The 45,648-nt window shown below is 43.1% G+C and carries 40 protein-coding genes; 24 read left to right on the top strand and 16 right to left on the bottom strand.

The features are described from left to right. The first annotated feature begins 203 nt into the window (after positions 1-203). The 5 genes from CXF61_RS06340 (at position 204) to CXF61_RS06360 (ending at position 5,049) form a co-directional block, all read left to right on the top strand. Positions 204-1,262 carry a TRAP transporter substrate-binding protein gene (locus CXF61_RS06340; RefSeq protein ID WP_165597586.1) on the top strand — a complete coding sequence of 353 codons (1,059 nt, stop codon included), beginning with the start codon at positions 204-206 and terminating at the stop codon, positions 1,260-1,262. Positions 1,263-1,279: 17 nt separating this feature from the next. Continuing rightward, complete coding sequence (locus tag CXF61_RS06345; RefSeq protein WP_165597587.1) at positions 1,280-1,807, top strand: TRAP transporter small permease; 528 nt, start codon at positions 1,280-1,282, stop codon at positions 1,805-1,807. Then, a complete protein-coding gene (locus CXF61_RS06350) occupies positions 1,804-3,093 on the top strand; it encodes a TRAP transporter large permease (protein ID WP_102093493.1) in 1,290 nt (429 codons plus the stop codon). Before CXF61_RS06345 ends, CXF61_RS06350 begins: the two co-directional genes overlap by 4 nt. A 257-nt stretch (positions 3,094-3,350) precedes the next feature. Then, positions 3,351-4,403 (top strand): 5'-nucleotidase, encoded by a 1,053-nt coding sequence (locus CXF61_RS06355; protein ID WP_165597588.1) that lies wholly within the window; start codon positions 3,351-3,353, stop codon positions 4,401-4,403. A gap of 40 nt (positions 4,404-4,443) precedes the next feature. Further along, entirely contained in the window at positions 4,444-5,049 is a 606-nt protein-coding gene (locus CXF61_RS06360; RefSeq protein WP_057761862.1) for a rhomboid family intramembrane serine protease, read from the top strand. Positions 5,050-5,106: 57 nt separating this feature from the next. Here CXF61_RS06360 and CXF61_RS06365 read toward each other — a convergent pair whose 3' ends face one another. The 3 genes from CXF61_RS06365 to CXF61_RS06375 all read right to left on the bottom strand — a co-directional run bounded on the left by CXF61_RS06365 (position 5,107) and on the right by CXF61_RS06375 (position 7,950). Further along, a complete protein-coding gene (locus CXF61_RS06365) occupies positions 5,107-5,655 on the bottom strand; it encodes a hypothetical protein (RefSeq protein ID WP_165597589.1) in 549 nt (182 codons plus the stop codon). Positions 5,656-5,816: 161 nt separating this feature from the next. Next, entirely contained in the window at positions 5,817-7,685 is a 1,869-nt protein-coding gene (locus CXF61_RS06370) for a sodium:solute symporter family protein (protein WP_101205297.1), read from the bottom strand. Between the two features lie 4 nt (positions 7,686-7,689). Further along, entirely contained in the window at positions 7,690-7,950 is a 261-nt protein-coding gene (locus CXF61_RS06375) for a DUF4212 domain-containing protein (protein WP_101205298.1), read from the bottom strand. A gap of 752 nt (positions 7,951-8,702) precedes the next feature. Here CXF61_RS06375 and CXF61_RS06380 point away from each other — a divergent pair. Continuing rightward, the gene (locus CXF61_RS06380) at positions 8,703-10,199 is read left to right on the top strand and encodes an alanine/glycine:cation symporter family protein (RefSeq protein WP_165597590.1); all 1,497 of its coding nucleotides are present in this window, start codon (positions 8,703-8,705) and stop codon (positions 10,197-10,199) included. A 136-nt stretch (positions 10,200-10,335) separates the two neighbouring features. On the opposite strand, the gene CXF61_RS06385 is transcribed toward CXF61_RS06380, so the two are convergent. Beyond that, positions 10,336-11,973, bottom strand: a complete 1,638-nt coding sequence (locus tag CXF61_RS06385; protein WP_102093511.1) for an electron transfer flavoprotein-ubiquinone oxidoreductase — start codon at positions 11,971-11,973, stop codon at positions 10,336-10,338. Between the two features lie 551 nt (positions 11,974-12,524). On the opposite strand from CXF61_RS06385, the gene CXF61_RS06390 reads away from it, so the two are divergent. From CXF61_RS06390 to CXF61_RS06405, 4 genes are all read left to right on the top strand, one after another. Beyond that, positions 12,525-13,307, top strand: a complete 783-nt coding sequence (locus CXF61_RS06390; protein ID WP_165597591.1) for a DUF1285 domain-containing protein — start codon at positions 12,525-12,527, stop codon at positions 13,305-13,307. A 209-nt stretch (positions 13,308-13,516) separates the two neighbouring features. After that, entirely contained in the window at positions 13,517-14,506 is a 990-nt protein-coding gene (murI, locus tag CXF61_RS06395) for a glutamate racemase (RefSeq protein ID WP_165597592.1), read from the top strand. A 171-nt stretch (positions 14,507-14,677) separates the two neighbouring features. Beyond that, entirely contained in the window at positions 14,678-15,688 is a 1,011-nt protein-coding gene (locus CXF61_RS06400; protein ID WP_165597593.1) for a DUF4062 domain-containing protein, read from the top strand. 201 nt (positions 15,689-15,889) lie between these two features. After that, the gene (locus tag CXF61_RS06405) at positions 15,890-16,189 is read left to right on the top strand and encodes a hypothetical protein (protein ID WP_057761845.1); all 300 of its coding nucleotides are present in this window, start codon (positions 15,890-15,892) and stop codon (positions 16,187-16,189) included. Between the two features lie 117 nt (positions 16,190-16,306). Here CXF61_RS06405 and CXF61_RS06410 read toward each other — a convergent pair whose 3' ends face one another. The 4 genes from CXF61_RS06410 to msrA form a co-directional block, all read right to left on the bottom strand. After that, the gene (locus tag CXF61_RS06410) at positions 16,307-17,767 is read right to left on the bottom strand and encodes a lytic murein transglycosylase (protein ID WP_165597594.1); all 1,461 of its coding nucleotides are present in this window, start codon (positions 17,765-17,767) and stop codon (positions 16,307-16,309) included. A gap of 226 nt (positions 17,768-17,993) precedes the next feature. Further along, positions 17,994-18,707 carry a DUF1499 domain-containing protein gene (locus CXF61_RS06415; RefSeq protein ID WP_165597595.1) on the bottom strand — a complete coding sequence of 238 codons (714 nt, stop codon included), beginning with the start codon at positions 18,705-18,707 and terminating at the stop codon, positions 17,994-17,996. 51 nt (positions 18,708-18,758) lie between these two features. Continuing rightward, positions 18,759-19,451 carry a thiopurine S-methyltransferase gene (gene tmpT / locus CXF61_RS06420; RefSeq protein ID WP_165597596.1) on the bottom strand — a complete coding sequence of 231 codons (693 nt, stop codon included), beginning with the start codon at positions 19,449-19,451 and terminating at the stop codon, positions 18,759-18,761. A 185-nt stretch (positions 19,452-19,636) separates the two neighbouring features. After that, positions 19,637-20,158 carry a peptide-methionine (S)-S-oxide reductase MsrA gene (msrA, locus tag CXF61_RS06425; protein WP_160023314.1) on the bottom strand — a complete coding sequence of 174 codons (522 nt, stop codon included), beginning with the start codon at positions 20,156-20,158 and terminating at the stop codon, positions 19,637-19,639. 260 nt (positions 20,159-20,418) lie between these two features. Between msrA and cmoA the strand changes: the two genes are divergently transcribed. The 3 genes from cmoA to CXF61_RS06440 are packed head-to-tail and all read left to right on the top strand — an operon-like array spanning position 20,419 to position 23,469. Further along, a complete protein-coding gene (cmoA, locus tag CXF61_RS06430; RefSeq protein ID WP_165597597.1) occupies positions 20,419-21,216 on the top strand; it encodes a carboxy-S-adenosyl-L-methionine synthase CmoA in 798 nt (265 codons plus the stop codon). A gap of 50 nt (positions 21,217-21,266) precedes the next feature. After that, on the top strand, positions 21,267-22,313 hold the full coding sequence (gene cmoB / locus CXF61_RS06435; protein WP_165597598.1) for a tRNA 5-methoxyuridine(34)/uridine 5-oxyacetic acid(34) synthase CmoB: 1,047 nt from the start codon (positions 21,267-21,269) through the stop codon (positions 22,311-22,313). A gap of 34 nt (positions 22,314-22,347) precedes the next feature. Then, positions 22,348-23,469, top strand: a complete 1,122-nt coding sequence (locus CXF61_RS06440) for a DUF1176 domain-containing protein (protein ID WP_165597599.1) — start codon at positions 22,348-22,350, stop codon at positions 23,467-23,469. Between the two features lie 166 nt (positions 23,470-23,635). Here the strand turns inward: CXF61_RS06440 and CXF61_RS06445 are convergent, their stop codons facing one another. Continuing rightward, positions 23,636-23,854 carry a DUF2788 domain-containing protein gene (locus CXF61_RS06445; protein WP_071002875.1) on the bottom strand — a complete coding sequence of 73 codons (219 nt, stop codon included), beginning with the start codon at positions 23,852-23,854 and terminating at the stop codon, positions 23,636-23,638. 378 nt (positions 23,855-24,232) lie between these two features. Between CXF61_RS06445 and argS the strand changes: the two genes are divergently transcribed. From argS to CXF61_RS06460, 3 genes are all read left to right on the top strand, one after another. Continuing rightward, positions 24,233-26,062 carry an arginine--tRNA ligase gene (gene argS / locus CXF61_RS06450; protein ID WP_165597600.1) on the top strand — a complete coding sequence of 610 codons (1,830 nt, stop codon included), beginning with the start codon at positions 24,233-24,235 and terminating at the stop codon, positions 26,060-26,062. An 87-nt stretch (positions 26,063-26,149) separates the two neighbouring features. Next, complete coding sequence (locus tag CXF61_RS06455) at positions 26,150-26,953, top strand: SPOR domain-containing protein (RefSeq protein ID WP_165597601.1); 804 nt, start codon at positions 26,150-26,152, stop codon at positions 26,951-26,953. Positions 26,954-27,078: 125 nt separating this feature from the next. Next, positions 27,079-28,173, top strand: a complete 1,095-nt coding sequence (locus tag CXF61_RS06460; RefSeq protein ID WP_165597602.1) for a PTS sugar transporter subunit IIC — start codon at positions 27,079-27,081, stop codon at positions 28,171-28,173. Between the two features lie 161 nt (positions 28,174-28,334). On the opposite strand, the gene CXF61_RS06465 is transcribed toward CXF61_RS06460, so the two are convergent. The 3 genes from CXF61_RS06465 to clpP all read right to left on the bottom strand — a co-directional run bounded on the left by CXF61_RS06465 (position 28,335) and on the right by clpP (position 31,766). After that, the gene (locus CXF61_RS06465) at positions 28,335-29,321 is read right to left on the bottom strand and encodes an SDR family NAD(P)-dependent oxidoreductase (protein WP_165597603.1); all 987 of its coding nucleotides are present in this window, start codon (positions 29,319-29,321) and stop codon (positions 28,335-28,337) included. A gap of 357 nt (positions 29,322-29,678) precedes the next feature. Then, the gene (gene clpX, locus CXF61_RS06470) at positions 29,679-30,953 is read right to left on the bottom strand and encodes an ATP-dependent protease ATP-binding subunit ClpX (protein ID WP_165597604.1); all 1,275 of its coding nucleotides are present in this window, start codon (positions 30,951-30,953) and stop codon (positions 29,679-29,681) included. Positions 30,954-31,139: 186 nt separating this feature from the next. Continuing rightward, positions 31,140-31,766, bottom strand: a complete 627-nt coding sequence (gene clpP / locus CXF61_RS06475) for an ATP-dependent Clp endopeptidase proteolytic subunit ClpP (protein ID WP_197411852.1) — start codon at positions 31,764-31,766, stop codon at positions 31,140-31,142. A 923-nt stretch (positions 31,767-32,689) separates the two neighbouring features. Between clpP and CXF61_RS06480 the strand changes: the two genes are divergently transcribed. The 7 genes from CXF61_RS06480 (at position 32,690) to CXF61_RS06510 (ending at position 39,522) form a co-directional block, all read left to right on the top strand. Beyond that, a complete protein-coding gene (locus tag CXF61_RS06480) occupies positions 32,690-33,718 on the top strand; it encodes an urease accessory protein UreD (protein WP_102093456.1) in 1,029 nt (342 codons plus the stop codon). A gap of 118 nt (positions 33,719-33,836) precedes the next feature. Further along, positions 33,837-34,139, top strand: coding sequence for an urease subunit gamma (ureA, locus tag CXF61_RS06485; protein ID WP_057761815.1), 303 nt, complete (start codon positions 33,837-33,839; stop codon positions 34,137-34,139). A gap of 56 nt (positions 34,140-34,195) precedes the next feature. Continuing rightward, complete coding sequence (ureC, locus tag CXF61_RS06490) at positions 34,196-36,385, top strand: urease subunit alpha (RefSeq protein WP_165597605.1); 2,190 nt, start codon at positions 34,196-34,198, stop codon at positions 36,383-36,385. Positions 36,386-36,549: 164 nt separating this feature from the next. Next, positions 36,550-37,188, top strand: a complete 639-nt coding sequence (gene ureE, locus CXF61_RS06495) for an urease accessory protein UreE (RefSeq protein ID WP_165597606.1) — start codon at positions 36,550-36,552, stop codon at positions 37,186-37,188. Then, on the top strand, positions 37,178-37,972 hold the full coding sequence (locus CXF61_RS06500) for an urease accessory protein UreF (protein WP_165597607.1): 795 nt from the start codon (positions 37,178-37,180) through the stop codon (positions 37,970-37,972). The genes ureE and CXF61_RS06500 overlap by 11 nt, the downstream gene beginning before the upstream one ends. Before the next feature lie 57 nt (positions 37,973-38,029). Continuing rightward, entirely contained in the window at positions 38,030-38,719 is a 690-nt protein-coding gene (ureG, locus tag CXF61_RS06505) for an urease accessory protein UreG (protein WP_165597608.1), read from the top strand. 50 nt (positions 38,720-38,769) lie between these two features. Continuing rightward, entirely contained in the window at positions 38,770-39,522 is a 753-nt protein-coding gene (locus CXF61_RS06510; RefSeq protein WP_165597609.1) for a HupE/UreJ family protein, read from the top strand. Between the two features lie 168 nt (positions 39,523-39,690). On the opposite strand, the gene tig is transcribed toward CXF61_RS06510, so the two are convergent. Together tig and rdgB are read right to left on the bottom strand one after the other, a co-directional pair. Next, positions 39,691-41,037 (bottom strand): trigger factor, encoded by a 1,347-nt coding sequence (tig, locus tag CXF61_RS06515; protein WP_165597610.1) that lies wholly within the window; start codon positions 41,035-41,037, stop codon positions 39,691-39,693. A gap of 534 nt (positions 41,038-41,571) precedes the next feature. Beyond that, positions 41,572-42,225, bottom strand: coding sequence for an RdgB/HAM1 family non-canonical purine NTP pyrophosphatase (gene rdgB / locus CXF61_RS06520; RefSeq protein ID WP_165597611.1), 654 nt, complete (start codon positions 42,223-42,225; stop codon positions 41,572-41,574). Positions 42,226-42,777: 552 nt separating this feature from the next. Here rdgB and CXF61_RS06525 point away from each other — a divergent pair. After that, positions 42,778-43,407 carry a superoxide dismutase gene (locus CXF61_RS06525; RefSeq protein WP_101205324.1) on the top strand — a complete coding sequence of 210 codons (630 nt, stop codon included), beginning with the start codon at positions 42,778-42,780 and terminating at the stop codon, positions 43,405-43,407. 128 nt (positions 43,408-43,535) lie between these two features. On the opposite strand, the gene CXF61_RS06530 is transcribed toward CXF61_RS06525, so the two are convergent. Continuing rightward, a complete protein-coding gene (locus CXF61_RS06530) occupies positions 43,536-44,276 on the bottom strand; it encodes an SDR family oxidoreductase (protein WP_165597612.1) in 741 nt (246 codons plus the stop codon). Between the two features lie 130 nt (positions 44,277-44,406). Then, the coding region (locus tag CXF61_RS14040; protein ID WP_193834196.1) for a hypothetical protein at positions 44,407-45,648 on the bottom strand (1,242 nt) is incomplete at its 5' end.

Here is a 45,648-nt window from a genome sequence, read left to right on the forward strand (position 1 = left end):
ATCTATAATATGAATATATCCTCCATAGTCTGCTCAAAATGATTTGACTTCTATCATTATAGCTGCTAATTTTAAAATGTACTTTTATTACAGGTATGTAAAAAATATATCTAAACCTTGTAGCCAATTTAATCTAGGATGAATCAAATTGTCTGCTCGTAATACCTTACTCCTATTCTCATAATTATCAAAAGGAATTGATAATGAAGTTAGCTCCTCTTTTTTCAATTGGTGCTTTAGCCGCTATTAGTCTTCTTGGCTGTTCTAACCAATCTGCTGATACGACTGATGACTCATCAGCGACTTCTCAAGAAACTACCGTGCTACGGTTTTCGCATTTTTGGCCAGCAACCTCATCTATCAGTAAAGAAGTATTTGAGCCGTGGGCAAAACAGATAGAAACAGATTCTGACGGCCGTCTAAAAGTTGAACTGTATCCATCAGCAGGCCTTGCTAAAGCAGACGTTACTTATGAATCTGCTGCTAAAGGTACGATCGATATCGGTTCACAAGCGCATGGTTATACCAATGGTCGCTTTCCTTTGACTCAGATTACTGAGCTTCCAGGTTTGTCAAATTCAGCAACTCAAATGGGCTGTATGCTACAGACCCTATATGATGATGGTACTTTGGCGAGTGAGTATAAAGATACTCATTTATTATTTATGTACGGGGCTGGACCTGGGGCGCTTCATACAACTGATAAGCTAATTCGAACACCTGGAGACATGAAAGGTATGCGTATTCGCCGTCCTTCAGCTGTTGCTGGTGATATTATTGAAAGCGCTGGTGCGTCACCAGTCGGTTTACCTGCAAACGATATGTATACCTCTTTGCAGCGCGGCGTTGTTGATGGTTTGAGTTTCCCTTGGGAAGCAGTAACAGCATTTAAAATTGATGAGATTACCAAGTATCATACTAACATTCCTTTCTATAGCTCAGCGCTTATGGTCACGATGAATAAGGACAAATATGACAACTTACCTGATGATCTAAAACAAGTTTTGGATAAAAACTCAGGGATGGCATTAGCTAATAAGGTCGGTGAAGTGTTTGATAAACATGACCAAATGGCAATTCAAGCTGCTAAAGATAAAGGTGATGAAATTATCGAAATTCCTGATCCATTAAATGATCCAGACTGGAAAGGGCCACTTGAAAGAGGAACACAAAAATATCTAAAGGATGTTAATGCTTTGGGTTTGGATGCTGATAGTGTCTATGAAAAAGCAAAAGCTGCCAGTGCTGCCTGTAAGGTTTAACCTATTGGAGGTGTCACATGGCATTTTTAGTCAAGCTCAGTGTCTTAATCTCTAGATTATGCCAGTTTATCGGTGGGGTGAGTCTCATCATCATCGTCCTAACCACCATGCTCGACGTCGTCGCACGCTACATATTCAAACTCACCGGCGGTGAGTTTGGTTTTACCGTCAAAGGCAGTGTAGAGATCGTCTCCTACTTCATGCTATTTGCATTGTTAGCTGCCTTTGCCGCATTTGTCGAACGCTCACAAATCATCGTCGACGTCTTCACCCAGAAAATGCCACAGTCTATCAAAGGCTACCTCATGGCTATCTTTATGATGGGCTTCTTCGTCATCGGCATCGTATTCTCATGGGGACTCTACGAGAGTGCCATTGACGCTATGGAGTTTGGGAAAGTTACCCAAGACTTAAGACTCTCTATGATGCCTATCTACCTGATCAGTGCCTTGTTAAGTGCTTTTCTAGCCATACGCTCATTGATCGAATCCATTAACATCTTTAAGACAGGCGAATTCTTTGACGCCGAGGAGACAGGCGCATGAGTCCAGAAATTATCGGTGCGATTGGCCTAGTGGTCATGATCCTGCTTGTCGTCCTACGCGTACCTGTCGCACTTGCCATGTTAGGGGTGGGTCTAGTCGGTTTCGGTGCGGTCACCGCGCCTAGTGGTGCCCTGCAAATGCTAAAAGACATCCCAGTCGATGTCTTAGCAAAGTATGACTTTAGCGCCATTCCCTTATTTATTCTCATGGGCGTGTTTGCCACTCACTCAGGTATGGCAGGTAAACTGTTTGAAGCCACCCGAACCATATTTGGCGGGGTAAGGGGTAGTTTGGGCATTGCAGGTATTGGTTCATCCGGTATCTTTGCCTCTATCTCAGGCTCATCACTTGCCACTGCCTCTACCATGACCAAAGTCGCTTTACCGCAAATGGAGAAGTACGGCTATCAGCCAGGCTTTGCCTGCGGTATCTTAGCCGCTGGCGGTACACTTGGTATTATGATTCCGCCGAGTATTGCCTTACTGGTCTACGCCATCTTAACCCAGCAGTCAGTAGGTGACATGTTCATCGCTGGCTTCTTGCCCGGCATGCTCGGTATGGTGATGTACTCACTGACCGTCATGGTGATGGTACGCTGGAAACCGCACTTAGCAAAACGTGGTGAGAAAACGTCTTGGAAAGCCAAACTACTGTCACTGACTGGTCTGATACCGTTTAGCTTTATCTTTATTGTGATTATTGCTGGTATCTTCTTTGGGCTATTTACCCCAACAGAAGGCGCCGCAGTAGGAGCGTTTGTCTCTTGGGCTTATGCCTTTGCTAAAGGTATGCGTTTAGATGGTCTTAAGCAGTCATTGATTGAGACGCTAGCACTCTCTGCAGTGGTGTTCTTTATGCTACTGGGTGCAGAGGCATTGGGATATTTTATCTCAGTCTCACGCTTGTCTTATACCTTGGCATCTTGGATCGGTGGATTGGCGGTCAGTCCAATGATTGTCCTAATCTGTATCCTGTTCATGTACTTCCTATTAGGACTGTTCATGGATGCGCTCGCGATGCTGGTGATCACCATACCTGTTGTGTATCCCATCATTCTAGCGTTAGGGTTTGACCCAGTCTGGTTTGGCATCATTGCGGTATTGACGGTGGAGCTTGGTTTGATTACGCCGCCGATGGGGATGAATATCTTTGTGATTAAGGCGATGGCGCCGCACATTAAGCTGAGTGATATGTTCCGCGGGGTGGCACCATTCATTGTCTCTGATGTGATCCGTTTGGTTATCTTGGTGATGTTCCCTGCGATTTCACTTGTGCTGCTGGGGTAGATTGAATCTAAGCGTATAAAGTCATTGTATTTTGGTGCAGCAGATTTTCTACTCGTTAAGAAGCCATATTGCTAATAGAGCAGTGTGGCTTTTTTATTGGCTAATACTTTTTCCAAGAATTAAGAGAAGGATATTTTAGAAACTTACAATCTGTGACGCTGCATAATGATAACTTTTCTTAGTGTTATAAAGGCTTATGAATGTAGTAAACTGGTTTTCATTCATTTTCCTATATAACTTTATAAGTAGAGATAGTCATGGCTGTCGATTTTAGTAATACGCTCATCGTCGCAATTTCTGCAACGGCACTTTTCGATTTGAATGAGTCAGAAAACTATTTGCTAGAGCTGTTAGAGCAACGACCTGCAAGTGCTGTAAAAGAGTTCAGGGAGTACATGACCGAGCGTGAAAATGATCCCTTGAATATTGGTGCAGGTTATCCGCTAATTAAAGCATTATTAAACCTAAATAAGTATTCTGATAATAGCGATGGACAGGATTCAGACATTGAAACACCATTGGTCGAAGTCGTTATCGTGTCAAAAAGTAGTCCAGACACTGGTATTCAGGTACTTAATGCAATTCTAGAACATGATATCAATATCTCCCGTTCTGCTTTTATTTCAGGTAGCCCTGTTGCGCCTTATATCAAAGACTTTAACGTTGACCTATTCTTGACCACTAATCGCGACGATGCCCAACAAGTGGCGGATGCCAATATCTGTGCCTGTGCCATACTAGACGCTACGCCTGTGAATACTTATGAGCTGGATACTGAGCAGCTGCGCATTGCCTTTGACGGGGACGCGGTACTTTTTGATGATTCAGGTGAACTGCTATACAAACAAAAAGGGCTACGAGCCTTTCATGATCGTGAAGTACAAATGCGTGATTTACCGATTGAAAAAGGTCCTTACGCTGAATTATTGATTAAATTATCAAATCTGCAAGAGCGCCTACCTGCTGGTTTAAAATACTCGCCAATAAAAATTGCGCTGGTGACCGCGCGCAATGCACCAGCTGACTTACGGGCTATCAAGACATTACGAGAGTGGGGCGTGAATGTTGATATGGCATTTTTTTTGGGAGGATTAGAGAAAACAGCGGTACTCAGAACATTTGCGCCGCATATCTTCTTTGATGATTCAATCAAGCACATTGACGCAGCACGTCGATTTATTCCTACGGCCTTGGTTCCTTATCATTCGACGTCATTATTGCATGGTGACAACTATCTCACTGCTGATGAGGATGCATCATTGTTATCATTCAAACCTGCTGTGCACCCACTATTTGCTGTAAATCATTAAGTAGGTATAAAAAATTTAGGTAATAAGGATAGGATGGTATATGAATTGGCAGCAGTTGCTTAACTTAATTGTCGTGCGGATAAAGCAGGTCATTGGACTGTATGCTTTTGTGCTTATACCGATGTGGGGCATGTTTTTTCTAAATGAAGTGGTCTTATTTGGTATGTGGAACATCTTTGGTATCGTGCCACGTGCTTTAGATGTAGGTAGTATGATAGGGGTATTTGCTTCGTGGACCATGCATGGCAATTTATCGCATTTGACTGGCAATACGGTGACGCTATTACAGATTTTGTTTTTGTTTGGACTGTTTGAGAAAAATGCTTATCGCACGGTAATTAAACTGGTGGTCGCCTCAGGACTGGTCACTTGGGTTATCGGGTCGCCATCTTCTATCCATATCGGCGCATCAGGGCTTTGTTTTGCAATGTTAGGTTATATGATAGGCGGGGCTATATTTGCGCGGCGTTGGGGTTATCTGATTGCTTGTATTGTTATGGGGACTGGTTATTGGCTGACCATTAAGCAAGGATTGATGCCGCAACAAGGTATCTCGTTTGCGGCACATTTTGGTGGTTTGTGCGCTGGGCTATTATTAGGAGCCAATTCAAAGCATACTTATTCAGCCGCTTCTCAACGCTATTAAAAGCGAAGTACTATCAGTGTTTAATAAACCAGCATCGTTGTACTAAGCGTTATTGGATCAGACGCTTGCATCAGTACAAATTTTGATAAATAAAGGATCATCTGTAGTTAGCTCTCGCCATGCAGTGGTCTGTTTAACATGTTCATCCACCGTCAGTGTGCTACCTTTTTCTGGTATTACGTAGTCCGCTCGTGCAGGTGTAGTACAGTCTATTACCTGTAAAATCTTTTGCATGCTTCTGCGTCTTTCAAACAAATACAAATTAACTAAGTGCATGTCTGGATTGTCCGCATGCATGCTAGCATTGCCCGTATCTGCAGCAATAAAGCGCAAGACTTGTGGTTTAACATAAGACCATGGGCGAAACCATTCCTTGCTTTCTGCTGTTTTGACAACTTCTACGCCTTCTGGCAGATCTCGCACTTGTTGACCATACCAGCTGTATTCCTGGTTTATCTGGAATGCAAACATCCCAATAGCAGCAAATAAGGGAATCAGCCATTTAGGTGCACGTTTGCCTGCCAGTTTGCTGAGGTGAGTTATGATAAGTGCTAGTCCAGCCATACCAAATGCGGCAGCGATGGTAGCGATAAACTCAAAAAGCATAAAATATTCCTTAATGCGTTAGATTTGTCTAATTGAACCTCTTAGATAAAGTAAAAATCTAAAATTTAGTTATTATAGCTATAGGATAAAAAAATCACCCACAAGCAGCTACTGCCTGTGAGTGATATATAGTAACAGAAGATATATCCTCAGTTGTGAGCTTAGTGGTCGACCGCACCGCCAGCGCCACGTGGAGAACGTACGCTCTCAACCAGCTCTTGAATATGTGCTGGTGGTGGCGCAGTAGCATAAGATACAGCGAATGCTACGATGAAGTTAAGCAATGCACCAACTGCACCAAATGATAGTGGTGAGATACCAAATAACCAGTACTCTTCAGTATCAGGGAAGTTCGCTGTACCACTGATGAAGAACCAACCTTTGAACATAAAGATATAGACAAGAACGACTATTAAACCAGTCAACATACCGGCAATAGCGCCAAGATTGTTGATGCGTTTAGAGAAAATACCCATCATTAACACAGGGAACAATGAAGAGGCAGCAATACCGAAGGCCAGTGCTACGACCTGTGCGGCAAACCCTGGCGGATTCATACCTAAGTAAGTTGCTACTACAATCGCCACACCCATAGTGATACGAGCATATTTTAGCTCTTGTTTATCAGTGATATTTGGGTTTAAGTTACGTTTGATCAAGTCATGACTGATGGCTGATGAGATAGCAAGGAGTAGACCGGCAGCGGTTGATAGTGCTGCTGCCAAACCACCTGCAGCAATCAGACCAATAACCCATGGTGGAAGCTGTGCAATTTCTGGATTCGCTAGAACTAAGATATCAGCGTTAACATCAAGCTCGTTACCTGCCCATCCAGCGTTAGCAAAACGACCATCAAGCTCTGCATCATGTGCAATACGAGCGGTTTCTACCGCTGCAGTTGCTGCAGCAACATCGCCACCGTCAGTTTGAGCAGTATTGAGGGCGATCTGAGCAGCACCTAACCCACTATCACTGTACAACTGAATACGACCATCATTGTTTAGATCGTTATACTTGATAAGACCTGTTTCTTCCCATGTCATCATCCAGTCTGGACGTTGATCATATTCTAGAGGCGCTTCTGCAACCCCTTGTGGGTAAACGGTGTCAATTAGGTTTAGACGAGCCATAGCACCTACTGCTGGAGCAGTAAAGTATAGTAGCGAGATAAATACCAGTGTCCAACCTGCTGTCCAACGTGCATCAGCCACTTTAGGTACAGTGAAAAAACGAATGATAACGTGTGGTAGACCTGCTGTACCGATCATTAGCGTCAAGGTAAATAGCACCATGTTTAGCTTGTTAGGAACATCAGCCGTATAAGAGGCAAATCCTAAGTCAGTCACAACTTGGTTAAGCTTAGTCAAAATAGGGACACCTGACTCGACATGGTTTGAAAACAAACCAAGGCCTGGAATCGGGTTACCGGTCAACTCAAGTGAAATAAAGACAGCAGGAATAGTATAGGCAATCATCAGAACCACATACTGTGCAACCTGCGTATAGGTAATCCCTTTCATACCACCAAGTACGGCATAGAAGAAGACAACAATAGCCGCAATGATAAGACCAGTACTACTCTCAACTTCTAAGAAGCGCGAGAATGCAACACCAGCACCGGTCATCTGACCGATAACGTAAGTGGTCGATGCGGTAATCAAACAGACCACAGCAATCATAGCAGCCGTTTTTGAGTAAAAACGATCGCCGATAAAATCAGGAACCGTGAACTTACCGAACTTACGTAAATAAGGCGCTAAAAGCATCGCTAGCAGAACGTAACCGCCAGTCCAACCCATCAAATAGGTAGAAGCGCCATAACCACTAGCAGCAATAAGACCTGCCATTGAGATAAATGACGCCGCACTCATCCAGTCAGCAGCTGTTGCCATACCGTTAACGACCGGATGGACACCACCACCAGCAACATAAAATTCACTGGTTGAACCAGCACGAGCCCAAATCGCGATACCGAAATAGAGAGCGAAGGATAGACCCACAAAAATAAGATTAATTACAAATTGACTCATGGGGCTATTCCTCGTCTACGCCATATTGTTTGTCTAACTTATTCATACGCCAAGCGTAAAAGAAAATTAGGATGATAAATATACCAATGGATCCTTGCTGAGCAAACCAAAAGCCCAGATCAGTACCACCGATTTTGATACCAGCTAACAATGGACGAAACAAGATACCAAAGCCATATGAGCATAGCGCCCAAACAACCAAGCTGCCGAGAATGAGACGAATATTGGCGCGCCAATATCCAGATGGATCGTTGTGGTTTTCCATAGGACAACTCCTTTTGTCTTACTTAAAAAATATCAACCATATAAAAAGAACTGCGATTATTTCTTACCACGAAAAGTATAAAAAATAGTCAGGTACTGCTTTATATAGTGAAAACGATGATGCGTGATAGTACGTTTAATGCTCGGTAATTCTCTACTTCAAATAAAAGTAGTTAACTATTTAAGCATCGTATTGACCTAAACCATCGAATGGCAAAAATAACGTTTCTTGAGGAAGACAGAAGGGTGGACTATCCAGTGTCTTTTTAACAATCTCGTCTTCCTGACAAGAGTTTTAATCTTTTTAACACGCTAACCTGTTGTGCTTCTTGTACTGATTAATAGCTTCGATAACCATAAAACAGTCTAAACGGATATAGAATTTATATTAGCACGGTTTAATAAAGATAATTGCAAACTACTACGCATAAATAATAAGTAAATTACTAAAAATTAGTTTGCTAAATATTTATTAAAGAACCTAACGTTACGGCAACCGAGTAATTTATACGATTAAATTATCACTTAATCTATTCTATATAAGATGAAACATAAGCATTATTTATTTTAAAAATAACTATATAAAGTCGATAAGTAAACGTGATGGTCGCATGTCGCTCAATATCTATATCATGCACGTGTCTTTTTGGTATCAGGTATTTTGCACAGAGGCTTATATAGTCCATGGCAATCAAAATATGATATCGATATGAAATTTAAGTAACGCGTATAAAGAATGAATAAGGAGCCCATATGAACGAAGGGATAGTAGGTTGGTTTAATAACATCGTAAATTATGGTGTCGGTATTATCTGGGGTAACAACGATTGGCTGATTGCTAGTAACCCTTGGTATGGATTACTGATGTTCTTACTAATTGGTGCAGGTATCTACTTCACCGTCGTGACACATTTTATTCAGTTTCGTCATTTTGGTCATATGTGGAAGTTGCTACGCGTGTCCAACCAAGGACGCAAAGATGGTGGTATTAGCTCATTTGAAGCATTGATGACGTCGCTGGCCGCGCGTGTTGGTACTGGTAACTTGGCAGGTGTGGCAATTGCCATCTATTTGGGTGGACCAGGTGCTGTATTCTGGATGTGGATGACGGCACTGGTCGGTATGTCGACCAGCTTTATCGAGTCAACCTTAGCACAGGCATATAAAGTACCGCACAACGATAATGTGTACCGCGGTGGCCCTGCTTATTACATCGAAAAAGGTCTAGGCAAGCGCTGGCTTGCCGTGTTTTTCTCATTATGTTTGTTAGTGGCCTTTGGTTTGGCATTTAATGGCGTACAATCCAATACCATCGCTCAAGCGACCAATGAAGCCTTTGGTGTGCCAACGTGGATGACAGGTTTGGTATTGGTAGTACTGGTAGCGCCAGTGGTATTCGGTGGTTTGCGCTCAGTAGCTCGTATCGCGGGTAAAATCGTACCAGTGATGGCCATCTTGTACATCTTGCTAGCGCTATTCATTATCGTGACTAACTTTAGTCAATTCCCAGCAGCGATCGCGTTGATTGTAAAATCAGCATTTGGTTTTGAGCAGGCGGCAGGCGGTGTCATCGGTTATGGTATTGCGCAAGCAATGATTAACGGTATCAAACGTGGCTTGTTTTCTAACGAAGCAGGTATGGGTTCAGCGCCGAATGCTGCAGCAACGGCAAAGAGTCATCCTGATCATCCAGCAGTACAAGGTTTCATGCAAATGCTTGGCGTATTTATGGATACCCTTATCATTTGTACCGCGACGGCGTCGATTATTATTTTGTCTGGTGTGGTCGACCCTAATGTCGAGCAAGAAGGTATTCAGTTAACTCAGTTGGCCTTATCACAGTATGTGGGTGACCTAGGTGTGGTGTTCGTGGCGATTGCGATTTTCTTCTTCTCATTTACGTCTATCATCGCCAACTATAGCTACGGTGAGTCAAATCTTGAATTTATCTCTGGTGCCAAAAACGCCAAAGTAATGATTATGGTTTTCCGCTTCCTAGTATTAGGTATGGTATTTATCGGCTCTGTTGCTAGTTTACCTGCTATATGGAACTTCGCTGACTTGTCTATGGGTCTGATGGCCTTGGTCAACTTAGTGGCCATCTTGCTCTTATCTCCTGTAGCGCTAAGAATACTGCGTGACTATGAGCGTCAGGTAAAAGAGGGTAAAACAGGCGATCAGATAAAGTTTGATCCTGATAACTTTGTGAAACTCAGAGATGAAGCTAACCGTGATGCTTGGACAGACTAAGCAGCATTGATTGATAAAACCAGCTTGTTCTCAGCATTAAAAAACCGCCCGACTCTTATAAAGAGAAGGGCGGTTTTTATTGGAGTACAGTTTTAATGATATTAACTGCACCAGCTCAAATCAGAATTATCCTGATTTACATGTTTGGGTAGTTAGGACCACCGCCACCTTCTGGGGTTACCCAAGTGATGTTCTGTGAAGGGTCTTTGATATCACAGGTCTTACAATGCACACAGTTCTGCGCATTGATGACAAACTTAGCACCTTCAGCGTCTTTGACCACTTCATATACACCCGCTGGGCAGTACAAACGTGCAGGCTCAGCATACAACGGTAAGTTGATTGAAATAGGTACCGTTGGATCAGTAAGTTTTAGATGCGTTGGCTGATCTTCTGCATGGTTGGTGTTAGAGATAAATACTGATGACAATTTATCAAATACTAGCTTACCATCAGGCTTAAGATAAGTTGGTTGATAAGCATGATTAGCACGCTCCAACTGATCGTAATCTGGGATGTTGTCATGCAAAGTGAATGGCATTTTACCTTTTAGCAAGTTGTGCTCGATAAAGGTGAAAGCGCCGCCCATGAACAGACCCATACGGTGAATCGCAGGTGAAAAGTTGCGCGACTCATAGTTATCTTGATACAACCATGACTCTTTGTACATTGTACTATAAGCAACCACTTCATCATGCTGACGTTCAGCTTGTAGCGCCTCAAAGATAGCTTCGGCTGCGAGCATGCCTGACTTCATCGAGGTATGCGTACCTTTGATTTTTGCTGGGTTTAAGAAACCAGCGTCATCACCTACCAACACGCCACCTGGGAAGGTGAACTTCGGTAATGAGTTTAGACCACCTTTGGTCAACGCACGTGCGCCGTAAGAGATGCGCTTACCGCCTTCTAAAACATTTTTGATCACAGGGTGCGTTTTCAAGCGCTGCATTTCATCGAATGGAGACATGTAAGGGTTGTGGTAAGACAAATCCGCCACAAGACCAAAGCTTACTTGGTTGTTTTCATCAAAGTATAACCACCAGCCACCAGTAGAGCCAGTTTCAGTCAATGGCCAGCCAAGACCATGCATGACAACGCCTTGCTCATGCTTTTCAGGCTCAACTTCCCATAGCTCTTTTAGACCGATACCATAATGCTGAGGATCAGAATCTTTATCTAGATCAAAACGGCTGATTAAGCGTTTGCCTAAATGCCCACGGCTACCTTCGGCAAAAATAGTGTATTTGGCAAGGAGTTCATAACCAGGCTCAAAGCTTGGCTTGGCTTCACCATTGGCGGCTACACCCATATCACCAGTTAACACACCTCTGACCGAACCGTCGTCATTGTATAAGATGTCATCGGCAGGGAAGCCTGGGAACATCATGACTTCAAGCTCTTCTGCCTGTACGGCTAACCAACGAACGACATTACCTAGCGAGACAATATAGTTGCCATCGTTGTGCATCGGACCTGGAATTAAAGAGTCAGGCACTTTAGTTGAGCGTGTGGCAGAGTTTAAATAATAAAAACGATCTTCTGTCGCTGGCACGTTAAGCGGTGCACCTTTTTCTTTCCAGTCAGGGATTAGCTCATTTAGAGCGCGTGGCTCGATGACTGCACCAGACAACGTATGGGCACCAAACTCAGAGCCTTTTTCGACCACACAAACCATAAACTCATCATTACCAGCTTCAATAGCGAGCTGGCGCAAACGGATGGCAGCAGACAGACCTGCAGGTCCACCACCAACGATGATGACATCGAACTCCATTGATTCGCGTTCGACTTCAGGTTCCGCGGCAACTGGCGCTACGACTGGTTCTGCTTTATCTAGCGTTGCGGTCTCTGTCACTACTGGTGCGTCAGCATTCACAGTATTACCATCAATAACTGGCGTTTGATTGTCTTGCTCTTGCATACCTACTCCTAAACTTTTAGTGGCTTATCTCAGGGCATCATTAGCTTAACAACTGAATAATAGACTTGCGGCGCTAACGTCACTCAGACATATGGCTGCCCGATAAAACTGTCTTTGCGGCATCAATTGACCCGTCATGGTTAATACCAATTTATCTAAGGATATCAACGCATAACGTAAGATGTGTCATCAATACAACACCCACTTGACCATTTCAATAAAAAATCGTTACTCATTATAAAAGAAAAGTCCTACAAACACGATACGCATTTATGAGTATCGATGCTAAGGTAATGTTAAGAAAATGAGGTTGTTATAACGATAAAGTTTCATCATACCTGAAACAAAAATTTATAGTAATAATAGATAAGCCAAACTTTGAATACTAAATAAAGGGATTAATAATGAATAACGATAATAATAGCACTGAAGACAGCCATGAGAGAATATTGGAAGCACCGACCAGTAAGCCTTCTAGCCTAGGCAGCTTAGATAATTTGGATGCACTAAGCCAGTACATTAAGTCTACGAAAGGCACTCGCGAAGGGCGTGCAATACCACCGCTTGAAAAATGGCATCCTAAAGATATTGCTGATATGGATTTGACTATCAAGGCAAACGGAGAGTGGTGGCATGAAGGCGGACAAATGACCCGTGAGTCACTGGTCAGCTTGTTTGCCACGATACTATGGAAAGAAGAAAATAATGGCAATACTGAGTACTTTTTAAAGACCCCTGTACAGAAAATCCGTATCCAAGTTGAAGATGCACCACTTCTTATTAATGATGTCGGTATTGTCAATGAAGGTGATATGAGTTGGTTGGAGTTTACAACGACGACAGGGGATGTGGTTCGCTTAGACGATGCGCATCCGATTGTATTAAAGGCATATAATTCTAATAAGAGCGATTCTAATGACAGCGACTTTAATAACAGTGACTTCAATAACAGTAATCAAGCGAATCAAGTGAGTACAGCTGGCGATGTTGCAGATTCTCAGGAATTAGCGTCTACAGAACAAGTACGCCCTTACATGATGGTTAGAAATGGCTTAACCGCGCTTATTGGCCGCAATACTTTTTATCACCTGACTGAAATTGGAGCGTTATCAGAAGAAAATGGCAAGACGATATTGACGCTACAGAGTGGTGGCCAGTCTTATTCACTATCCATGCCTACTGATTAGGTATTATGTCTATCTATTAATTGCTGTTTGCCGATGAGTGCTATAATTTTATAATGTCGCCTGATTCTATTGGTCTAAAAAATTCCTATCGCATAAAGGTAGTTGATAGATAGCTGACGTAGAGTAACGCCACACACGCAATATACATATAGCGCATTTAACTGGGTAATGAGATTGATGAATAATATGATAATGGCATTAGCATAAAGATGGATATCAAAAACCAGACAGTCGGAAAGCTCAAACCGTGTGTTGATATATCTGTTGACCAGAGTCTCAAAGCTATTGATCTAGTAGATGTCAATAAACATGTTGGTAACACAGTTATAAGCGATAAAAACCGTAGCGCGCCCATTGGCGTGTTTGACTCTGGTGTTGGCGGTTTGTCTGTTTATTTGCATTTAACACAGCAGCTGCCTACTGAGCGTTATGTATATTATGCTGATACATTAAATGTACCTTATGGTAATCGTGACAGCGAAGATATTGAAGCATTAACGCTAAAGGCAGTAGAGTGGTTACATAAGCAAGGCTGTAAGCTAATAGTTATTGCTTGTAACAGTGCCTCAGCATATGCGCTAGATACTTCCCGACGCTGCTATCCACATATACCTATTGTGGGTCTTGTCCCTGCATTGAAGCCTGCGGTATTGGCGAGTAAGAGTGGTCATGTAGCGGTGCTGGCAACCAAAGCGACGTTGAATGGCACCTTATTAAATGATGTTATTATCAATTTTGCTCAACCTAATAACACAGTAGTCACTAAGTATTTTGATCCGCAACTGGTGCCTTGGGTAGAAGCAGGTATGTCAGAACAAGACGAGACAGCCGAAAGGTTACGTCAACAGATACGAGTATTTGCTAATGAAGGTGTTGATCAGTTAGTGTTGGGATGTACGCATTATCCGTTTTTTAAGACATTTTTATTGGATGAGATTGCACAGCAGCAGCTGTCAATACAAGTTATTGATTCTGGCCAAGCGATTGCTGAACGGGTTAGACAGCTGTTGATTGCAAACAACTTGTCTGCATCATTGATGAGTGAAAAACGAGAAAATCTGTCACAAAAAACCAGTAATAAAAATACCATTACTAGACCGCCATTAACTTTTCACGCCACTAAATATAGTGATAGACTATGCGCTTTAGTTGAGCGCTTACTCGGTGCAGAAATGGCATTGCAATACTACTATCACTAGTTATTATCAAAGCTAGTGATAACAATGCGCTGTATGCAACGCTGACTCAGTTGAAATAAATTGAGTGCATCTTTTTAAGCTAAGAGTATGCTAGGCTGAGCAAGACAAGATTTTTGTGTTCTATCTCACACCTTATCCTTTTTATGTCACGACCTACGCTTAGAGGTAATTGTGCCGAATCGTCGCTATCATATTCATATTATATGCGCTGACAATGACCAGTTGTTGGTTCTAGACAGCTTAGCGATATTTTTTCAGGCGCGCGCATTTCTGACCTATGATGTTTCTAGTAAATTATCTAAAGCCTCTTTTTATGGGCGTCAGTGTATTGACTCTTGTGATTACGCAGTCATGATCGTTGGCGACAGCTACGGAACTGTGCAAAAAAACGGTGTCAGCCAGATGCATTTGAGTTATCTAAATGCCAAAGCGAAGCTTAAGCCGCTAATTGTGCTGGTCAAAAACCATTCTCCAGACGCTGTTATCAGCCGACAACTTCAAGAGTTTATTAAGTTAGTCACCAAGCAAGATAACCAGCTACATTACTATGATACGGAAGAAGATATTGAGCCATTACTGGTACAGGCTCATTATAATGCCGTCGCCAATAATAAAATGATAGGTGGCTGGGTCAGAGCGAATGATGAAGAGAATACTACTAGTAAAAAGGTCGTGTATGAGAAGCCAGTCGATATATTACCTAGTACTACCGAGGTAGAGAAAAACAGTCCTGATGACGAAGACTTTATAGCGGATAAGGTTAGTGAGCCAATTGAGTTAACGGAGTTTTTTGAGATTCAATATAGTGCTCAAGCTTATGAAGGCGGTAATCTAACGGACGTAACCCGATCACTAACTCTCTCGTGGCACGAGATACTCATGACACTCATGAGAATACCGTCTACTTTTTCGAGCTATGGCTTGCAAAATGCCATCAATCGTTTGATTACCGCTAAAGCGGAAGTAGACATCAAAAAAGAGATGCCAAACGTTCATGCTGTTTCACGCTGCCAAATCTCTCAAGCTGATATTAATAATTTGCAACGTAAGCTAGTCGGTGCAAATTGGATACAACTGATGACTTATGGTACGCGTGTATCACAAGAGCTTTGGAAGCTTACCTTCTACGCAAAAAACCTACTGCAAAATCATACCTCAAATACGAATAAACAAGACGAGTAATTATTCGCTAGCGCGTTCAAAAATAGCCATCTAAAACGTCTACTTTGGCATCACGACTACGTTTTGTAATACAAAGCATACGTGCAATGCTTGTGAATCTTCCTCAGACCCGTAATAATAAAGTCAGTTAGTTAGCAGTATTAACAACGTTAACTATTTTAGAATGAGAACTATAATATTAATAATTAGGGAGAGCGTACGATGAGCAATGCTAAAAATGACGAACTAAAGAGAGAGATTGATGGTCTAGAAAAGTCTATGCATGATGCTGATCAGTTTCATACGTTAGAAGAGCAAGTAGCAGATATGAAACGTCGCGGTATAGATCCTAGTAAGGCCTATAAAGATTTAGATAGTAAAGCCGAAGATGAAGATTGGGGTGATGCGACTTGGAAAGAAAATGGTAAGTGGGAGCCAAAAACGGCAGCCGATTTAGACGACAAAGCTCGCGAAAACTGGAATGGTGATAATGGTCAGCCTAAGCCACCGCCTATTGTCTAGATACGTATTTTGAGTCAATTAGATAAGTTCTATTAATAACTATCTATAAATAAAAAAGCCACGCTAATAGTAGCGTGGCTTTTTTGATGCGTCTAAATAGCACTATTTATCTTACTACTACGAACCTTGGTCTATACGAACAAGCTTGATAGTGCCATCGGCATCAGTAACGCGGCGATAACGTGTATTGCTAGAAGTTGAGGAGCTCACTGATGGCTGAGATGAGTAGCTACTAGGAGCAATCGTTTGCTGTTGAATCAATTGCCCCATGCGATCGGCAGGTGCAGGATTCAGAGGTTTGCTGTTTGCAGGCTGGCCGTATTGAGTTTGACTCGGCGCTGCATTGCCAACGATGGCGCGATAGAATTTTTGACCTGCGCGTCCGTCAGCTGGGAAAATGCCGCGACTAGTCTGATATTGCTGGATAGCGGTACGAGTATTGTCTCCGATGATGCCATCTACACCGCCAATGTCATAACCTGCGTTTAGCAACGCTTGTTGAATGTCTTTGGCCTGCTGGCGGCTGATACCAGGATCATCTGTCGGCCACGCAGTGATAAAGTCTGTTTTGCTGCTGTCTTCGCGAGTGATTAGATCTGATAAGTGTGCGATAGCCAATGCGTAGTTTTCTGAGGCGTTATAAGAGTAGAAAGTGTCGAAATTTTTACCCACCAAGAAAGCAGGGCCTTCCATCCCAGCGGGTAACAATAAGCCTGCACTACTTAAGTCATATGGTAACGGACTACCATTAGCCAACGTCAGACCTTGGTCGCGCCAGTGGCTTATCGATTTTTTATCCTTACGATTAGAAGCGGCCCAAAACCCATCAGGTAGTTTGACTTCATAGCCCCAAGGCTCACCAGTACGATAGCCGCGATTATCCAAGAAGTTTGCGGTAGAAGCGAGTGCATCAGGTACGCTATTGACCAAATCACGACGTCCATCACCATCGAAATCTACTGCCAATTCTAAAAAGGTACTCGGCATAAACTGTGTCTGTCCGAAGGCACCTGCCCATGAGCCTGTCATATCATTTGGTGCGATATCACCGTTTTGCACGATTTTTAGTGCATTGGCGTATTCACCTTGGAAATAGCTCTGACGACGGTCAAAACAAGATAAGGTCGCCAAAGACTCAAATAATGGTTTTTTACCTAGCGTTTGACCAAAGTTAGATTCTACGCCCCAGACACCGAGCACATGCTCAGCTTTTACGCCATAACGCGATTCGATTTGACGTAGCGTCGAGCCCCATTGACGCTTGGCTCGGATACCGTCCTCGACACGCTCTTTGTCTACCAATGCTGATAAGTAGTCCCAGACGTCTTTTTGAAACTCTGGCTGATAATTCAGTGACTGAATGACACTAGGATCAGGCTGGCTTGGGCGATAGTTATTAAAGGTATAACCATCAACACCGCTAAATTTGCTAGAGTTCTTTAGATTGTCTAAGCACTGTTGAAACTCGCTATTGGATAAATCAGGTGCTGGCGGCTGCGCAGCTTGAGCAGTGGTAGCAAGGCTGATGCCGACAGCAACACTAAGCAGCGACAAAGTAGAAAAAGGAGTCAAACGCATGAAAATATCCTATAAACGTTAAAATAGTTATCGAAAGGCAAAAAATGATATTAACGTAGAGTAACCAATCTAAACAGTAAAGAAAAGCTGTCGAAGTACCAAGGTTATAAATGGTTACGATAAATTGACGCTGCCGTGAGATTAGAAGAGGATTTCATAGAGCTGAAAATGCAAAGCGTTAAACAGTATTTCAACTCGAGAGCTATCCTTAGGAGGTATAACCTGTTTATTCGGCTAGCACACTATCTAGTTCTTCTATAAAGCTATGAATACGCGCCGCATTTTTGCCCAAATCACTCTGTCCAACTCGTGACTTACTGCGAATATCAACCAAGCGCTCGCTATCGTTGTCAGTCACACGAATGATCACATCATCTTTGAAACCAAACCAAGCAGTCGTCTCTGTTGCTTCGATGATGCCAATGTCGGCATCAGTGTTTACAAGATCCCATCCTAAATTTTCTATGGCTTGTTTGGCTGCTTCAACCACTTCAGACTTCGATTGAGCATAGGTCAATGTCTGCAAATCAGGGTAGGCAGTACGTTGTTGTTCAGCTACTTCTGCGCCTGTGTACTCTACGGGATTCGGTGCATCTGCACGTAGTGGAGCAATCGCGACAAACTCAGGCGGATTCACCAAATCGGTAGAAATATCGTGAATAGGTGGTACATTTTTGGCCGTATTCATCATGCCAAGCGGGACAGCGATTGCCGCGACAGCAAGTATGGCTGAGGCTAGTGCGCTCCCAATACTGGCTGTATTGCGTTTAAACAATAACTGTATAGCCAACAATACTAGTGCTGCGATACCAGCAAATAATCCAAATTTAAACCCTGTAAACGCAGTGCCTAATTCTACAACGCCAAATTTGTACAATGGGCCTGCCAGAGCGACTAGCAGAATAGCAATTACACTCATTAGGCCGATTATTATTTTCATTCAATTTCTCCGTTGCGATTTAGCAGCTTGTTAAGAGTTACATGGTTTTTTTTACTTACTGCTCAATAGCCAGACCTGTTCTGCGACAGTGATATCAGGTGCAGAACCTATAGAGGAAGGCTCACTCGCTAGTTCACAGATTTGGTAGTGAGCGCTATAATACTGCTCTAGTTGGTTGGTATTAATAGAGAAGGGTGGTCCATTCTTTTTACACTGATCATAATTTAGCGTGAGTAAAAGCTGCGGTGTTATTTCATTGTTAGCACCATCAACTTTACTGGTATCGCTACTAAGTTTCCGCACTTCCTCACTATATTTCATACGCATGTCAGCTGGCAGAGCGATTAATGCCGCTTTATCATATATTGCATCAATAGAGCCAATATCTTTAGCGGTCAGCGCAAAGATATTAGCAGCCCATAAAGTGATGGTTTGTCCCGACAACTGGCCTTGATAGTATCTAATCGCTGGATTGTCTGCCTGTTGATAGACGGTAGGTTCGATGTTTTGCTCAGCAAAAAATGCTTGTACGGCTGTTTCGACCAACTCAACGCCCACCACGTCATAGCCTTGCGTCGCTAGCCAAACCATATCGATAGATTTACCACAAAGCGGCACAAAAATGCGGCTACCCGCAGTTAGATTGAGGCGGTTAAAGTACTCAGTCAGCAATGGATTGACCGTAGATTGATTGAATCCAATGCGACCTTCTTGCCAACGTTTTTGCCAAAACTCAGGGTTCATACTGCAATCCTCTATCTGCAAGTTTTTATATATAGATTTAGCGTTAGTAATATTGATTGGTCATGTCAAAGGCATAAATAGTAAAAAGCCAAACACCTATAGTATAAGTGTTTGGCCGGTATCCAACATTAGGCTAAGAAAATTTTTGAATAAATAATGTCTTATTCGATTTAGCTAACCCTCATTTAACTAACCATATATTTGCTAAATTCTTTACGCAGTTTGGCAAGCTTTGGCGGTATTGCAAAGTTGCAATAAGCTTGTCCTGGGTTTCTGTTGAAGAAATCTTGATGTGAGTCTTCTGCCTGATAGAACTCAACGGCAGGATGTACTTCCGTCACTACATCGACACCCATATCGCGTAACTTATTGATGGTACGGTCAACGGTCGGTTTTTGACTATCTTCGGTGTAAAAGACCACGCTGCGATACTGACTACCGACGTCATTGCCTTGACGATCCATCGTGGTGGGATCATGCGTGGCAAAAAAGACATCGAGTATTACTTCTAACGGGACAATAGACTCATCAAATTCGACTTTGATGACTTCGACATGACCAGTCGTACCACTACAGACAGCTTCATAATTGGCAGAAACAGCATCGCCGCCCATGTAGCCTGAGACGACAGATTGCACCCCTTTCACTGATAAAAATACAGACTCGGTGCACCAGAAGCAGCCGCCACCTAATACGATCGTTTGCATAATTTTTTCCTATTATTATAAATATGGGTTAAGCGCTATATTTGGTAGTGATGCTCTCGTTTTTCAATGCTTCTTTCAAACGTCTCATTACCCTTGGCACTATTTATTCAGCTTAGCAGGCAAGCCAAAGGCGATAAGTAACAAACAGTAATGTTATAATGGGCTTTTGCTATCTTACTTCTTTATCAACTGATAATGACAAGCAAAACTGCTAAGTAAAAGTCATCCAGTAATTCTTAATTTCAGTTCTATTCTAAAAAATGAGTCGTCCCATGAGCCAATCTCAGCCTGCTATCAAACATGACACCCTATTTGATAAACCGTTTACTACGCCACTGGATAAGGCCGCACGCTTTTCATTTGATGAGCAAGTGGTGGCTTGTTTCCCTGATATGATTCGTCGCAGTGTACCTGGTTATGGGCAGGTACTGGCTATGCTACCCATATTTGCCCGTCGTCATTGCAAGTATCGTCAGCAGAGCGATAGTGGTCAGCGTGTTAGTCGTGTTTATGACTTGGGCTGCTCACTGGGTGCAGCCAGCATGACGCTAGCTGGTGAGTTCGACTCACAAGACTTACAGGTTAAAGCAATTGATATTTCGCCTGCGATGACGACCGAAGCCACGACGTTATTGAGTGACAACTATCCTGAGCACGATATCGAAGTGATCACAGCAGATATCCGCGATATTGAGTTTGAGCCGTGTGATATGGTGATTTTGAACTTGACGCTACAGTTTTTGCCAGCTGCTGATAGGGTCGCAGTGCTAGAAAAGATTTATGCGGCATTGAGCGAAGGCGGCATATTGGTACTGACTGAAAAAACCCATGCATTTGATGAGCAATATGATGCATGGTTAGTAGAGCGTTATTACGACTTCAAACGTGCAAATGGCTACACCGAAATGGAGATTAGCGGTAAGCGTAATGCATTGGAAAATGTCCTCATTACTGACACGTTAGATGAGCATCATGCACGGTTAGATCAAGTTGGCTTTAAACGTCATCTAACGTGGTTTCAGTTTTTGAATTTTGTCTCTATTGTGGCGTTTAAATAATCCTTACTTTTAACACAGTTATTTCTTAATCAACACGGTAACCTGCTTTTATGCTCAACGACACTATCATCAACGCCGAACGCGAATTGTATCTAACCCTACTAGAGCTGGCACAGCAGCAGCCGAGCGCTTATGAATGGCTCAAGCAATTACCAACATGGCTAGGTGACATAAAAGATAAAGCCAACTATGCGCATGCGCCTGCCTACCAAGCGTCAGTCGCTCGTTTGCCAAACTTAGCTGTCAATAACGTCGATCTAAACAGCGATACATTGACGATTGAGGCAGATCTAAATGAGTCTCAGCGCAAACAAACAACAGCACTATTAAAGCAGTTGATGCCGTGGCGTAAAGGCCCATTTCAGATTGGCGGTCAAATCGGCGATGATGAGTCAGGTATTAAGATTGATACCGAGTGGCATAGTGATTGGAAATGGAAACGTGTTGCGCCGCATTTAAGCAGATTAGACGGTCGCCGCGTATTGGATGTGGGCGGTGGCTCTGGTTATCATGGCTGGCGCATGGCAGGGGCTGGCGCGGATACGGTTATTATTATTGATCCGTCATGCTTGTTTTATCATCAGTTTATGGCGATTCGTCACTTTGTGGGTGCCGCAGACGTTAGTGATATAGGCAACTATCGGACGCATTACATCCCTGTACCGCTCGAAGCGTTACCTGAGCACAGTCAGCTGTTCGATACCGTATTTAGCATGGGTGTGCTATATCATCGTCAGTCACCGTTTGAGCATTTACAACAGCTTAAAGGACAGTTGGTCAAAGGTGGTGAGCTGGTACTTGAGACGTTGGTGATTGAAGGTGATGCCAATACTGTACTAGTACCACACGACCGCTATGCGCAGATGAATAACGTCTATTTCTTGCCATCGGTGGCGGCATTAATTGGCTGGTTAGAGAAAGCAGGGTTTTCAGATGTGCGCTGCGTCGATGTAGCAGTCACCTCGACTGAGGAACAACGACAAACCGAATGGATGGCCTATCATTCGTTAGCAGATTTCTTAGATCCTAATGATTTTACTAAGACCGTCGAAGGATATCCTGCTCCCATGCGTGCGACTTTGATTGCCAAAAAGTAGCATTGATGGTGGTAGCTAACATAAGGAAAGCATTATGAAGACATTGAAGACTTTTATTGTAGCTACCATCAGCTTGCTATCGTTACCTGCTATGGCAGGTTATGGAACTGTATCGGAAGGCTGGGGCTTTGTACAAGATGACTGGCAAGTGGTTTGTGATAATACGCGGACTTGTCGAGCTGCTGGATACGCAAGTGAAGCAGATGAGCCTGCCTCAATATTGCTCACAGCGTTGCCAAAAGTAGCGCTGCCAAAAGCGCAAATTCAGTTTATCTCAGAAGTGCCGCTAGATGAGCTGAAGCCTGCTGAGCTTTGGCTGAACAACAAAAACTATGGTGTGATACAGCCCAATAAAGAAGACAGTCTACTATACGACTTGTCAGCCAAGCAGACTCAAGCACTGCTTGATCATGCTCGTATAGCGACCAAGATAGAAATTAGAGCGGGCGACAACCACTGGCAGATCAGCGATAAAGGCATGTCAGCCGTATTGCTTAAACTAGACGATGTGCAAGGTCGGGTAGGGACGCCGATAGCATTGATCAGTAAGAATAATCCAAATCGTCAACGTCCTAAAGTAGCCTTGCCAAAACCAATTATTCAAAAAGCATTTGCGTATTCAGCAAAAGACAACAAAACACTCACTCCATCAAAGCTGGCGTATTTTCAGAAAAATATTGATAACTGGGTCGATATTAATGCCGAGCAGCTTATAGGGTCCAAGGACGCGATGGGCGACTGTGAGCTGATTAACCCAAAAACTGAAACATATCAGCGGATGTCAGAGTATGGCTCTACGATGCTTGATTGGGACTTTATACCAGTTAATGATAGCTATACATTAGCCGCTCATAGTTGCTGGCTAGGTGCTTACAATTTTAGTAACGGCTATTGGCTCATTGATAATGCAAAGCCTAGCAAACCTACGCTTATCACGACAGCAGGGAATGATTATTTTGATGGTGAGATTTCGGCCACTCATAAAGATCGAGGCATTGGTGATTGCTGGAACCGTACTGCATGGACGTGGAATGGTGAAAAGTTTGTTAAAAGCGAAGAGTCTAGTACGGGAATGTGCCGAGGTTTTGCTGGTGGAGCGTGGGACCTACCAACTTATGTGAGTCAGGTTATAAAAAATGATGCTAAGGCTCAGTAGCTTCTTTGATTTAGAAGACTTTGGTCTAAGAAGCCTTGATTTAAAAGGCCTTGATTTAAATGACTGATACCTTATAAAGCGCAGCAGTCACAAGCCATATATTACATTTTTAGTTTTGCTATTCATGTCCTAAGCGATATCAAAGGATAGTGATAAAAATGGCTAATTAGATTAACCATTTTTTGAAAGCGACTTCCATGACTATCTTAAGGATAAAACCAACAGAACCTGCACCAAGGGCCAAAAAGATCCAAAAGGTACCTGCGCGCCCAGCATCAGAGGTTTTAGAGATATCCCACATGATAAAGAATAAGAAAGCGATGAATATCGGCAACAAGACATACAGTCCCCAACTGGTGACAGTACTGGCGGCAATAGCAAACATGGCGTAATCCTATAATAGAGTAGTAACGCGTCTTCTATATTTTAGAAGAGCCGTACAAACCATCATTATAACGTGGAAGCAGTCAGGTATAAACGACTGCCCAGTATTGAGCAACAGTAACGCTACAATTCACGTTATGAGTTATTTATCAGTTTTGCGTCATTGATATTAGTCAGTCTAAATCACGTTAACGGTAAGATTTTAGTGCTAATTTTGGCGCAAATGGTGCAATAAAGCGCAAAGATTGTTATATTTACAGGTTACTTATCTTTTTACATTATTCTATCCCTGCAATGTCGGTCGCTATTACAATAAGCAGTTATCGATTGCTCGCATTCGCACCGTTTTTGTTGTTTATTTAATTGAGTTCAAATTCCTATGTCACAAGCCCAAATTGATACGCTTGCATCCCTATTTAATGATGCAATTCAAACCCTACAAGCAGATGGTACGCTACCAAGCGATTGGCAAAACAACAGTCAAATTACCCGTACAAAAGATTTAAGTCACGGTGATTTTGCCAGTAATATCGCACTAACGGCAGCGAAAGCAGCCAAGGCCAATCCGCGTCAACTTGCTGAAAAAATCGTCAGCGCATTGCCTGACAATCAAGATATTCGCCAAGTAGAAATCGCAGGACCAGGGTTTATCAACGTATTCTTAAACTCGGAAGCTAAGTTTTCTGTATTGGATGATATCTTCACGCTGCAAGATCGCTTTGGCTTGAGTAATCAGTTTGACGGTCAAAAAGTCCAAGTTGAGTTCGTCTCTGCCAATCCAACGTCGAGTCTGCACGTCGGTCACGGTCGCGGTGCTGCATTTGGCATGAGCGTTGCTAACCTGCTAGAAGCTATTGGCTATGACGTCACACGTGAATATTATGTCAATGACGCCGGTCGTCAAATGGACATCTTAGCCACCAGTACATATTTGCGTTATCTACAGCTAAATGGTGAAGAGATAACTTTCCCAGTCAATGCCTATCAGGGCGACTATGTCAGTGATATCGCCCAAACGCTAAAAACACAGCATGGCGATAGCTACGTACATAGCTTTGCAGACGTTGCCAAAGATGTGCCAGAAGATGCTCAATTTGAGATTAATGCTGATGGCGAAAAAACCGTCATTTCAGGTGATAAAGAAGCGCATATTGATGGCTTGATTGCCAATAGTAAGTCTTTGCTAGGTGACAGCTATGCGTTATTTTTAAACGCGGCATTGAGCAGTATTTTGGCGGATATTAAAGACGACTTAAATGACTTTGGCGTGAGCTACGAGTGCTGGTTTAGCGAAAGATCTATCGATAGCGAGATTGAGCCTGTATTACAGATACTAGATGACAAAGGCTATCTATACGAAAAAGATGGCAACATCTGGTTTAAGTCGACTGATTTCGGCGATGAGAAAGACCGTGTGGTACGCCGTGCCAATGGCCAGTCGACGTATTTTGCTTCTGACATCGCTTATCATAAAAACAAGTTTGATCGCGGCTTTGATAAAGTCATTAACGTCTGGGGCGCAGACCACCATGGTTATGTCCCACGCGTAAAAGCAGCGCTACTAGCTCTTGGTATCGATGCTGAACGTCTTGATGTGGTACTTGTACAGTTTGTGGCATTATGGCGCGGTAGTGAAAAGGTACAAATGTCTTCGCGTTCTGGTCAGTTTGTGACCTTACGTGAGCTACGTGCAGAAGTCGGTAACGATGCTGCACGATTCTACTATGTTGCGCGTAAGCCTGAAGTGCATGTTGATTTTGACTTAGAACTTGCCAAATCACAAAGCAAAGACAATCAAGTGTATTATATTCAGTATGCTCATGCGCGCGTTTGCCGCGTGTTAGAAAAACTGGCAACTTACGATTTGACCGTAGACGATGCGATTGGTTTGGCACATCAAGATTTGCTAAGTGCGCCCAATGAAGACGAGCTGATTAAACTGTTAGCAGGATATCCAGCGACGTTACTTCGCGCAGCGACTGGTTACGAGCCGCATGTATTGACCAACTACCTAAAAGAGCTAGCGGCCTTGTTCCATGGTTGGTATGACACCAATCGTATCTTGCCGATGAGCTTGACGTCAGGTGAAACGCCAAGTCAGGATGAGCTAGACTTAATGCAAGCACGTTTGCGCTTGTCAAAAGCCGTTAGACAGGTATTGGCAAATGGGCTTAGTCTGCTAGGCTTGTCTGCACCGTCTAGCATGTAGTACTTTTCTAATATGTGAAGTAAGTATAGACAGCTAATAGCATTAATTCGATGATGATAGTTAAATCCAGTAGGGAGAACGAGATCCATGCTAGCCAAAAAACCTAAAGGCGCAACAGAAAAGCGCAAATCAAGTAGCGTATCAGGCTTATTGTGGATGTTTGTTGGGGCCGTATTGACCCTTATGATTGGGGTGTTTATCTACCTCTCACCATTATTCAATTTCAGCCCCGCTGATAGTAGTGCTGAGAACGATTCTGATCGCCAAGTACAGCCACGTGTGGATACTGATACTGACAATGGCGATTATGAGTTCTACGATATTTTACCTAATCAAGAGATGGCAACCATCCCTGATGAAGATATCGCTGATATTGATAATGATCAAATAGGTGATATAGGTGCGTTTGAACCAGACGTCGTCGTGACTCAACCAGATAGTGATGCAGGCAGTACCGAAACGGGCAGCTTCGGTGGTTCGGAAAATGCGACTGTCGAACCTGCTGGTGCTAACAATGCTGGGTCGAGTGAGGATATCGTTGTCGTTGAAGAAGATGCAACTTATGATGGTACGCCGCCTGCTACTAGTAACGCTACAACCCGCAACAATAATGCAGCAGCAGGGACGGCGAGCATCCAAGCTGCCAAGCCTGCGGCGACCTACATCTTGCAGATTAATAGCTTTAGTGATGCAGATGAAGCGGATCGTCGCCGTGCGCAAGTACTGATGGCGGGTGTCGATGCTCGCGTGGTCAAAAACACAACGGGTAATGGCTTGCCAATTTATCAAGTCATCTCGCGTCCTTTGAATAACCGTCAAGCAGTAACGACGGCACAGCAGCGCCTACAGAACAATGGTATAGACTCTATTATCGTTGAACAGCGTCGCTAGGTTCAGTCGTTTACAGTTATTGTATTTATTAAAAAAGCGTCGTAATGACGCTTTTTTTATCTCTTTATTTTATCAAAAGCTTTCTAGCTGTTTTATCCTATTAAACGTCCATTAAGAGTATGGTTATGACCGTATCTAACTCAGTAACACCGCAAGCAGGCATTATTAAAGCGTTCTTTCAAAAATACTTTATCGATGCTTTTACTGGTATGGCTCTCGGGCTATTTGTCACGTTGATCGCAGGTCTAATTATCTCGCAAATCGGTGGCTGGTTAGATTTGCCAGCATTGGTCGCGGTCGGGAAACTTGCCTCGATATTAATGGGTGCTGGTATTGGCGTAGGTATCGCTTACTATCTCAAAGCACCAACGCTAGTGATGCTTAGCTGCCTCGTAGCGGGTATGCTTGGTGCCCATTCCGAAGCACTAATGGCAGGCACGCTCTTTACGCCGCAAGTGGGTGGGCCTGCAACCTTTGTAGCACTGCCAGGCAATCCAATCGGTGCTTATCTGACTTCTGTATTTGCTTATCGTGCTGGCAGTTGGGTCGCTGGTAAGACGAAGCTTGATATTTTATTGGTGCCATTGGTTGTATGCGGTATTGCTCTCTTAGTTTGCGCACTGCTTAATCCGCCTATCGTAGCAGGGGTCGCAGCTATCGGTCAGGGTATTCATGCCGCTACTGAATTACAGCCACTTCTAATGGGTATCGTCATCGCCGTAGTGGTTGGTATTTTATTGACCCTACCAACGTCGAGTGCAGCCATTTGTATTGCTATTGGGCTTGGTGGCTTGGCGGGCGGGGCAGCAGTGGTGGGTTGTGCAGCGCATATGATTGGTTTTGCTGTTGCCAGTTTTAAAGACAATGGCGTTAGTGGCGTCATCTCTCAGGGCTTGGGTACCAGTATGCTGCAAATCCCTAATGTGCTCAAAAAGCCTATCGTTCTGCTACCTGCTGTCATTGCTAGCGCTATCGTTGGGCCTATCGCGACCGTTGGTTTTGGATTAGCTTGTACCGCGACAGGGGCGGGTATGGGTACTGCTGGTTTGGTCGGTGTGTTTGGGGTTATTGAGGCATCACAAGAAATCATGAGCACCGGTCAACTATGGACAGCGATTATTCTATTGATGTTTATATTACCTGCGGTGATTGCAGGGTTAGTGGCTTACATCATGCGCCGTATGGGCTGGTTGGTCGCTGGTGATATGAAGCTGCCTTAATGCTTGGAAGGTTGAACTAAAATATCATCAACAATCTTAAAACTTAGTCTTATCCTTAATCAGCAATAACAATGCTTAAAAAAGCCCAGCTACGACTATAGCTAGGCTTTTTATATATAAATTCATCAATTTCTCATGAAATAGGAAATGTTTACAGCATACTATTTAACGGTCTTTAGCTTCTTATGACGACGTGGTTTTAGTTTGCGGGACAGTTGATGGAAGTCGTTCAGCACTTGGCTATAGTGCGATGGGAATACTCGCTGAACGGCATCGACTATCTTGGCATCGTTACCAATCAGGCAGCGCTGTTGGTTGGTCGCTGCTGCCTGTAAGATAATCCAAGCCGCTTCAGTGGCATCGAATTTTAAAAACTTATTAAAACTTCTGATGGCTTTGGGCCCAGTACTCATGCCAATATCATGGATGCTCTCATTACCGCGCGCGCTGTTGGCAATATTGGTTTTGATGCCGCCCGGATGGATACAAGTCGCTGATACCCCGCAATTCTGAATGTTTAGCTCTTGGCGTAAGCTTTCTGTGAAGCCGCGTACGGCAAATTTGCTAGAGTTGTAGGCAGACTGTGATGGCTGAGCGGTCAAACCAAACAGACTTGAGATATTGATAATATGTCCATGCTCGCCAAACTGGCTCTGTTTAACGCTGTTTTTGATTAACGGTAAAAACGCCTTAGTGCCGTAAACCACACCCCAAAAATTAATATTCATTACCCATTCAAGCTCACTAATACTACTGCCTTCGACGGTAGAGTAGAGTGCGACACCTGCATTGTTGAAGATAAAATTTACTTTGCCATGTTCTGCCATCACACTATCAGCCCACGCTTCCACGGCTTTATTGTCTGACACATCGAGTACGGTCATAGTGACGTTGACATCATAATTGGTAAGTAACTGTTTGGTCGCTGCCAGCTGTTCAGGATTGATATCTGATAGTGCAACATGACAGCCCATTTTTGCTAAATGAATGGCCAGCTCACGTCCCATACCAGAGCCTGCGCCTGTAATGGCAGCGACGTGGTTGCGATAGTAGGGTGCAACGTCTGAGTCATCCAACGAGGTACGGTTAGAAGAAAACGGTAAATGTTGGCGCAATGAAGTCGCCATAGCGGTCACATGGTTGAACATAATAAACAATCCTTTGTCTTATTAATCATATGGGTTGTACGGGCTATATCTTGCGGTATATAGAAATAAAGTATAAAGGTTAAAACAGTCTATCTACATTAGCATGGTTTGTGCTGACGTTTACTCGCGATTGATAAACGCTGCTGTCATTTCGGAGCAGGTGTAATGAATGTCGCCAATTTTCAGTAGGCAAGTTATCTAGTATCAAGTTATCTAGTATCAAGTTATCTAACAGGCAAGCTATCCAACAGACAAATTGGTTAAATAATAGGCATAAAAAAAAGCGCCTGAGCTTATTCAGCCAGACGCTTTTTAGTAGTCCGCTAATGATAACGGACTATTTATAACAATTATAACTTAAGCAATTTTAGGTACTTTACCTTCATTGATAACGTCCGCATCAACCATTACAGTTTTAGCATTTTCCATAGAAGGCAATTCATACATAGTCTCAAGCAGCGCGTTTTCTACAATTGAACGTAGACCACGAGCACCTGTCTTACGTTCCATTGCTTTTTTGGCGATGGCATCTAGGGCTTCTTGAGTAAAGCTAATCTCAGCACCTTCCATATCGAACAAGTACTTGTACTGTTTTACCAGTGCGTTCTTAGGTTCGGTCAGGATTTGTACCAAGGCTGCTTCATCTAGCTCTTGCAGTGCCGCAAGTACAGGTAGACGACCGATCAGCTCAGGAATCAGACCAAACTTGATCAAATCTTCTGGCTCGACTTCTTGTAGCAAGTCTGAGCTGCGACGGCTGTCGTCTTTTGAGCTGACATCAGCGTTAAAGCCGATACCGCCTTTTTCGGTACGTTGCTGAATGACTTTATCAAGTCCAGCAAATGCACCACCAACGATGATTAGAATGTTGCTGGTATCAACCTGGATCAGCTCTTGCTGCGGGTGCTTACGACCACCGTGCGGCGGGATAGCAGCCACAGTGCCTTCGATTAGCTTTAGCAACGCTTGCTGTACGCCTTCACCTGACACATCACGAGTGATAGATGGGTTGTCACCCTTTTTACTGATTTTGTCGATTTCATCAATGTAGATGATACCTTGCTCAGCTTTGGCTACATCATAGTCAGAAGCTTGGAGGAGCTTTTGTACGATGTTTTCAACGTCTTCACCAACATAACCAGCTTCGGTCAAGGTCGTGGCATCAGCCATCGCAAAAGGTACATCTAATAGACGAGCTAAGGTTTGCGCAAGTAGCGTCTTACCAGAACCAGTTGGACCGATTAGCAAGATATTACTCTTAGCCAATTCTACCATTGCATCGTCAGCGCCGATCTTGGCTTTTTTGCTGTCGTTGGCTAGTGTTTGGCTAACTTTTAGGCGTTTGTAATGGTTATAGACGGCAACAGCCAATGCTTTCTTGGCAGCGTCCTGACCGATGACATATTCATCAAGCTTGGCACGCAGCTCTTTTGGCGTTGGTAGTTTTTTATTGACCCAAGAAGTGTCTACTTCGCTATCATCATCACTGTGCTCTGCGCTGTCTGCGATTAAGTCAGTACATAGCTCGATACATTCATTGCAGATATTGGCATCGTCAGCAGCAATCAGTTGCTGTACATCGCTTTTGGCTTTACCGCAAAACGAACACTGCGGGGTATTATCTTCTGCCATAAAAGGCGCTCCTAAAATTTAAAACTGGTTAGTTTATTTGTAGTATATCGATTATCGTATTCATTCAATGGTCATACCTTCTAATGGTCAGGTATGACATTGATAACGGTTTACTGTACGGCAAATAAACTATAAAAGGTCTTATGATTGCACTCTCAATGAAGAGGCATCACGTTAATGCTTAGATTACAAAGATTCAGGACGACGCTCTAATACTTCGTCAACCAAACCATACTCTTTGGCTTCTTGTGCATCTAACCAATAATCACGCTCAACGTCTTTTTCGATTTTCTCTACTGGCTGACCAGTGCGCTCAGCTAAGATACTATTTAGACGTGCACGAGTTTTAAGAATTTCACGAGCGTTAATTTCGATATCAGTTGCTTGACCCTGCGCGCCGCCTGAAGGCTGGTGAATCATGACACGAGCATTAGCAAGTGAATAGCGCTTGCCTTTTTGACCAGCGGCCAATAGGAATGAACCCATGCTGTAAGCACCGCCCATACAGATAGTAGATACTTCAGGTTTGATGAAGTTCATGGTATCAAAAATAGCCAAGCCAGCGCTTACTGAGCCGCCTGGTGAGTTGATATACAAATGGATATCTTTGTCAGGGTTTTCAGCTTCTAAGAATAGTAACTGGGCAACGATAAGGTTAGCCATGTTGTCTTCGACCTGACCGGTCAAAAAGATAACACGCTCACGTAGTAGGCGTGAAAAAATATCAAACGAGCGTTCACCGCGTGAGGACTGTTCAACCACCATAGGTACTAATGCCGCTTGTGTGGTCTGTACTTCTTTGTGCGCACTCATCAGCATATCAAAATGCGGGTTGGCAGTGATGCGATCATAATCTGTCATAGAAAAGTCCTATCGATAAATGTATAAAATAAAAATGGATTGAATGATTTTATTGTCTAGTAGTTTTTGACTAATGGGTTGTTTATAAGGGGGCTGCGCTCACTATTCAAGCCTACAAAACTGGTTTGTGCATAAAATAGGTGAAAAACTGACCCTCCGATATGTCTAGGACTCATTGCTTATATTGAAACTTATACTAAAAATACGTCTAGAAGTAGATAAATACTATCTTATCTATTATCAAGTCATACAGATATTGATAGTACCTGTATCGACAGTGTCTATATCGATACAAAGAGCGTAAATCATGTCCGACCTGACTTTTTAACATAGAATACCTGATTAATGACCCTACAATCCACCTATCTTACTGACTAAGCCTGCAAATAGTTATGCGTTTAGTATTTTTGCTTATCTAATGTCCTCAGAGAGTATTGCGCTAACAATAACGCTAAAAAATGCACTGTTATGGACAAAATGTACTATTTTGGTGCAAGTATCTGCTAATTTTATAAATGACTGAAGCTCAAAAAACGTTTAGAAAATAGCTGGAAATATATGATTGTTTTTATCATATAAGTTAAATAGAAAAAGCACAGACAAATCAAAGTTTTGAGCCGATAAGGTTTCTTATTTGGTTATCTGCTATCAAGAGTTGGCACAGTGCTTGTATCAATAAAAACATTGACGCTTTTATTTATCATGGTGCGCTAGGCACGATAAATGGTGTACGCTGTATTTCTTCGTTATTATTCTGACATTGCTGTCGCGAATGAACTGTAGTTAACGATTGGCAATAGAGTCTTAACGGATAGCAAATGATAGTTGTCACATAAAATACTGAAACATATTTAATTGGTAAATGAGTATATAAAATGAGTTGGGCCTCTTCTTTAGCATTAAGCTTCGACACTGTTAGCAGGACAAGTACGGCCAAAGAAGGTACGGCTGATAACTCAAAAACGCGGCTTTATCATCGCAAGCATACAGGTGCCTTGATGGTACAGCGTGCTCTGTATCCTGAGCCAAGCGTACAGCAGGGTATTTGTCACATACTGATGTTGTACCCGCCAGCCGGTATCGCAGGTGGCGATACGCTGACCATAGACCTAAGTTTGGATAGTGGTAGCCACGCTGTTGTCACCACACCAGGGGCAGGTAAGTGGTACGGCAAAGACAGTGTCAGCCAAAAACATAAAGCTCCGTTGGGCGACAACGATACTCACCAAAGTATGAGTCAAGACGAGATAGCTGATTATGCTAGCCAACATATACAAGCCAACCTCGCAGCAGATACCCGTCTAGAATGGCTGCCGCAAGAGAGTATTATTTATAACGAAGCCAATATGCATGCAGTGAGCCGCTTCGATTTGAAAGATTCCTCTAGTCTACTGACATGGGAGATTAGTGTCTTTGGGCGGCAAGCTTACGACGAGCAGTTTTTGCAAGGGCGTTATCATACTGGATTGAACATCTACCGAGATGGTAAGGTTATCGTTGCTGAGCGAGTGGCACAGGCAGCGCAAAATCGCTGGTTTACCTCAAATTTAGGATTAGCGAACCAGCACATTTATGGCTCGTTTTGGGCAATACCCAGCTTAAGCGATGTCCATGACAATCTTGCACTCTCCGCGTCACAAACCACGCAATCGACCGAAACTGCCCAAGCAACTATCAAGCAGTCATTAACCCGCTATCTAGATAATACTGTCGTAGCATTACGCCAAGTCATTGCTCAAGCACAAATGCCTGTCTACTGCACTCATAATTGCCAAGCGATCAATATCCGCTACATCGGCTCAGATGTACGTGGTTGTTTTGAAGCGTTTTATCAGCTGAGAGAAGTCTTGCGAGATCATTGGTGGCAACTTGAACCTTGTCGTCCACGTATTTGGGACACATAATACGGCCACTCTTAATAATGAAACTAAGATATATTGCGACTGTTTTTAATCGATATCAAATGCTTTGAAAACCTCTAATCTGCTATAAATATAATGATAAGTACAACAAGGAATTGTCATGCACCTGACCCCAACAGAAAAAGATAAACTCATGCTATTTACCGCCGGTATGGTAGCAGAGCGCCGCAAAAATCGCGGTGTTAAGCTTAACTATCCCGAAGCCATCGCTTATATCAGTATGCTGCTGATGGAAGGCGCACGAGATGGTAAAAGAGTTGCCGAGCTGATGAGTGAAGGTGCTACGTATTTGTCTGCTGATGATGTCATGGAAGGTGTCGCAGAGATGGTCGATGAAGTGCAAATCGAGGCGACTTTTCCTGATGGCACCAAACTGGTCACGGTACATAATCCCATCGTGTAACGCTGTATACCATTGTTATAGCACTGAAATGCTCACTATAAAATAAGGCGGCTACCATGCAAGCAGGCGAATACCATATCCAAGATGGCGATATTATCTTAAACCAAGGGCGACAGGTACAGACGATCAGTGTGAGTAATACTGGTGATAGACCTATCCAAATTGGCTCGCATTATCACTTTTATGAAGTCAATGATGCCTTGAGTTTTGAGAGAGAGCAGACTCGGGGTTTTCGCCTAAATATTATCTCTGGGACTGCCGTACGTTTTGAGCCTGGTCAATCACGGGAAGTCGAATTGGTAGCATACGCTGGCAAGCAAGACGTCTATGGTTTTGCTGGGCGCGTCATGGGCGCAGCTCATCCAGAAAAAATATCAGAGAGCACTACTGATAAGAAGGTAACCGCTACTTCGAAGAAGCGAGTCAGTCGTCGTATTTATGCTGAGCATTTTGGTCCTACCACAGGCGATAAAGTCCGTCTTGCCGATACTGAGCTTTGGCTACAGGTTGAGGCGGATTTAACCAGTCATAAAGATACAGCTGTTGATCAAGCAGATACGTCGCAAAGTGGTGAAAGTAGTAGCAAGCCTATTGAAATTAAAGGTGAAGAAGTCAAATTTGGTGGTGGTAAAGTCATCCGTGATGGTATGGGGCAAGGGCAGTTACTAGGTGCGGAAGTTGCCGATACAGTTATTACCAATGCATTAGTCGTTGACTATACAGGCATCTATAAAGCGGATATCGGTATCAAAGATGGCCGTATCAGTGCCATTGGCAAAGCGGGCAATCCTGATATCCAGCCTGCTATTGATATTCCTATTGGCGGAGCTACCGAAATCATCTCTGGTGAAGGCAAAATCCTGACAGCAGGTGGCGTCGATAGTCATATTCATTTTATCGCGCCTCAGCAGTGTGAGACCGCGCTGATGTCAGGGGTAACTACGATGCTGGGCGGCGGTACAGGTCCAGCTCAAGGTACGCTTGCCACCACCTGTACACCGGGGGCGTATCATATTGCCTCGATGCTAAAGTCTACTGATAGCATCCCTATGAATATTGGACTACTAGGTAAAGGCAATGTGAGTGTACCAGAACCCATTGCTGAACAAATAGAAGCAGGTGCCGTGGGACTAAAGCTACATGAAGATTGGGGTACAACGCCGCAAGCCATCGATAACTGTTTGAGCGTCGCTGACGACTATGATGTGCAAGTGGCCATTCATACCGATACTTTAAATGAAAGTGGCTATCTAGAGAGTACACTTGCTGCTTTTAAAGACCGCTGTATCCATACTTTTCATACTGAAGGGGCAGGCGGTGGCCATGCGCCCGATATTCTAAAGGCTATTGGCGAGTCGCATGTTTTGCCATCATCTACCAATCCCACTCGACCATATACCGTCAATACCATTGATGAGCATCTCGACATGCTGATGGTTTGTCATCACTTGAGCCCTGCTATTGCTGAAGATGTGGCCTTTGCTGAGAGCCGTATTCGTCAAGAAACCATCGCCGCAGAAGATATCTTGCATGACTTAGGTGCGATTTCGATGATGAGTAGTGATTCGCAAGCGATGGGACGGGTGGGTGAAGTGGTCATTCGTACTTGGCAAACCGCGCACAAAATGAAAGTTCAACGTGGCCATCTGGCGCCAGATGCAACAGCGACCATTGAAGATGAGCAACAGTACATCACTTTAACAGACTATGACCAAAGTACGGACAACGATAACTTTCGTATCAAACGCTATATCGCGAAATATACAATAAACCCTGCGATTACTCACGGTATTAGCGATATGGTCGGCTCAATCGAAGTGGGTAAATGGGCAGATATGGTGCTATGGTCGCCCAAGTTTTTTGGGGTAAAACCTGAGTGCATTATAAAAGGCGGGCTCATTGCTGCGGTACCGATGGGCGATATTAATGCCTCTATTCCTACTCCTCAGCCTGTGCATTATCGTCCTATGTTTGCTACTTATCCAAAATCAGTCGCCCAAACCAGCATTACTTTTATGTCGCAAGCGGCGATCGACAAACAAGTGGATAAGCAGCTTGGATTGACCAAGGTCATTCAGCCAGTACACGGCATCCGTAAAATTCGTAAAGGCGATATGCGCTTTAACAGCTACTGCCCAGATATGGACATCAATCCTGAGACCTATGAAGTACGCGCTGATGGTAAGACACTCACCTGTGAGCCAGCTGATGTACTACCAATGGCACAGCGTTACTTTTTATTTTAGAGCTTATGATGCACGTTTATAGGAGCTCTCTAAGACAGTGAGCCATAAACCATGTATGCCAATGGTCAGTTGGTTTCTTGAATGAGATCGTATCTTTATTCCCAATACTTTTACCATCAATACTATTGACCAATAGTTTGAGCAACAACAGCCAGAGAAGAATAATGAAAATATTTAATACCCGTTTAAGTACGCTTAGCGATACCCAAAAAGCACAATTGGTAGAACAGTATCAAGCCGATGATTACCTGCTATTGGATTTTGATACTCGTCAGCATTCCCGCTTTAGAGCCATTACTGTTTCAGGTGAGGCAGTTGGTGTTGACTTGCCTCGTACAGGTGTACTAAAAGGAAATGATGTCCTTATCAATGCAGCAGGTGAGCTGATGCAAGTCATCGCCAAGCCGCAAGCGGTGACTAAGGTAACGGCTGATAATGAATTTCTACTAATGAAAGGCGCTTATCATTTGGGCAATCGTCATGTGCCATTGATGTTTGAGTACAGCGCAGCAGGGTATGCACTTTATTTCGAAAACGATCATGTGCTGGCACAAATGTTAGAAAATCTTGGTCTACGTATCGAGTCTACCTCAGTGCCATTTGAGCCTGAAACGGGCGCTTATCAAACGGGACAAGGGCATTCGCATGGTCACGCTCACTCCCATGCACATTCGCATAGTGACTCTCATAGTCATAAGAAAAGTCATAGCCATGACGAAAGCCACAGCCACGGACATCACCATAGCCATAGCCATAGCCATAGTCATCATGATGCGCCTGTAGGTCGTTCAAATGATGGTTAATACCAGTGCTCAGCCTACTCAGTCTACCCAACTTGGGCAGCTGTTGATGCTGGCATCTAGCAATTTGCCGATTGGTAGTTATACCTATTCGCAAGGTGTAGAGTCAGCGATCGAGTCAGGGGTTGTCTCTGATGAATCCAGTACGCTTACATTTATGCAGGACTATCTAGCGCTTGCAGTCATTGGCTATGAGTTGCCTATATTGGGTCTGATCATGTGTGCACTAAGCCAAGGTCGTGAAGCGATAGCGGCAAATCTAGCACACGACTATCACGCTGGCCTCGAGAGTAAAGAGTTTGTTCTGGAGTCGCAGCAGTTGGCACAGGCGATGGTGTCGTGGCTCAACGAAGTATTGAGTCTTGGCATACCGGCCGAAATACCTGAAGATGGATTTTTGCCGCTATTTGCACATATTGCTCAGCATTGGCAGCTGCCACTAGCGCAGTCGATGACGACTTATGGATTTGCTCAATTAGAGAACATGGTGCTCGCTGCTGTTAAGACAGTGCCGTTAGGACAGATGGCGGGTCAGCGTATTCTTTGGCAATTGCAAAGCGATCTAGGTGCTCAGGTCGATGCTCTAAGCGATGATGTGCAACAGGCCTTTGGTGCCTTAGTCATGTCGACAAACACGGCCAATACTTTAGGTGATAGTGAAGAGTCGGACTGTCAGCAGCTATGCCAAGACCTCTATGAATCGCTTAATATCTCTAATAACTTGCCCAGTTTGGCTATTCTCTCAAGTATGCACGAAGAGCAATACAGTCGGTTGTTCCGCTCATAACTGTACCTTGATTTCTATTTATAATTATTAATATATAAACTGTTTTAGGAAATTAATATGTCTCTAACTCCGCTCAAATCAAAAAATTCTCACACTGCATCAGACGTACAGACTGATAGCGACAGCCAGAAACCATCTTCTGCCTTATCGTGCTTACGCCTTGGTATTGGCGGGCCTGTTGGTAGTGGTAAAACTGCTTTGACTTTAAGGCTATGCCAAAACCTGCGTGATACGGTCAATATGGCAGTGGTGACCAATGACATCTATACCAAAGAAGATTCAGAGTTTTTGACCCGCAATGATGCCATGCCCGCTGAGCGTATCCGCGGCGTAGAGACGGGCGGCTGTCCGCATACGGCTATCCGCGAAGATGCTTCTATTAATCTGACTGCGATTGCTGAGCTACAAGCGACTTTTGAAGGGTTGGAGTTGATTATCATTGAGTCAGGTGGCGACAATCTAGCTGCGACATTTAGCCCAGAGTTGTCTGACTTGACCTTGTACGTCATTGATGTCTCTGCAGGCGATAAGATACCTCGTAAAGGTGGCCCCGGCATTACCAAGTCTGATTTGTTGATTATTAATAAGACTGACCTTGCACCAATGGTTGGTGCTTCGCTTGAAGTGATGGAACGCGATGCCAAAAAAATGCGTGGCGACAAACCTTTTGTTTTTAGCAATATGAAAACAGGTGATGGACTAGACGAGATTATCGCCTTTATTAAAGAACATGGCATGCTTGCCTAAAGAGCAGGTGAGCTTTTACCATTAAAATATAAAGAATAAGGAAAAACCGCATGACACAGTGTACAAAAGGTATTCACATCGAAAAATCTCGTTTTTCACAAGTGCTCTCAGCTCGTCATATCGTGTCTGGTTCGGCTGTGATGATGACATCACTAATGCTACCGTCATTGGCGCAGGCGCATTCAGGGCATATTCATTCGACTACTACGCAAGCGCCATCGTTTTTAGGTACGTTGCAAGCAGGACTGATGCATCCAGTAACTGGCCTTGATCATCTGTTTTTGGCAGTAGGCATGGGCATGTTGTTTTATGGTCTACAAAAGCAGCGCTTAGGCATGATGTCGTTGACGGCAGGGTTGTCATTAGGCGCGATATTGGGCACGGCTGGCGTGCTAATTGGCGGTATCGCGTTTGCTGCATCATCTAGGCTAATTGAAGTGGCAATATCACTGTCGGTAGTCGTATTGGCTATGGTCTTGATGAGCCAAAAAAGCAGACAAGAGGCATTCTCTGCTCAGACCCATACAGCGCACACGCCAAGTATTCAGCAGTTGTCATTGTTTGGCTTTGGTGGTCTGGCAGTGTTTCATGGCATGGCACACGCGATGGAAGTACCAGCGAATGTCGGTGTGAGCGGTCAGCTAGGATTTTATGCAGGGATGATGATTACGATGCTAGCGCTATATGCAGTTGGTACGCTGGTTAGTCAGCAGTTGCAGCAACGTTTTAGTGATAGTTTGTGGCTACAGCGCGGGCTAGTTCTACTAGGATTGAGCGCCGTATTTGCGCCTGTTTTAGTGTAAAGCGCGCTTTATAGTACAAGTACGATGTTTGTAGGTTCGATGTTTGTGGCTGATTTTATCTAGCTAGCGAACATCATAAAAAATGCGCCCCCGATCAAAAGGTCGGGGGCGCATTTTAGTTTTGATAACCGACTACAGCATATCTAAAAAGACAGCTGGTCGTATCAATTACATTGCTTGCTGCTGTTGTTGCTGCTGAGCAGCTAGCAAGTCTTGGTAGCTAACTTCTTTGTCAGTTACTTTACCTTGTGCGATCAAGTAATCTACTACTTGGTCTTCTAGCACAACAGACTCAATGTTAGCGCGCTGCTGCTTGTCATTGGTGTAGTACTCGATTACTTCTGCTGGATCTTCGTAGTTTTCAGCGGCTTCTTTGATGAAGGTTTCAACACGCTCTTGATCTACTTCTAGGCCTTTAGTATCGATAACACGGGCAACGATGATGCCAAGACGGGCAGCACGTAGCGCTTGCTCTTCAAATAGCTCATTTGGTAGCATGTCTTTATCGAAGCTATCAGCATTCGCACCGAACTGCTGAGAAAAACGTTGCATCATCATGTTGCGTTGACGCTCGATTTCTTGCTCTAGCATCGCGTTTGGTACATCAAACTCGTTCTTTTCTAGCAATGCATCAAAAGTTGCTTGCTTAACTTGACTACGCGCAGCGTTTTTGATTTCGCGTTCCATGTTTTTGCGTACGTCTTCTTTCAATTTCTCTACGCCACCTTCTTTTACGCCGAATAGCTCAAGGAACTCTTCATTGATTTCAGGTAACTTAGATTTTTCAACCAATTTTACGTTGATTTTGAACTGAGCTTCTTTACCAGCTAAGTTCTCAGCTTGATAATCTTCTGGGAAAGTGACGTCGATGACTTTTTCTTCGCCAGCTTTCATGCCTTTGATACCCGCTTCAAAACCTGGGATCATCTGGTTGCTACCGATAACTAGTTTAAAGTCTTCAGCAGAGCCGCCTTCGAATTTTTCGCCGTCGATAGAGCCTTCAAAGTCAAAAGTCACTTGGTTGTCTTTCGCCGCCATGCCTTTTTTCTCAACGAATTCTTCACGTTGCTTTTGTAGGTTTTCGATCATGGTGTCAACGTCTTCTTCACTCACTTGTGCAGTGTGACGCTCAACTTCGATCTCATCGATACCTTGTACGTCTACTTCTGGGAAGATTTCAACGGTCGCTTGATACACCAAGAAATCGTCTTCAAGTTTTACGTCGTCGATGTTAGGCATGCCAACAGCGCGGATGTCTTCAGATTTGATCGCTTCAAATACAGTATCACGGATCACATCGTTGATAACTTCTTGTTGAATGCCAGCACCGTACTGAGAGCGGATGTGTGACATAGGGACGTTACCTTTACGGAAACCGTCAATCTTGGCAGTTTTCGCAACTTGGCGAATACGGCCTTCAACTTTGTTTTGAATTTTTTCAACGGGCACTTTAACCGTTAGCTGGGTTTCTTTATTAGATAGCTTGTTGGTTGTGACTTGTAAATCTGTAGCCATGTTAATTACACCTTTAGGATTAAGTAGTACGTTTGATTAATGAAATAGTACTTAGGGTTAAATTGTAATAGACAGACCGCGCCTCAAATTACCGGCATGTACGACGGGCTGCCGTTGAAATAAATAGGGGATAGCGATAGCGCACAACGTCAAATTCAGTGCCAGTAGCAATCGCCGCTGATACTAAAAGGTGAACCTGCTGAGGTTGTCCATGCTATCAAATATCGATAATAAACCGTTAATGCACCGCATAATAACGCTTTTTGGTGAATTATACAGCCAAATAACGGATTTCAACAAAATTTTAAAAGTAGAACAGTATAATCTATCTGTTTATTAAAGTAAAAATTATCTGTTTGATGGCATGTTTCCTTATGTTGCTTGCTCTTGTATGGCTTAATTTTATATAAAGAGTTAGCCATATTCATAGTCAATAAATAAGATAACGGATAAAAAACAGCGATAAGGTTGTAAACGTATTATGAGTATCAAGTGCACTTGTAGATAGTTATAAATAGAACAGCTATAAGGTACTTATAAAGGTAGCTGCGCCAATAGCTGCTGGATTGCCTGACCACGATGACTGATGCTGTTTTTATTAGCAGCGCTTAGACTAGCCGCACTGGCTTGCAAATCAGGTAACCAAAACAGTGGATCATAACCAAAGCCACCATCACCATGCGCTGTCTCTGAAATCTCGCCATGCCATAATCCTTGGGCGACAATCGGTAGCGGATCATCAGCATGACGCACCATTGCCAGTACGCAAACGAACATACCTTTGATCGGAGTATCTGGCTTCGCTGCGCGGATAGGCAGCAAGTCGGCGATGAGCTTGGCGTTATTTTTACTATCGTTGCCGTGCTCACCAGCATAGCGAGCAGAGTAGATACCTGGCGCATTATTTAGTACAGGCACGCACAGTCCTGAATCATCAGCAATCGCAGGCAGTCCACTGATACGGCTCGCATGACGGGCTTTGATAATGGCGTTTTCTACAAAGCTTAAACCATCCTCGATAGCGTCTTCAATATCAAGCTGACCTTGAGGGACAATCGTCACGTCCAAGTTCGCTTCGGCAAATAGCCGTTTAAATTCAGCCAATTTGCCTTTATTGTTACTGGCCAGTACCCATTGGTTGCCAGATGTCGGATGGGTAGCAGTTAACGAGGTATCAGTGGTGCTCATAGAGTTATTCCGTAATATAAAGATAATGAAGAGCTATTATTCGAGTAGGCTTTATTTATCTTCTGTAGCGCTAATCGGTAAATTGTTTGTCGATTGAAGTAGTTATACTAATCATGATAACGCATGAGTTTGGAGTGAATGCGGTTACTGCTTAATAAATAACCAATCGCTATACAGATTGTACGGGCTATAACATTTGGTAACTGATATTATTGGTCACTATTGCTATAATAGATACCAAGCTAAAGTGAATTATATCTTATAGCTTGTGAATATTAAGTTAATAAAAGTCTATAAAGTCAGAGACTTGGCTTTTTGGCGAAGAATAATAGCAATAAGTAACCGCTAGGTTAATTTTGGATTCATAATGATACGTGATATTGTATTGAGCAGTACCGTGTATCAAGCGATAAAGTTCATTTCAAACAATAAACTCAGCCAATTTAGTCCGCTATTTTATAGTGTTTTTTGCGGTGTAAAAATAGCGTAAAATTCAGTTTCTATAAGCAAGTTTTTATAAACTAACGGCTAAACAGCAAGGATAAAATAATTATGTCAAACATTACTTTACCAGACCTACCATATGCAAAAGACGCACTAGAGCCACATATCAGTGCCGAAACGCTAGAGTATCATCATGACAAGCATCATGCTGCTTATGTAAACAAGCTAAAAGACATGTTGCCAGGTTCTGGTCTAGAAGACAAAACATTGCCAGAAATCATCGTAGCGACTGCTAAAGATGACAGCAAGCAAGGTATGTTCAACCAAGCAGCTCAAGTATGGAACCACACGTTCTACTGGAACTGCATGACGCCAACGAACGGCGGCGGCGAACCTACTGGCGATCTAAAAGCAAAAATCGAAGAAGATTTCGGTAGCTACGACAAGTTCCGTGAAGAGTTCAAAAACGCAGCATTGACTCAGTTTGGTTCAGGTTGGGCATGGCTAGTTGCTGATAAAGTCGGTGGCAAATTGTCAATCGCTAAAACTGCTAACGCTGACACCCCACTTGCACATGACCAAGTAGCGGTATTGACTTGTGATGTATGGGAACACGCGTACTATGTAGATTATCGTAACCGTCGTCCTGACTATGTTGACACGTTCCTAGACAAGCTAGTGAACTGGGACTACGCAAACGCAAAATATAAAGGTCAAGATGCTGGCGTTGAAGAGTAACCTTTAACGACTAAGTATTTGATTGATAAAAAGGACACCGCGAGGTGTCCTTTTTTTATGTACTAGCTTTCTATATAACTTTCTATTTTGATATCTGATCAAAATATATTTTTGATAGAGTAGTGCTATTAGGCGATACCGCCGTTTGCGCCGATATTTTGTCCAGTAACCCAAGCGGCTTCTTCACTGACCAAAAATGCCACCACACGAGCGATATCGACTGGTTCACCGATACGATTAAACGGTGACATACTGGCAAGTCTCTCTACCGTGTCATCCGCCTTACCTTGGTGAAATAGCTCGGTGTCAGTAGGGCCTGGAGATATTGCATTGACAGTGATATTGCGTTCGCCAACTTCTTTGGCAAATATACGGGTCAGCTGATCGACCGCACCTTTGGTCGCACAGTAGGTGCCGTAACTAGGTAACATCATGCGAGTGGTTGTACTTGAGAGGTTTACAACACGGCCACCGTCATTGAGTTTAGTCGCAGCTTCACGCAATGTATTAAACGTGCCTTTTACATTAATAGCAAATATACGGTCAAAGTCTTCATCGGTAGTCTCGGCAATGGGTTTATTAATCATTATACCTGCGCTATTAACCAGAATGTCTGGCTTACCAAACGCGCTGATAGTGGCATCAAACATTGCTTCGACTTGTTCGGCATTACTGACATCGGCTTGCACGGCAATGGCTTCACCGCCTGATGATTTAATCTGGCTTACGATATCATTGGCTGCTACGTCATCATTTGCATAATTAATGACGGTTTTAGCCCCTGATTTTGCGAGCGATAAGGCTATTTGCGCGCCGATACCTTTTGATGAACCGGTTACAATCGCGACTTTATTTTTTAGTGTTGTCATCGATACTTTCTCCAATATTATGAGTGAATATTAGTACGCTTATATTACTTTTCGACTGATGTCTCTTGATTAGTAGGAGATAAGTTACCAGTGTGCAAAACGAATAAGTAGAGCGATTCTGTATTCCATTTTAAGATATAGCATTAAGTGATTCACTCTTAATTAGATTGTCAAAATACTCACCATTACCATCCACTTGTTCAAATTTAGATCTAACATCCACTTTATTAGATCGCATATATCCTATAGCAATACCTTTAATCTTAGGAATTGAAGAAAACTCTGAACTTTTTAATGATTCGGCTCGCCATGCACCATATTCCGCTGCTTTGTATATATTAATGATAAGTTCAGATGCCTGTTCTCCTGTTAACGATTCAAACAGATAGTTATCAACACCTGTTATATTTTCTGAGAAGTTATTTGCTGTGTTGAAATCGTTTGAGCCAGCTTTTCTATATGCTTCTTCCAGATAGAGTTTTATTACTTTTTCGTTGCCAGACATACGTGAGATGAAACTAATGCTAAATATATTTTTTCGGAACAACTGTATTAATTGCTCTTTAAACTGACTAACTATCAAGTCTTCCCCACAATCTTGCAAAATGGAATTTAAAACTGCTGATGGGTGAGAAAATGCTGAATCATCGTCAGATGGTTTGACGTTTTCTATGCTATCTGAAATAACAGCTTTTAATCTATCAAAGGTAACGGGTTCTAAGTTTGATAATAGAGAACCATTAGCTGATATTATTTGTAATATTATGCTTGAGCATTTTGAGTCTGAACATTTTATATCTATAACATATTTTTTTAAGCAGATTGACAGTTGATCATCTTTTAGATGAGCGAGTCCATTTAAGAAAAATCCAGAATTTCTCTTAAGATCGGAGTTAGAGTTCAAATATTTTTCTAAAACTTTGTTAATAAGGTATGGAAATGTTTCATGATGAATATTTAGTATTTCCTTTTTTACGATATCAGCTATTTTATTTATACTACTTGACGGAAAGAAATGCTGATCATTTAAGCGAGCTAAAATATCGTCTACCAACTGAGTAGTAGTAAGAATTGGTTTAGATAAAAAACGATTTATGGATTCGTAAAATATAAATCTAGCTTCTTCTGCTGAAGCTCGGTGTCCAGAAGGATGGGCTGACTTATTCCTAAGTTGACGAAGAATATCAAGAAAATTAGTGTCAAGCTTCGGAATTAGCGAGTTTGAAGCTAACTGCTCAATTAAATAATTCTCATAAACATCTTGTTCATTAATTTTATTTTGAGCTTCATCATATATTTTTTTCGCTTTTTTATTTACTTTACCAAGCTCACCGAGTTTCTTAACAATATCATCAAAAAGAGCTAAATATGT

This window comes from Psychrobacter sp. 4Dc (assembly GCF_002836715.1).
In the GTDB taxonomy this organism is placed as follows: domain Bacteria; phylum Pseudomonadota; class Gammaproteobacteria; order Pseudomonadales; family Moraxellaceae; genus Psychrobacter.

Coding starts and splice junctions, on each gene's coding strand:
- CXF61_RS06340 (WP_165597586.1), top strand. CDS start 204: ATGAAGTTAGCTCCTCTTTTTTCAATTGGTGCTTTAGCCGCTATTAGT.
- CXF61_RS06345 (WP_165597587.1), top strand. CDS start 1,280: ATGGCATTTTTAGTCAAGCTCAGTGTCTTAATCTCTAGATTATGCCAG.
- CXF61_RS06350 (WP_102093493.1), top strand. CDS start 1,804: ATGAGTCCAGAAATTATCGGTGCGATTGGCCTAGTGGTCATGATCCTG.
- CXF61_RS06355 (WP_165597588.1), top strand. CDS start 3,351: ATGGCTGTCGATTTTAGTAATACGCTCATCGTCGCAATTTCTGCAACG.
- CXF61_RS06360 (WP_057761862.1), top strand. CDS start 4,444: ATGAATTGGCAGCAGTTGCTTAACTTAATTGTCGTGCGGATAAAGCAG.
- CXF61_RS06365 (WP_165597589.1), bottom strand. CDS start 5,655: ATGCTTTTTGAGTTTATCGCTACCATCGCTGCCGCATTTGGTATGGCT.
- CXF61_RS06370 (WP_101205297.1), bottom strand. CDS start 7,685: ATGAGTCAATTTGTAATTAATCTTATTTTTGTGGGTCTATCCTTCGCT.
- CXF61_RS06375 (WP_101205298.1), bottom strand. CDS start 7,950: ATGGAAAACCACAACGATCCATCTGGATATTGGCGCGCCAATATTCGT.
- CXF61_RS06380 (WP_165597590.1), top strand. CDS start 8,703: ATGAACGAAGGGATAGTAGGTTGGTTTAATAACATCGTAAATTATGGT.
- CXF61_RS06385 (WP_102093511.1), bottom strand. CDS start 11,973: ATGGAGTTCGATGTCATCATCGTTGGTGGTGGACCTGCAGGTCTGTCT.
- CXF61_RS06390 (WP_165597591.1), top strand. CDS start 12,525: ATGAATAACGATAATAATAGCACTGAAGACAGCCATGAGAGAATATTG.
- murI (WP_165597592.1), top strand. CDS start 13,517: ATGGATATCAAAAACCAGACAGTCGGAAAGCTCAAACCGTGTGTTGAT.
- CXF61_RS06405 (WP_057761845.1), top strand. CDS start 15,890: ATGAGCAATGCTAAAAATGACGAACTAAAGAGAGAGATTGATGGTCTA.
- CXF61_RS06410 (WP_165597594.1), bottom strand. CDS start 17,767: ATGCGTTTGACTCCTTTTTCTACTTTGTCGCTGCTTAGTGTTGCTGTC.
- CXF61_RS06415 (WP_165597595.1), bottom strand. CDS start 18,707: ATGAAAATAATAATCGGCCTAATGAGTGTAATTGCTATTCTGCTAGTC.
- tmpT (WP_165597596.1), bottom strand. CDS start 19,451: ATGAACCCTGAGTTTTGGCAAAAACGTTGGCAAGAAGGTCGCATTGGA.
- msrA (WP_160023314.1), bottom strand. CDS start 20,158: ATGCAAACGATCGTATTAGGTGGCGGCTGCTTCTGGTGCACCGAGTCT.
- cmoA (WP_165597597.1), top strand. CDS start 20,419: ATGAGTCGTCCCATGAGCCAATCTCAGCCTGCTATCAAACATGACACC.
- cmoB (WP_165597598.1), top strand. CDS start 21,267: ATGCTCAACGACACTATCATCAACGCCGAACGCGAATTGTATCTAACC.
- CXF61_RS06440 (WP_165597599.1), top strand. CDS start 22,348: ATGAAGACATTGAAGACTTTTATTGTAGCTACCATCAGCTTGCTATCG.
- CXF61_RS06445 (WP_071002875.1), bottom strand. CDS start 23,854: ATGTTTGCTATTGCCGCCAGTACTGTCACCAGTTGGGGACTGTATGTC.
- argS (WP_165597600.1), top strand. CDS start 24,233: ATGTCACAAGCCCAAATTGATACGCTTGCATCCCTATTTAATGATGCA.
- CXF61_RS06455 (WP_165597601.1), top strand. CDS start 26,150: ATGCTAGCCAAAAAACCTAAAGGCGCAACAGAAAAGCGCAAATCAAGT.
- CXF61_RS06460 (WP_165597602.1), top strand. CDS start 27,079: ATGACCGTATCTAACTCAGTAACACCGCAAGCAGGCATTATTAAAGCG.
- CXF61_RS06465 (WP_165597603.1), bottom strand. CDS start 29,321: ATGTTCAACCATGTGACCGCTATGGCGACTTCATTGCGCCAACATTTA.
- clpX (WP_165597604.1), bottom strand. CDS start 30,953: ATGGCAGAAGATAATACCCCGCAGTGTTCGTTTTGCGGTAAAGCCAAA.
- clpP (WP_197411852.1), bottom strand. CDS start 31,766: ATGAGTGCGCACAAAGAAGTACAGACCACACAAGCGGCATTAGTACCT.
- CXF61_RS06480 (WP_102093456.1), top strand. CDS start 32,690: ATGAGTTGGGCCTCTTCTTTAGCATTAAGCTTCGACACTGTTAGCAGG.
- ureA (WP_057761815.1), top strand. CDS start 33,837: ATGCACCTGACCCCAACAGAAAAAGATAAACTCATGCTATTTACCGCC.
- ureC (WP_165597605.1), top strand. CDS start 34,196: ATGCAAGCAGGCGAATACCATATCCAAGATGGCGATATTATCTTAAAC.
- ureE (WP_165597606.1), top strand. CDS start 36,550: ATGAAAATATTTAATACCCGTTTAAGTACGCTTAGCGATACCCAAAAA.
- CXF61_RS06500 (WP_165597607.1), top strand. CDS start 37,178: ATGATGGTTAATACCAGTGCTCAGCCTACTCAGTCTACCCAACTTGGG.
- ureG (WP_165597608.1), top strand. CDS start 38,030: ATGTCTCTAACTCCGCTCAAATCAAAAAATTCTCACACTGCATCAGAC.
- CXF61_RS06510 (WP_165597609.1), top strand. CDS start 38,770: ATGACACAGTGTACAAAAGGTATTCACATCGAAAAATCTCGTTTTTCA.
- tig (WP_165597610.1), bottom strand. CDS start 41,037: ATGGCTACAGATTTACAAGTCACAACCAACAAGCTATCTAATAAAGAA.
- rdgB (WP_165597611.1), bottom strand. CDS start 42,225: ATGAGCACCACTGATACCTCGTTAACTGCTACCCATCCGACATCTGGC.
- CXF61_RS06525 (WP_101205324.1), top strand. CDS start 42,778: ATGTCAAACATTACTTTACCAGACCTACCATATGCAAAAGACGCACTA.
- CXF61_RS06530 (WP_165597612.1), bottom strand. CDS start 44,276: ATGACAACACTAAAAAATAAAGTCGCGATTGTAACCGGTTCATCAAAA.